The organism is Methylobacterium sp. AC315, assembly GCF_979253755.1.
The window spans coordinates 1-54,021 of sequence record NZ_CEEDEA010000026.1; the positions used below are offsets into that span (position 1 = coordinate 1).

Here is a 54,021-nt window from a genome sequence, read left to right on the forward strand (position 1 = left end):
GGCCCCGACCCCACCAGCGGCCGCCGAGGCTTCATCAGACCTTGCCTCGGCCCGGTCCCGCCGCTGGACCACCCGACCACGCCCCGGGTCCGCGACGGCGCCCGGCCAGCCGACGCCCGCATCACGGACGAGCGCCTCACAGACGTCCCGCGGCCGCCGGGTACGCGCAAGGTCGACTGCCACCAATTCCAGCATCACCGCCCGCCCGATTGGAGACACGGCAGCGGAGGGCCGCTGACATGCCCCGTCCATCCGGCCTCCCCGCCGCGGCAGCGTCCTCATCCCCGACCATCATCTGGGACGACCCCGACGACGCATCCGTGCCGCACGTCACCCACGACCCCGCGACTGGCCGTGTCTACCCCGGCCCCACGAGCCCCGAGCCGGACTTCGTCGCCCTCGCTGGGCAGCTCATCGACGCCTGCGCAGAGGCCACCGACGGCTGCTTCCCGCTCGAGCCGGACGGGGTCTGTGCGCACGGCCACCCCACGTGGCTGCGCCGCCTCGGCGTCGTCTGAGGGCGCTCCCGTGCCGGCCACCAGGCCAGCACGGGAGCGCCCTACTTTCGTCTCGCTCGGCAGCACAGCCCGAGATCTCGCCATAACCGCCAGCAATGTTTGACGCTGCAATCCCAATAACGATCGCTGGTGGGACTCGGTAAGACGCCAATATAACCTTTGCGCCAGGCTGACTATATAGCTCTGCGCCTCACCCCTCCCATCTGGAGGCGTTTAAAGGCTAGCCCATGCCAGACATCACGGTTCATCCCACCTGCTTCGTCCCCCTCGACGATGCACCGCAGAAGACGCTCGCGGCAGCCCTCACGGCGTTCGCTTCGTCGCCGGACGACGTGCGGGTCGCAGCCGGCTGCTGCCTCGACGCCATCGCGGCCGCCTTCGTGCACTGCATCCGCGGGCGCCTACCGGTGGACGACCAGTTCGAGCGCGCGTTCTAGGATATGAACGCGTGCCTCGACGACTTCGGCCGCCCCGACGCGCTCGCCCGCGACCTCACCGACCTGCTCTACGCCCCTGTCGGCCTCGCCACCGCGCACCTCGACCTCGCGCTACCGCCGCGCATGCGCGAGGCGCTTTACTACGCGCTCGCCCGAAGCTTCCGCCAGGATGCCGACCTCCTGCCGTTCCAGGCGTGGACGCTCGCCCATGCGCTTTATGAAGCCGTGCAGGCCAGCTCCGCAGCCATCGCAACGGCCTGCCTCACCGACCTTCGCGCCCTCGCCCTCGCGCCGCCCCGTGACGGCGAGGAACTCCGTTACCGCCACGAACCCGACCAAAGCTTCATGAATCTCAGCGGTGAGGAGGAGGAGGACGACGACGCGCCGTTCCCCCACCCCATCGAGATCATCTCCGCCGACGACCCCGCGATCCCCCTCGATCGGGTCCTGCAGCCGACCGCCGCCGCGCGCGCCCGGCTGGCCCGGCTGGTCGCCCGCCAGCAGGCCCAGGGTCGGCCGGGAGCCTCCGACGATGCCGCGACGGGGCTGCTCGCCGCGTGCATCGCCACCGCGCGCGCCTTCATCACCGGTGCCGAGGCTGGGAACGACAGGATCCGCCGGAAACGCATCAAGTGCCTGAACTAACCGCACCGCCACCCCGTGAGCCGGACCACACCTGGGCTTCATCGACAACGAGCTCGCCTGCCCTCACGATGGCCCAATCGTAATCGTAATCCATCACGCCCCTCACCTGACCAGCCTGCCGGATCCGCATGTCGATCTAGCCTGGTGCTACGCTTCGGACCTGACGGCCCTGATCCTGGACCGCGGACTGGATCTATGGGTCCACGGACACGTGCATCACATGGTCGACTACCAGGTTGGGCGGACGCGGGTGATCTGCAATCCGCGAGGCCACACGGACGAAGCGACGGGATTTCTGCCTAGCTTCGTTGTTGAGTGCGTTTGATCCTCAAGCGGCGTGCCGCAGGTTCACGACAATCCAACTTGTCGCGCAGGAGGTCGCCCTTGCGGAGCATCCCGGGCCCTCTGGGCATGGCTCAAGGGTCGCCCCAACGTGACTCCTCGTGGTGTACGGTCCATTCGCATGAGCCGCCTTGGAGCACGCAGTGTCTGACCTCCCGGTTTCTGTCCGCTACGTGAAGAACGGCGCTGGTGGCCGCTGGTGGTCCGACGCCAAGAGTCAGTCGCGTCTGCACGCCGGCTGGAGCCAAATTCCCGACGAGGCGCTGCAAGAGATCGATGTCGCGGCCATCGCGGTCATCCTCCGCGAGCAGTACGGCACGAAACCCGGTGCCACGCAGGATCTCAATGCGCTTCGAACGCTCCTCGAAGGACCAAGCCAGCACCTGTGGGTCACGTTCGAAGACGGTTTTATGTGGTGGGCCACCGTGCGCGACGGCATCACCGTCAGTCCGTCGAACGAAACGGCCCAACTTGGCCATTTCTGGCTTGATCTCGACCGACCCTGGGACAACCGCTCGCTGGCGGGCCGCTATCTCGCGATGTCGGAGCTACCCGGCATCGTCACGACGACGGCGGGGTTCAAGGGGACGGTGTGCGAGCCGAAGGGATGGCGCGAGATCCTTCGCTTGATCCGTGATGAGGAGGATGCAGACACGGTCGCCGCCATGTCAGCGCGGCTTGCCTACCAAGCGGCTGTCGGCAAGCTCGTCGCACGACTTCGGCCGAAGGATTTCGAAGTGCTCGTCGACCTGATTCTTTCGCGATCAGGATGGACGCGGATCGCGAGGATCGGAGGCGTAACGGAGGGCATTGACGTCGAGGTTGAGAACCCGGCCATAGATGAAGTCGCCTTCGTGCAGGTGAAGGGCGAGGCCGGGCAGGTCACCCTTGACGACTACGTCGCCAGGTTTCGGGCACGCCGCGAACGGTATCATCGCATGATCTTTGCGGTGCATACGCCAAAGGGGGCCCTCACGGCACCGGATGGCGATCCGATCCAGGTATGGGATAACGCGAAGGTCGCGGAACTTGTGGTTCGCCTCGGTCTTGGGGATTGGTTGGCTAAGCGCGTCTGAGCAGAACCTCGAACTTGGCTATTCATTACCGATAGATCAGCAAACTGCAAGAATAAGATCCAAAGGCGCGGGCGAACAATCTCGCTATAGCACATAATAATGATAAATATTCCAAATTCTTACTCACATCCAATGCCGAGAGTGGTTCCGAGCGTCTCTTTGAACTTCATTACTGCCTCCTTCACCGCAATCTCATCTACCAACTCTGCAACATCAAAACTTCGCCTCACAATCTTGAAGGGTGGCGCCGCGTGCTCCACTGGAATGCCATCCGCCTCTGGCCATTCACCCTGATGCCACACTCCATTGAGCCAGTTCCGCTCGCACGATGCCGTGCAAAGCCAACCATGCAGGTAGATCATCGACGACGTTGACGCGGCATCGGCAAAGTCCGCGGCATCGGGCTCGTCGCCCGTTTCTGGATCATCGAACCCGTTATCGGTCTCGACCACGATTTCAAGCATCCACTGACCCGCAGTGGGCCGGTGGCGGTCAGTGTCCGGTTGCAGATAAAGGAAGCTCGCCTGACGAAGAGGCAACAGGTCCCACGCCCATTTTCCGGTCGGATCTTTCAATCGCCCGCAAGGTCTATCCCGAGGATATGTCTCCCACACGTAGAATTCGTGCTCCTCGAACTCGCCCGCGATCAAGGCTACTATGTCGAGGATACGCCGCTGGTATGACCATACAAGGCGGTAGGCACGACGAACGTCAGCGAGAGCGGACTTCATCTCTTCAGAGGCCGGCATCGGATCTCCTAAAGTGCATCACGCTTGGCTTCGCCGAGATAGGCCTCCAAGGAGCAATCCTCTCGGGCCAGCCGGAGAGCGTTTTCGGGTGAAGCTCCACAACATCTTCGCGCAGACGTTCGTGCATGGGGCGGAGAACCTCCGCCGATCTTGCGAAGGAACCGACTCGATTTTTGTCTGAGGCGGCGAGGTCGCCGAGCGGCCTGACGCGCCGATAGCCATGTAGGGCGAGTGCACGACGAAGATCCTCGACGACTCTTCTCTCAGCCCCCTCGGGAACCTCCACCTTATGGAGGGCATGCATCAGATCGGACCAGTCGGCGGCCGCCGCGGTTATAGGTGCGCTAGCTCCGACCGATGCCTGTGTCGCAAAGGCAGAGACCATCTCCTGCGGCTTGCCTTTGAACGCGCCAAGCCCTCCGAGAGCGAGGAAGAAGCATTCGTCGGGTCCGTCGTCCCCGGCGAACTCCATCTCGTGGGCGATCCATTCCCGGCGCCACTGGCCGGCCTCTTGCCATCCGCCGAGCTTACACTCGACGATGAGGGTAACTTTGACCGGTGGATCGCCTACCGAGAGCCGCAAGATCACGTCCGGCTCGACATTCTGTTCGAGCGTTGGATTGGCCTTGGACCACCGCGGCCAGAACTCGATCTCGGCCAGTTCCACCACCTTGCGGTCAGGGAGAACGTCGGGACGGAAAGTCGCCCGAAGGATGGCCCAAAGCGTCGGGCCGTCGAGATAAGCCAGACGCTCGAAAACAGTCGCGGTCAGAAGATCCTCGGAGACCTTGTAGATCCTTCTCAACGAGTCTCCGCCCTTCAGTCCCTCCGGGACCGTGCGGCCCTTCCCGTCGAGAATGGCCCTCAGCATCCGCCCGACCCTTGCGAGGTGCCTAGGTGGCGTTCGACCGGCATCGGCTACATTCCCTGTTATGCATCGGCCATGGCAGGCACGTCGCCCGCCCGAGCCATTTCCAAGGCCTTCAGGGGCCGCCGCTCAAGGTCGAAGGTGTCGACGAACCGCATGGTGCCGTCCGGTCGCGACCCAACCAGGGCCGTCACATCCGCCGCGGAGCTGCGCCAGAGCGGATGGAGGACGATCATCTTCAGCGCGGACCTGCCGGTCGTCTGCACGATGGAAGCGAGGCCCATCGGCCCGACCAACTCCACCTTCAGGCTGCCCGGACGCATCGCAGCCACCGATGCCGCGAGTTCCCTGCTGCGCTCCAGCCAGCCACTCAGTTCAGGGTATGCGTCGAAGCGGCCGTCGAGCCCGCAGACATAATCCGGATCGACCATCGCTCGGAGGTAGGAGAGGGCTAGCCGCCAGTCCAAGAGGTTGTGGACGCGGCGGTTGCCGTACTGCTGGATGCAGCGGTAGCAGGCGGTCTTGCAATTGGAGTGGTGGTCCTCCGCCCGCAGTTGCGCCAGCGCCGAGCCTCGGTCCGTCTCCGACACGATCCGTTCGATCAAGCGGACGATCTCGGGCCTCTCTCCTTCACCAAGCCTGCGGCAGAGGCCGGACCCGTTGATCAGGGTATCGGCGATCTGAAGCATGGGACGGCCTTCACGCCGTCGCGGTTCAAGGGCCTCGAACTCGTCGGGGGCGACGTCGAGAAGAAGCGCGGCACGCTGCACGAGCATGTGGGTCGCGCTGATCGCGGCGGCCCGCACTGCGGTCGAGGATTGAGCCGGTCCTCCCTGCTTCGCAACCAGATCCAGACGGAGACGCGGATCGAACTGCGTGAGCTCGATATAGAGGGCGTCAGTCTCCTTCCGTGAGGCGAGGCCGAAAGGCCCCTCCTGCCCCACAGAGTTTTTCCAGCGTGACGGCTCAGGCGCCGTGGAGATATTCGGATCAACCGCCTGCATCTCAAGTGGGGTCGCCTTCGCGAATCGGAACTCGCGCTGAACCCACGTGTCCGTCAGGAGATCGACGCTGAAGCGCTGGGGCGTGCCGTCGTCGCCTTCCGACCCGTCATTGAGGTGAATGACGGTTACCCCGGCGCCGCTCCAAACCTTTATCGGGCCGCACTGGGCCTTCTCCCCCTCATGCAGGACCGTCGCCACGGTCCTGGTCGACATGGTGCCGACCTCGTCGATTTCCGTACCCTCGGGGCGGAAGTCGGTCCGGAACGCGGTTGGCGTCACGTACCGATTGAAGGCGTCAGGTGGGACCTGCTCGTTGCAGTCGTCGCACTCGATGCCCTCGTCCGGGTCGTGATGGCGGTAGGACGCCGACCCGCAGGACGGGCACTTCGCGACGTAAGCCTCCTCCGTAAACCAGTTACCCAGCGGCGCGCCCACGTCGATCAGGTTGCCTTGCTTCTCCGGCTCCGGGAGCGTTCCCGTGAAGCCGATGACACGGTGCTTCATCTTGTCCTTAGTAAGGACGGCGCCCGGCGCGTACTCGAAGACCGCGAGCTCGACGTCACGGTCCATCGTCGACCATTCGAAGTCCCTGTCCTGCAGCGGGCCGCGCCCAGTCTCCGGCGCCAGACCGGTGTAGAGCAGCCTCACGCGTGTAGGCATCCCATACATCGGGAGCTTCCCGCGCTCGGCCAGGAACTGGGCAAGGCCCGCGCGGCCCTGCGGCCGCTGGCCGGCGAGCTCCATGATCTCGGCGACCACGGCATCGGCCTGGGCGTCGTGGAGCAGCCGTTTCCGCTGACGGTCCCCGATGATCGCCGCCTCGACGAAGCGGACCATCTCCGGCCTGGTGTGGTTCAAAGCGGTTCGAAGCTTCTCCGGCCAGGCGGAACCGTCGGCGTAGAACTCGTCGGTGGGCACGAACTCGCCATGCACGTCGGGCGGGGTGAGGCGGTCGCCAGGATAATCCTCGCCCGAGGCCTGGCAGTTCGACCTGAGCCGGGCGAACGCCGCGCGCAGCCAGACCTTCCGCAACAGCCTCTGCGGGATCGGCAGGTGGTCCACCGCGAGGAACGGCGGCGGCGGCGGATCACCAGTGATCGCGCGCGGGTTCCGGAAGTAATACTCGTCGTGGCTCCGGCCCCTGCAGAAGGTCGTGACGAACGAGAATGCCTGGCCGCGCCGGCCGGCACGGCCCACCCGCTGCTGGTAGTTGAACCTCTGCGGCGGCATGTTCGCCTGCAGGACCGTCTGCAGGGATCCGATGTCGATTCCGACCTCCATGGTTGTCGTGACCGACAGGAGGTCGATGTTCGCGGCCAGACGCTGCAGGGGGGTCGGCGGCTTGCCCGAGGTTCCGACGAGGATGTCCTTGAAGCGGCGCAGCCGGTCGCCGAAATCGTCAGTCTGCCCCGTGAGCTCCTCGCACTTCAGGCCGAAACGGGCCACCTCGTCACCGCGTCCGCGGACGATGCGCTTGCCCAGGAAGTTGCTCTCCCAGAGGGTCTCCACGTTGCCGGATCGCTCGCCAGGGAGCGCCTGCCGGCAACGGGTGCAGTACCCGACACCGCGGTGCAGGTGGACCCGTTCGCAGGATACACAACGCCAGAAGGGGTCGCCCATCTTTGAGACGCGGATGTACAGCTTGCCCACGTTGACCACGCAGTTGTTGTGGCCAATTTTGTCCATCTTCTGGATGACTTCGTTGAAGCGGGCAGGCGCCTGGACTTGCCCGAAGACGTCCTCGGCAAATCGCTTCACCTTCTTTCGGTTTACCGTCGTGTAATCGGTCCACTGCCTGATGTTCTGTGGATTGAAATACTTGTTCTCTTGAACACGGTAGACCCCGGCGAACACGCGCAGCCAAGCGTCGAGCTCGTCGGTTTCCCGGCTGTTATCGTGCCTCACAGAAGGATAACCGAGACCCGTCTCCTCCATGGCAAAGAAGGTGTTCGAGAAGATCACGTCCTCGACGAGCTCAGACTGAGCCTCCAGGATAGCCGTGCCGACCCTTGCGCGCTCGACGGCGCTCAGGCTTGAAGCGTACCGAACCTTGCCGTTGTCCAACTCGAACGCGTCGTACCAAGGGCGGTCGCCTACGCCCTTTCGGCCGAGCTCGTCGAAGGGATGGATGCCGAGACGCACGTACTCGGATGCCACGTACGAGATCGGGCTCTCGGAACCTCCGTCGTCGTCCTTGAACTGGAGGAGACGGTCGATCTTCACCTTGCCCGTGGAAACGTCGACCACGCTCTTATCGGTCTTGGCCCATTCGGCCATGAGACCCATGAGCTTGTTCATGCCGTCGAGGCCCTGGCTCATCAGCTCGTTGGAGATTTTCAATCTCTCCGCTTCGGGGACCTGATTCGCCTCGGCTTCCCTCACCAGCTTTATGGCCGCCGTGACGAAAATCTCGCGGCGCAGGTCCCTGAGGTGCAGCCTCTCGATTTCCAGGCTCTGGTTAGCGGCGTCCTGCCGGCTGTCGGAGAAGATGATGCTCTTCGGCTGGGAGCCGATGGCGTGGAGCAGCTCGAACATCTCGGTGGCGACGAGCTGCGACGCCTTCGTGAAGCCGGTCCGGAACGCCCGGATCGGAGACTGCCTCATCGTCGGAGGCCTGGTCGCGTAGTCGGTCCCGCACCGCGGGCAACAGAAGGGCTGCGCGGACCTCTTCGACGGATCCTTCTTGGGATCGGGATGCTGGAAGTAGATGCGGCCGTGCAGGATCCCTTGCCGGTCATCATCCCCCTTGGTGGATACGACCCCGGTGCGGGTGTCGAGCGTCGCGCGGTCCCAACGGTCCCAGTTGTTCTCGGCGTTGAAAGGCTCGGTCTCGGACGGCCAAAAGACCGCAAACTGATCGAACGACATCCTATCGTAGAGTTCGGGGGCCCCGCGGTCCGGGGCGCTCTCCAGGTCTGCCGCCGAAGGAAGCAGCTCGAACTCCTCGGCTGTTTCCGCGGGCTCGCCCCGCTGGCCGCCGAGGAACAGGTCACCGCACGCCTCGCAATAGAGCATCTCGAAAAGACGGGCGCCCTTCTCAGAGCCGTTCCGCGCTTTGCCGTGGGAGACGCCCCGGACGATGGTCAGGTCGGAGAACTTGACCTTCTGACCGCCGTCGGCTGCAGGGGCGCCGAACAGGCCTTCCACGTTTCGAATGAACGTGTGGACCCGGAACGACGGCGTGCCCTTGGGCGCCTGGGCTTTCCATAGCATGCTGTCTGGAATGGCGCGGGCGAGGAGCAGCCCGCGCACGGCGTCGGGGTCCGGGGTTCCGAACACGGCCTCGCCGATTTCGGAAGTGGGCGTGGCACGGGAGGTGCCGGCGGACACGCAGGCAGCGGCGAGGGCCGAAGCAGCTCTTCCGGCGACCTTGCCGGCAAGCGCGTCCGCGTCGGCTTCGTGCACGCCCAACGCTGCCCCGACGTTTCGGAGCGCGTCGATACCCGCATCCGTCTTTGGGAAATCGGCGATCAGTTGGCCGGCCCCGCCGGCGGCGGCCAGCAGATCCTCGAAAGGCTTCCGGGGGAGCTTGGCATCGAGCGGGGGCGGCGTTTCCGGGTCGCCGGGGACCACGCAGCCCTTCCAGAACTCCGCATCGAGCGAACCCGCGTCCGTCTTGCTCACGAAGGTCCCGAACGGCGCGAACAGATCGCGCAGGTACCGTCGGCTCTGCTCCCCCCGCTCGTCCTCCATCGGGAGCGACGCGCTGGATGCCAGGATGCGGAGCTTGTGGCGGTGTTCCGGGCTGTCGAGCCCGAGGCGCGTCAGCAGGCTCTTGACCAGGAAGGACACCTCCGTGCCGGCCGAGCCGCGGACCAGGTGGAGCTCGTCGAAGACGAGGTAGAAATAGGCATTCGGGTCGCTGGCAATCCATTTGCGGGTCTGGTCGAAGATCGGGTCTTCGACCTCGCGGGCGAGCATCGCGCCCAGCATCGACGCATTGGTCACCAGGATGTCGGGCGGCGCGTCCTGCATGTCCCAGCGGGACACCATCTCGCCGCCGTCGAGCGCCGGGAAGATGAAGGATGTCTTCTCGGGCTTCGGCTTGCCTGCCTTCCGTGCCTCCTCGGCGGCCTGGCTGTCATGGTCGATGGCGGCCCTTTGGTCCTCATCGAACCGCCTCATCGCCTGCCGCAGCCGTCCCTGCCGCCTGCCACGCCGCTTCTTTTCAAACTCCTCAGCGTGGAGCCGCGGATGACGAAGGTGCCCAGTCACCGGCGTCTCGCCGGTGTAGTGGCCGAAAAAGATGCGGTTGCCGTCGAACCGCTCCTCCATGACCTCCCTGGCCTCGTTGGAATCCAGCGCCTTGCGAAGCCGCACCATCTGGTCAGCGACGAGTGCGTTCATCGGATAGAGGATGATGGCCCGGATCGCGGCTGGCCGGTTCTCGCCGGTGCGCTGACGCCTCCTGGCATCGAAGCGCCTGTCCGGGCGCCACCAGTGGTTTTCAAGGTAGCCAGCAGACGGGCGCGGCCAGTGGACGGCTTCATTGGACAGGCTGGCGAGGATCGGAAGCATGAAGCTTTCCGTCTTCCCGGAGCCGGTTCCGGAGGTGACGATGCTCGGCAGGCCGGGCCGGATGCCACGCTCCAGCATCTTCACCTGATGGGTGTAGGGCGCGTATTCGGACTTCCTCTTGACCGGGCCGGCGCTTGGCTGGCCGGAGAACAACCCACTCAAAGCCAGTTCGACGAAGGCGGCCTGGCCCTTCTGATCGAGCGGGTCGAGGATGTCGGAGCCGATCAGGTCTTCGAGCTTCGTCTTGCTTTCGCGGTAGCGCAGGACCGGCTCGACGAGGGGTTCGGTTGAGAGGACGTCGGTTTCCTCAAGCAGGCGCCGCCGCTCGGCTGCCGTGTCCTTGTCCGCGATGCGGAAGGCCGTCTCGATGTACGATACGAAGAAGTCGCGCATGCGGGTGAACCCGCCGATGGGATCAAGCATTTGTGGCCAAGCTCAAGCGGACAGGGGTTGCAGTCGCCGACGGCTGCCCGGGCGGTGCCGGGAAGAGGATGCCGGCCATCCGGCCGGTGAACTTTTGCCCACGCTCGTCACCGAGGGCGGCCCTAGCTGAGGCATGGATGCGGCTGAGCCTGAGCGCCGCCGTTACGGAAGGAGCCCCGTGCTCAGAGAGGAGCAGGGCATCCGCCGCGTGATTCTCGGCCGGCGGCCGGAGATCCAGCTCACTGGGCTTCGACGTCAGGGAGGACGTCAACCTGGGCAGGAATGGGACCACCTCCCGCTTCAACAGCCCCTCGGCGTCGATCGACACGCGATCCTTCGGCATCGCCTTCGCCTCCTCGGACTTTCCGTCGTCCAGCGAGACGATGATCATGAGTTCGCCGGGCACCTGCCCCCGACGTTTGGCTTCTGCGAGGGCCGGGAACCAAAACCGTGCCGCGGACCGGTCCGCACCGGACACATGTGCCACGAGCGGAAGTCCGGTATCCGCCACCCATGCCGCGGCCGCCCCGAACGCTGTCAGACCGGCCCCGCTCGGCCGAGACCAGAGGTCATCGAAGGTAACGAGGGTGGGGTCTGCGTGGAGGCTGGCTAACCTGCCGCCGGCAAGCAGCATGGCAGCCATATCGGCCACATCCGCTGCGGGTCCCGTGACGACAGGAACCTCCCTCGCGGCGGCGAGCACCGCGAATTCGGTCATCACTTCGACGCCTCGGTCCGAGAACACCCCGGCGTCACGGGCCACTTGCTCGATATCCTTGAGCTGTAGGCGGTCCACGTTCTCATGGACCTCGAAGACCGGATGGCCGACAGCCCACCGCGTCCGACGGATTAGACGCCGCTCCTCGGTCGTGAGATCCTCTATCCGACTGGCAAGCGCGCTTTCCGCCGCGCCCAGGTCCTCGACGGCTCTTGAGAGGCTGGACTGGCGGACTTCCAGGCCGGCGAGCTCTGCGGCGGCGGCTTCGACACGGCCCTGGTATTCCGCCACTTCAGCCTGCAGGCGGGCCTTCGCCGCCTCGGCGGCCTCTTCAGCCGTCCGCAAAGCTTCGGCCTTGGCGGCCTCAGCTCTTGCCTCGATTTCTGAAAGCGCCTCGTTCCGCTTGCGCGAAAGGTCTGCCAGCTCGCTCGCTTCCAGTTCCGCGACGGCGGCGCGAACCTGCTCTAGCCTGCTCGCGGTTTCGGCGTCCCACTCCGCCTTCACCTTGGACAAAGCTTCGGCTTCCAGCTTCGGGATCTCTGCGAGCGCCTTCTCGTCCACGAGCCTTCGCAGGGCTTCCTTCGTCTCCGGCTGGGAGGTGAGCGCAGTCAGGAAGCCACCCATGGCAGCAGTGTCTGACTTCAGCCGTTGGGTTATGGCGCCAGACCTCACCACCTCTTCCAACACGAGGACGTCGACACCGCCGGCCGCCGAGAGTTCTCCTGTTTCGCCCGCACGGGCGGCCAGGGCCTCAAGAGCAGCGGCGGCTTCCTGGCGAGCGCCGGCTGCCAAGGCGCCCGACACGGCACGTAGGTAATCCGCGTCGGACAACCAGTTCAGGGAACGGCCTGTCTGGCCCGAGCTCTCGATGTCGTAGAGGGTGAGCGGCTCGCCATCGACATCCAAGGGAAGGACCGCTTCGGCGTCAAACGCTCGAACCGGCAGGCGCGCGAGGTCTTTCCCCTCGGCACGCCACCTGCCGTCAGCCTGCTGGTTCAGGGCGACACGCACCACGTCGGTGGCGCTAATCTTGACGGCCCAATCCCCGGCCGAAGCGCCTTCGAGCCCAATCTCCACAAGGGCGCGGCGGCGGCTCTCAGGCGTCTCGCCGTCTGGAAGGTCCAGAAATCGCGAGACCCGCCTTGCGGCCAACGCCTTCATCTTCGTGGGTGCGCGGTGCCTGTTGTTGGTGCCCGCAGAGAAGACGAACCAGTCCCCGTCCTTCATCTGGGAGGCCAGGACGCCTTGGAGCTCGACCGCTCCCTCTGGCGGAAACAGCGCGCGCCCGTCCGCGACCTGCTTCCAAGTGCCGTCCTCCTGCCGTTCGGCAAACGGCGTGATCGTCCCGATAGCGTTCTGGCCCCGGGTCCCCCGTCCGGCCAGAAGATCCTTGCCCTTCGGCATCAGGACTATTTCCCCCCCAAAACCGCGTGCCCGGGATTGAATGCGGCAAGCTGACCGCCGCTCCAGGCCAAACGAATCCTACCGTTCGCATGACGCGAGGATGATACCGCGTCGGTCCCAGTCTTCCGATGGGTTGCCGGCAAACCATCGATCAGGGAGGGCAGAAGCTTGCCGAGCCATGACAGGTCGTCATCATCGACAAAATAGGTTCTGGCATCCTCGAATACGCCCGCATTGCAAGTATTCTTGAGCCTCAGCGTTTCCGCCAGGGCATCCGGCAGGTGGGCCTCGCGGGAAAGGCCGATCATCAGACCGTCCCTCGCTGCGAACAGGTGGGTGCCTGCGAGGCCGTGCGCGAGCACGACGGCAGCTGCGCGCGAGAGGAGTCGGGTCGTCTCGCCGGTCTCGTTGTTCGACACCACGTAGATATCGTGATCGCGGGCCCCGGGCTGTGACCATCGGGTCAGGGAGATGCTGCCCTTTCCCTCCTGGCCGTCGGTGACGAATCGCCTGGATTGCCAGTCCCACCTCGATGCTGGCTCTCGGCCGATGAGGAGCAGGGGGGTGGGTTTCACGGCAAGGCGACCGCCGGGACGTGCCGCGTTCGGCAACATGGGCCATCCCAGCCTAGCTCCGACCAGGTCGGCCCCGTCGGCTGCACACCCGACAACGGCCGGTGCTAGCGGCATCCGGCTGTTGCGCCTGAAAGCCCTCACGCCCGCGTGGGCGCACGCTTCCTTGAACTCGGTGATGAGCCGGGTGCCGACCGCTCCCTCTACCACCGCCACGTCGCCTGCCATGCGGAGCGACGGCGGACGAAGCGTCCAAACCCTGCCCCTCCATTGCGGACGGAGGCGCGACCGCACGAAGGATGCGTCGGCAAGCACCCGAAGGATCGCCCAGGGATCGACCGTCGGACCCAAACCGCTTTGGATGAGCGCGGTCAGCTCGGCTTCATCCCACCCGGAGCGACCGCCGGCGTATACTGCCTCCGCTAGGTCATCCAACCCGCTCGGCTCGCTGGACCACCCCGTGGCGATGCCCTTGGCCATGACAGGCGTGCCTTCGGGACCTGCCCAGTCCACGGCCGTCTCGAACTTGGCCGTCGCGCCTCTCGGCCCATCGTGGACGTAGGCCGCCGTCGCGAAGGTCAACCGCTTGCACCACGCGCGGCCCTCGGCCGGCTCAATGAACCAGGGACCTCCTACCGGACGCGTCGAGCGGAGCTGCATGGTGCCCTCCTCCGCTTCGACTACGGAGAGATCGCCCTCGGCCTCTCGGCCCGGCTTTGCGTTTCCGGTAGCGCTCCCCGATGCGATTTTTGGCAGGAATGACGGGAGGCCGAGCCAGCTTCCGCCGGTTCGAACCCCGTCGAAGACAGAAACCGGCGCCAATCGGACATCCTTATCTGCCCTGACGCCGGCCAGCGACGCCAGCTCGTCGGCCTTGCCCGGCGAGATCGGCTTGCAGGAGAAATACCATGTCCCTGAAGGGGCGAAGAGGCTCCGCGCGTCTCGAAGCCTTTTGTGCGCGTCCGGAGCGAAGGCGAGCCGAAGCGAGCCAGCGGCCGCCTCAAGCCCCGGTACGGAGCGCCACTGGCCGTACCCGGACTGTTCGAAGGCCAGCATCCCGTAGCGCAGGGTCGGCGCCATGATCGGCGCCTCCTTCTCCGCGACCCTTAGAGCATCCGAGAAGGTGGTCGGAGCTTGCGTCAGGGCGGTTCCGTCGACCCGGACCACCCTGAAGATTGGGGCGCGGTCCTCGTCGAAGGTGCAGACGACCTGCCCCTCAGCTGCCGCTTCGGCGTCCGTCGTCCAGGCTGCGCAGAAATTGACCAACCTCCAGAACGGATGCTCGGCGATGAAGCGGTCTCCGGCCAGCCGCGCCGTCGAGAATTCCTGGAAGCTTTCCCTCATTCCGTCGGACGCCCTGGGCGAGTTGGCCAGGTACGGCTGGAAGCGGTGAATAAATTCGAGGGGCCGGAAAACAATGCCCGGGTTGGACGTCAGGAACGTCCGGATCAGCGTCGCGTCCGACTTTGCCGGAAAAGCGAGCTTGCGGGTGAGCCCGATGTGGACCCAGTTTGGAGGGTAGGCGGGGAACACCAGGCTTCGGTAGGGAAGGCCGGCCGACCGGCGGGTTTCCAACCATTCCTGAAGGGCATGCCACTTGGCCGCGACGCCAGGCAGCATTCGGTAGCCGACGGTGACATTGAGGAAGCGGCGCAACTTGTCATGGAAGTCGCCCCCGAGCCTCATCTCGTCGTCGGGGCTGCTCGCGACGAGGAGCGTCAAACAGAGGTAGGCGAAGTACCCTGGGCCCTCGTCGGACGCGGCCCTAGCCGGAAACCAGTCATGCTCAAGAGCGTCACGGAGGTTGGCGCCGCAGACGTGATGCCTGAACGAGGCGAGTGCCCGGCCAGCTGCATCGTCGCCATCGAAGAAGGCAGCTTCTGCCAGCGTGGCCGCGGTAACCTCGAAGCTGGTGATGGGTGATGCATCGCCGCTCTCGTCGACCATGAGGAAGTGCCGCGTGAGCGCGCGTTCCCATCCCACAAAATCTGTGGGTGGAGCGCAGCTCCCCATCTTTTTCGTTTCCCCGCCCATACGGCCAAGGTAGCACCTTTTAGTTGTACCGCCAGACCTAAGCGAGCCCGCATCGATCCTTAGGTCTGCGGCAGTTTCATGCTTGGCCGTTGGTTATGATCCATGCACTCCTGGACGGTACCAGGGGATTCGGAGGCGGGGTTGGGGGCGATGCCTAAGGCGGTTTCACTGTTCACCGGGTGCGGAGGCAGCGACGCCGGACTTCACGCGTGCGGCTTCAATGTCGTCATGGCCAACGACGTGATGGGCTACGCGCGGGACGTCTACCTGGCCAACCTTCCGGAAACCGACTACGTCGTGGGCGACGTGAAGGGGATCGAATCCTTCCCCAAGGCTGACCTGCTCGCCGGATGCTATCCTTGCCAAGGCTTCAGTGTCGGCGGCGTGCGCGATCCTGACCGCGGCATCAACTACCTCTACCGTGAGTTCGACCGGGCGCTTCGTCAGATCAAGCCGAAGGCCTTCATCGTTGAGAACGTGTCCGGCATGCGGCGGGCCAACAACCAGCACCTCGCCGTCAACCAGCTCACCCGCTTCCGGATGGCTGGGTACAAGGTGTCCTGGGCGGTTCTCGACGCTCGGGAGTACGGGGTCGCCCAGGAGCGCTCCAGGATGTTCTTCGTCGGCATCCGGTCCGATCTCGGCATCGAGTATGAATTTCCCTTGCCGACCCACGCCTTGCCTGGTGATCTCGCCTCAAGCCTTCCCGGCTGTCCGACGATCAAGAACAGGATCGGGGCCATGCCCGAATGGCCGGAAGGCGAGTTCGACGCCCAGCCGTTCCATTGGTACTACCTGTCACGCGACCGCTGGCGTGGGTGGGATCAGGTAAGCAGGACCATCGTTGCCAACAGCCGGCATACGCCATTGCATCCGATCAGCCCGAAGCTTGAACGGCTGGGGCCTGACGAGTGGCGGTTCGTGAGCGACGCGCCTGCCCGCCGGCTTTCCTACCGTGAGGCAGCAGCCTTGCAGGGGTTCGATGCCGAAATGACCTTCCCCGATACGGGCGGCACCCGGCTGCGTTACCGGGTAATCGGCAACGCGGTGCCCCCGCCACTCTTCCAGGCCGTGGCATCGGCGATTCCTGACATCTGGTGAGCGCCCATAAGAGCTGGGAAGGCGTACCGAAAGCTGTACGCACCTCCATGCGGGCAAATAGGTCGAAGGACACGCGTCCGGAGATGGCCGTCCGCTCTCTCCTGTGGCGGGCCGGCTATCGCTACAGGCTTCATCATCGCGACCTGCCCGGCAAGCCGGACATCGTGTTCCCGGGGCGCCGGAAGGTGATCTTCGTCCATGGCTGTTTCTGGCACCAGCACGAGGGCTGCCGTCGCGCGAGCGTGCCGAAGAGCCGCCAGGAATACTGGCTGCCGAAGCTTGCCCGAAACTGCGCCCGGGATGCCGCCGCGCGGGATGCCCTCGCGGCCGCAGGATGGGACAGTCTCGTCGTTTGGGAGTGTGACATCAGACGGCCAGACGAGCTTCTCCTGCTTCTGAAGCAGTTCCTGTCGTGACTGCCCTAACCGCTTGACCCTACCCCGATGTTGCCGGACCATCTGGTCTCGCTATTCGTCGTCAGGTGCACATGGTCGGCCCGGAACAAGAGAGCTTCGGAAACGGAAGGCCACGCCTCCCCTGGTCGGTCGAGGAAGTCGCGCTGGTCGTGGCGGACTACTTCTCCATGTTCGAAGAGCACCTCACGACGGGCCATACCGACAAAGCCGCTCACAGGTCCGCGTTATCAACGCAGGTCGCTCGGTCGGACAAATCAATCGAGTTCAAGCATTGCAACATATCGGCGGTACTTTCCGAGCTTGGACTTCCATGGCTTCCGGGTTACGCGCCGCTACATCATTACCAGCGTATCCTGATTGAGGAGGTCGAGGCTCAGTTCGACAGGATTTCCGTGTTGTCCAATTCGACGACGGCGCCGGCGCGCGTCGCTCCAAACACGTCATTGGACAAGATCTTTGCTAATCGCCCCGAGCTCACGATGGGGGCTGCAGGTGGTAGGCCGCTCGAACGTCTCGTCCGCAAGTTCAATCCGGCCGTGCGGGACGAACGCAATCGTGCGCTGGGCCTGGCAGGCGAGGAGTTCGTGATCGAGGTCGAGAAGCGTCGTCTCTACGAAGCAGGACGCCGCAACCTGAAGGACGACGTCGTTTGGATCTCACGCGACGAGGGAGATGGCGCCGGTTACGACATCCGCTCAATCGACCCGAAAACGGGCACGGAGCTCTTCATCGAGGTGAAGACGACCCGGGGGGCGAAGACGACGCCGTTCTTTCTGACGAGGAACGAGGAGGCAGTATCCAGGGAGCGACCGAAAGAGTGGCGGCTGTACCGTGTGTTCGAGTTCGCGGCGGCGCCGCGGATCTTCGTGCTGCCTCCACCGCTGGATGGGGCGGTCAACCTGACCCCGGCCATTTGGTCGGCGTCGTTTCGCTGATGATGGGGTGAATTCAGGCCGCCGCAACGAGTCGTTAACTATGCTGGCGAAGAGCTGTGTGCCCCGGCTTGGGACGGGTTGCGGCGACCAACCTTCACGTTCGCTTAAGACCTCATGTTCGCGCAGAGCAAATGCACGGCGCTCCGGGCGGGGATCCCCGCACCGGCCCACGCCGATTCCTCCTCCCGCGGATAGCCGCGCGTCCCTGCACGCGTGACCGGGAGGCCTTTGAAGGTTCGCTCCCGATGATGTCCCTCCTTCGGAAACCGGCTGCCACCTAGGCCAGGCTCCTCGCCGGCCGCCCCCGTCCTGGGCGCCCATGCGTCCACCCGACATCCTCCCGGGATGACCCGCCGCTATCGACTGCGGCCGGCTTCCCTACGCGGGGCCGCAATCGGCGACAAGGGCGGCCCGCTCGGGCAGTTCGTGGCGCTGTCCGTCACCGACCTGCCACCGGCGAGTGCAGATACGGTCCTCGGGAGGACAGACGACTCCACAACCGCACCGCCTGTGACACTCTGCAGCCGCAAGTTCTGGGGGCCTCCTTTGAATCTTCCGGACCGGCGCAGCAGGCGCGCCGGCACCCGGAGAGCCCGATGCGCCCAACCCTGCCCGAGACACCCCCCAAGACGGGACCCGAGACCCAGACCCCCCGCCTTTTCGCGCGGATGCGGGCCCGCTACAGGGCCAACGCCGCCGCGCCCGACGGTGCTCGCACCCGCCGCGCCGCGGCGATCGGCGGGTTGGCTGCCCTCGTCCTGCTCGGTGGCTACCGCCTGAGGCACCGCACCGACGGCGGTCCCGCGTCGGCCCCCGCCGCCGCCGAACCAGGCGTCGTTCCGGGCCAGCTGCCGGCCTGCGACTCCGCCCTGGCTCAGCGGCTGCTGCGCCAGGCGGTCGAAGATCAAGCCACCGCGTTCACCGGGCCGATCCGCGTCCAGACGATCACCGAGATGACCGACCACGCAGAGACCGTCCGCCGGAGCATCGACGCACTGCGCCCGGCTCAAGGCACGCCCCCGGAGCAGTTCGCTGCCACCGTGCGGGGGATGCGCGAGAACGCGGAGGCCGTGCGCTCCTGCTCGGCGCGGCTCTACACCTCCCGCGGCGTGCGCCTGTACGGCTACGGGCTGAGCTGGACGTCCCCCGCCCGGGACCAGGTGTACCTCGAGGCCGTGGCCGTGGACTAGGCGCGCCCCTTCGTCAGCGCCCCCCGCGCCCGGCCGCATGGTCGATCGCACACCCTTCTCTTCAACCCGGGAGACCGCCCCCTGTCCCACGCCGTCTCACCTCCCCCCGCCACGCTCTCCTCCGCCATGTCGGACCTCGTGCTGGACCGCGCCCGCGGGGCGCTGCTCGGCCTCGCCGTGGGCGACGCGCTCGGCACTACGCTCGAGTTCACCCGCCGCGACGCCCACTCCCGCCACACCGAGATGACCGGGGGCGGGCCGTTCGGCCTCGCCCCGGGGCAGTGGACGGACGACACGAGCATGGCGCTGGCGCTGGCCGAGAGCCTCGTCGCCCACCCGGCCCTCGACCCGCGCGACCTGATGGACCGGTTCGTCGCCTGGTACCGACGGGGCGAGTACTCGTGCACAAGGACCTGCTTCGACATCGGCATCGCGACGCGGGCAGCACTGGCGCGCTACGAGCGCACGGGCGAGCCCTTCGCCGGCTCGACCGCCCCGGACACGGCGGGCAACGGTTCGCTGATGCGCCTGGCCCCCGTGGCCCTTGTCACGCTCGCCGACCCGAGAGCAGCCGCGCGCATCGCGGGGGACCAGAGCCGCACGACGCACGGCGCGCCCCAGGCGGTCGAGGCCTGCGCCTACCTCGTGCAGTTGCTGCGCGGGGCGATCCGGGGCGAGACGAACGTGCTGCGCCCGCGCCCCTGGATCGGGATGGACACCGATGGCCTGCGCCCCCGGCACTTCCTCAGCGGAGCGGACGACGCGCTGATGCCAGTGGCGCGCGTGGGCGACGCGGCGATCGACGCGCTCGCCCGGGGCGCGTGGCAAGGCAAGACGCGCGACGGGATCTTCTCCACGGGCTACGTGGTCCACACGCTGGAGGCGGCACTCTGGGCGGTGGGCACGACCGCGACGTTCGAGGACGCGCTCGTGCTGGCGGTCAACCTAGCCGACGACGCCGACACGGTCGGTGCCGTCACCGGTCAGCTCGCCGGGGCGCTGTACGGGGCCTCGGCCATCCCGGCCCGCTGGCTCGCGCCGCTGGCCTGGCGCGAGCGGATCGTCGCGCTGGCCGACCGGCTCCTCGTAGGCGAAGGACTGTAGCCCGCTCGCGGTCGCGGGATCTGCAGACGGGTGGCGAAGGGTTCTGCGGGCGTTGGTACGGTCGCGGTGCGACCGCTCTCATCCGCGCAACCCCATCAGGCCGGGGGCCGCGTCGCGCCCGATCTCGGGCTCGCCGCTGAGAAGCGGACATGCTGGTTTGCGCCCATCGCCGTCGCTGAGTCGCACTGCGCAACAGGCCGATAGCGGACACTGCAGTGGCATGGAGTTCAAAGAATTTAGATATCTGGCACAAACTGATCTAGATCATATTACCATCTGATCGAATGTATTAGCTTTCGCACATGTCCATTAAATTACGCGAATTTGGGAAATGAAGACTTAGGAAGCTACAGCGAAAGCGGGGCCGAGCAGGTTTAGCTGTTGAGACCGGGCCGCTCGGCCCCTATCGAAGCGATGAACCTGGGAAGGATTTGCGCTTCGATCCTTGCTGCGCTGCGAGCCCATACGGTTCGCAGCGCGTGAGCGTTTCCGCTTAGCCCTTACGCATCAGCGGCGTCACGACCGGGCTTGCAGCCGGCGGCGTGTAAAGCGGAATGATGAACCGCACCCAGCCGTCGGTTGAGTAGTTGTCGCGCGTGCGGCCCAAGGCGTTGGTGTACTGCGCACCGGTGACTACATCGCGTGCGACGTAGGCCTGCACGGTGAAGGCCTTGAAATCATAGCCGACGAGACCGCCGATGGCGAAGCGTCCGCGGTTGTTGTACGCCGCGCTGTACTGGCTGATGTCGAAGTTGTAGGTCCCATAAGCGACCGGACCGATCTCGAAGTTGCCGAACTTCTTCGTCGCGCTCAGGTCGATGTTGAGCGCGTCCGACAGGCGCAGCGGCCCAATCGCCGAGCCGACGAGACCTCCGAAGCGACCGGGCGAGTCGTAAATGTTGGCGGTTAGGTTGGCGGTAATGTCCCAGCCTTCACCGGTGTAGCTGCCAGCAACGCCGAAGCGGTAGGTGTTCGAAGAAAATTGCGCCAGCACCGGTGTGCCAACCGGGCTCAAACCACCCGGAACGCGAGGGTTCGGGGCGAACGCACCAGAGTACAGCGAGCCGCGGCCGGCATCGAGGTCGTTCAAGTGGACGCCACCGAGCAAGCTGACGCCGAAGTTGCCGCCGAGGTCGAACGCCCAGATGCCGGCGAGCAGTGTGCCGACGTTGATCGAGATGTCCTTGTTGCCCTGGCCGGCTGAGTTGCGCGTGAACGCAAACACGGTGGGCTGCGCCACGAGGGCCTCGATGCGACCGCCAAGCGGCGTGAATGGTGTCGACCACAGCAGAAACGGGACGTTGACTGCCGTGTCGGCCGAAAACGGCTGATCCGTGCGCCGGTAGGTGAAAGTATCAACGGCGTATATGCCTTCTGGCAGCGGTGCACCTGCCGCAAGGCCAACCTGCTCGCCGGGAACCGTGGTCGTTTGCGCGTAGGAAACAGTCGCACTTAACGCGACCGCCGCGAGTCCTGCGAGCGGAGCCGTGATCCTCTTCAGCATTGTGAATTTCCTTGTCGCAGGACGTTGGCCAAGCGCCCGCATCCGCCGAATAGGATCGGCGCGGCGTCGGCGGCTAGTGTTGGCGTACATTTAGGTCTTATTTGTATGGAGATGCAATCAATTTGCATGCATCGCATCTACAAGCTAATCGTGCCACGATTTAACTGGGAGTCTACTGTTAAATACGCTGCTGGGATGACGGGCTTTGGTGTGTTGCCACAAAATCACGTTCGCGGCGGCGAGGATGGCGGGAGCGGCAGCTCCCCCTCACGCCTCAGCCGGCGTTCATGGGAAGCGTTTGGCTGCAGAGCTCGAGCCGGATACGTGCGACATGCCACGCCGCCTACGGCAGCCGCTCAGTAAGCGAATGTATGGAGTGGGTGTTGAGTCCGTCCGCTTATTCGCCGCGGTGCGTCACGACCTCCGCGAGGAGCCTGCCATCGCTCGACGCGTGGAGCAGCGCACGATGCCGGCGGATCGTTCCCTCTTGTCTGATTAAGATCCGTACCGTGAGGTCGTCACCCGCTTCGATGTTGGCGTGAAAGACAGCCTGTCGTTCCACCGTAGCGTGGAAGCTTGGTCGCTTGCCTAGGAGACGCCACTCAGCCCGATCCACGGCTGCGATGAAGCTGCTGAAATACAATAGGCCGGCCCCGTTGAAGTCCAAGTGGGGACAGGGTTCCACGACCATGACTCCGACGTCACGCTCCTCGTCGGCAACATCATCACTTTGGAGCGTAGCTCCTTTGCCCTTCGCCCCTGGTGGTGGGTTGGCGTCGAAGGCGGAGAAGCGGTTCTGCCCGTCAATCCTCACACGGGTGATCGAGCGGTTCTGGCCTTCGGCTCGCCGCCTTACGAACACGGAGGTCATCTCCACGTCCGCGATAGTCCGATCCCGACACCGCGCGACGTGACGGCTGACGATCCGCGACCCTGAAAGGTTCGTAATTGACGAGCGCACGTCCAACGCGTCTTTCTCCCCGACGGAGATGAGGTCGCCGTCGCGCAAGGAGATGTTTCGGAACGCGGCGTAGATAGGCGGTTCGCCTGGGGGGCCGAAACCGGATTCCCCCCTGCCGAACGCCTCGGCGATCATAACCCAGTGTTGATGGCCCAGCTCCTTCCAGAGCCAGTTCTCCGATAGGCCATTCGCGCAGAGATGCGGCATTCCCAAGGTATGGCGCGCGGCGCTCGTGATAGGCGGTACGCCTTCAACGGCCCTGATGTGCAAATTCACTGAGTTTCTCTTGCACCAATGGGAGGAGTTGATTTGCTCTTGCCGCCAAAAATGGACTCCCGGTCGACCGTACAAAGTGTCAGGAATATTAGTGCCATCTTTGGCGACAGAGCTGAAGATGCTGCTTATGATCTCGGGCAGATTGTGTTGATTGTTGGCTCAAACAGCGAACTTGAGGGCGAAGTGCTCGGCGCCGAGGCGCTTCTGAATCACTTGCACGATGTACTCTGCATCGCGGCCGACCGCTCCAAAACGGCCGGAGCCCCAAGTGTTCAGCCAGGGCAGGCCGATGAAGTAGATGCCGTCCTCGTTCGTGACGCCCCGCTTGTGTTTGGGGCTGCCCGCACCGTTGAACACGGAGGCATCGAGCCACCGGAAGTCCGGCGTGAAGCCGATGCACCAGATGACGCTTGTGATGCCTGAGCCTTCGAGACCAAGACTGAGGACCGGCTCGCCCGGCTCCCAGACCGGGGTGTAGTGGTCTTGCGTCGGAGCCTCGATGCCCTTCTCGGCGATGTACTTGTCGATGGCCGCGTTGATGCCGTTGTAGGTTCGATCGGCCTGATCGAGCGAGCGCCTGAGGTCGTCGCGGAAACGCAGGCTCCCGTCCTGATAATCCTCCATCAGACCGTAGAGCTTCATGCCTTCCAAGGCGAAGCGGCGCAGGTCGATGTCGCGTCCGCCGTCGCGGCCGGTGACGTAGTGGTTGGTGTTGTCGCGGACGCCGTCGCGCAGAGGATGATTGTCGACGGTCATCTCGTAGTAGCCCATGTCGGCGAGCCACGTGACGACGTCGCGGCCGCGGTAGAACCGGGCGCAGCGAGGCGCGTCGCCGACCGCCAAGTGCACCTTGCGCCCAGCCAAATGGAGGTCCTCTGCGATCTGGGCGCCGGACTGGCCCGAGCCGACGACCAGAACTTCGCCGTCGGGCAGCTGTCCTGGGTTGCGGTACTGGTTCGAGTGGATCTGCGTGATAGAGCCCGGCAATCTCTCGGCCAAGCGCGGGATGATCGGGGTGTGGTAGCCGCCCGAAGCGACCACGACCTCGTCGGCGGTGTAGTCTCCCTCGGAGGTCTGAACCGAGAAGATACCGTCCTCGCGCCGCTCCACGCGCGTGACCGCGACGCCCTCGTGGATCGGTGGGTTCAACTTAGCCACGAAGGCGTTGAGGTAGGCGACGATCTCGTCCTTTTTCATGAACCCGTCCGGGTCCGGACCATCGTAGGGATGGCCGGGCAAGTCGCACTGCCAGTTCGGCGTGACCAGGCAGAACGTGTCCCAGCGCTGGTTCGACCATGTGTGCACCGCTGATGCTTTCTCGAAGACGAGATGGTCGATCCCACGCTGCTTCAGGTGATAGCTGACCGAGAGACCGGCCTGCCCACCGCCGACAATGGCGACGGGGACGTGACGGGGGGTAGAGGTCATGGCTCTGGCTCCGTGAGTGTCCGTTAGCGGGCGTCGGCTCAAGGTTCGAAGGCTTCGACGATGATTTTGCCGTCGGCAGGCTGCCGCTTCGCGGCGGCCTCAATGCGCGCTAGCTGGTCCATGGCGGAGGAGCACGCGAAGCCGTATTTCTCACGCACCCGCTCGCTCGCGATGTTGAGCGCGGTACGGGCTTTCGCGACGAAGTCATCGACGGCGTAGCTTTCGCCCGGCGTGAGAAAATCCTTCACGACGAGGGAGGGCGAGTAGCAGGCCTCGCGCCGGCCATCGGGCCAGCGGATGTGGAAGTGCATCTCAGGCATAGATTGGCTCCCGTTCGACGCGGGCGCAGGCCGCGTAGGTATCGAGGTGGCGCTCGGCGCAGGCGCGCCAGGAGTGAGCGGCGGCCCGGATTGATCCGGCAGCGCGCAGGCCGGCGCGCGTCATCGGTGCCAGGGCGGCCGTCATGGCGTCTGCGATGTTCCGGGGATCGCCAGGATCGACGAAGAGGGCGTCGTCGCTCCCGAGGTACTCGGTGAATGGCGGCAGGCGAGAAACGATCACGGGGGTGCCGCAGGCCATCGCCTCCAGCACGCAAAGCCCGAAGCCTTCCTTCCAGGATGGAAAGGCGAGAACGTCCGCTCGCCTATAGAAGGCTGGCATTTCCTCCTGCGAAACTGGCCCGGTCTCGATCACCGCCTCACCGCGCCCGACCACAAGCCCGTGTGCGCTCAGCGCGGCGCGGCAGCGGGCGCCGTAGGAGGCGTGGTCGAGGAGCGATGCGCCGCCTACGATCACGAGCTGCGCCTGCGGATGGCGTCCACGCAGCAGCGCGAAAGCCTCGATGATACCGGCCGTGTTCTTACGTTCCTCGAATCCGCCGACGCTCAGGACGACCGGTCCGACACCGATGCCCCAGCGCTCCCTCACGATCGCGTCGGCTTCGGTCGGCGCCGCTTGGTAGATCGACAGGTCCACGCCGTTCCCGACGACGCCGATCTCCGTACCGAGATCTTCCTCGATCCGGTCGGCCCAAGTGCGGCTGACACAGAGCAGGTGTTTGGCCTCCTGGATCGAGCGATCCTGCCAATCCGCGAGCACCGGGTCGGAGAAGCTGTCGACGTGGTGGACCGTGCGCACGAAACCCGGGATCAGGCGGCGGTGCTTCAGTGTCGCGAGCGCATTGCCGCCAATGCCGCAATGGGCGTGAAAGACGTCGAAGTCACAGGCGGCGGGGGACGCGAAGTGGCGCAGGTAATCGTCGATGCGGGCCCGCACGAGGTCGACCGTCGTGCCGGCGACCGGCTTTGCGGCCACCGATACCGTCGGGCAGGCGGCGGCGCGAAAGAAACCGCGTCCGGACGGATCGGGCGCGTGGACCACCGCCTCATGCCCGAGCACGCACAGGGCCTCGGCCAGGGCGAGGCAATGCGCGACCCCGCCCCGTGGGTTGGTGGAATGGGTCAGGATGGCGACACGCAGAGCGGTCATCGGACGGCACCCATCCCGTCCTGGCCACAGCCGATCAGCGGACTGACCGTAAAGTCCCAGACCGCGGCTTCTCCCCCGGAGGCCTCACGCACCCGTGCAATCCGGCTGGCATCGAGCTTACCGACCGTGGCGACCGCGATGTCCCGTTCGGCAAACCGCGCGCAGACGTCGGGCGTGCAGTCAGGGTGCACGCTCAGAAGGTAGCCGAAGCTCGGGAAGGCGGTGAGCCAGCGGGTAAGCGGCACATCGGCTGGCCGCGGAATCGCGTCGAGATCGATGACCCCGCCGACGTTCGAGCATTCCAGCAACATCAAGGCGGTACCGACGACACCCGCCATGCTGATGTCCTTGGCCGCCCTGCATAGACCGTCCTCGGCCAGTGCCGGCAGTAGGGCGAGATCACTTCGCAGACGTTCGCCGGCACTGCCGGTCGAGGCGTCCCAGTACGGGTATGGGTCGCGGAAGCGTCCGCGCAGGTCGATCGCCGCCACAAGATCATCGCCGGGCGCCGCGTCGAAACTCGTGAGCAGGCGCGGGCCAGCTCGGCCGAGCACGGCGACCGCGAGATTGCCCGCCTGGGCTCGGGTATTGGTGTGACCGCCGACGATCGGGACGCCGTAGAGTGTCGCCGCGTCGGAGAGGCCAGCCAGGATTGGGTCTGCCGCCGCGGCATCTCGGCTCCACAGTGCGTCGACCACGGCGAGCGGGCGCCCGCCCATCGCGGCGATGTCGCTGAGGTTGACCATGATGCCGCAATAGCCGGCGAAGTACGGATCGGCCGAAACGAAGCTGTCGAGGAAGCCCTCGATGGCGAACAGTAGGTGGCTGTCACCATCCGGTATGGCGGCACAATCGTCACCGATCGGCACCGCGGCGTGCCGGCTGTTCAGTCCAAGCCGCTCGACTACGGCATCGATGTCGCGCTTGTGAGCGACCCCGCGCGCGTCACGGATCTCGTTAGCCAGGGCCTGGATGTCGAAGCCCGCCGCCATCACGCGGCCTTGCGGAACGTGACGAGCCCGTGCTCAGGGTCGTGCATTGGCGGGTAGGCCGCTAGGTCCGCTTGCATCAGGTGATGCGGTCGCCCGTGCAGGTCCACGGCGTCGAGGCTCGTCCAGTGCAGGGCCTGGAACAACGGGACATTCCGATCCTGCACATGGGCCAGGAACCGGGTACAGCCCCGCGCATGGGCTGATGAGACCGCGACCTGGATGAGCCCGGCCCCGAGCGCGGCCATGCCACGGAAGCTCTTGGCAACGGCGAGGCGTGAGCCCCACCACTCGCCAGGCCGTTCCAATACCTCGTGGATGCGTACCGTGCCGACGACGGCATCTGCGTCGCCGCCGAGCGTCGAGAAGGCGCAGATCGGGATGGCATGCGCGTCGATGGCGTCGCGGTCGTCGTCCGCGAAGATGCCTTGCTCCGTGCAGAAGATTTGGCGCCGCAGGACTGAGCAGGCACGCCGCTCCCAAAGCGTGACCGCAAACTTCACGCGGAAGTGGCTTGGCCGGTACGGCGGTACGGGGTCGAACATCAGGCCGCCCCCGCGCGCTCGTAGGTGGAGAGCGCTGAGCAGGCGCCACACCGTCCGCAGCCGGCCTTGATGTCGGTCGAGCGAAGATCCGCGCCGACCAGCATGTCCGCGAGGGGTTTGAGGATGCCGTGCATGAAGTCGGGTGACGGCGCGGGGTGGCTCTCCAATGGCGTGCCGGAAATCGGCACGAACGGCACCACGAACGGATAGACGCCCATCCCGATCAGGCGCTCGGCCATCTCCAGGATTGCCTCCGGGCTGTCGCCCAGCCCTGCCAGGATGTAGGTCGAGATTTGCCCCCGCCCGAAGACAGGAACGGCGGCCTCGAAGGCCGCGTAGTACCGCTCAAGCGGCACGCTCGCCTTGCCGGGCATGATCCTGTCCCGCACCTCGGGCGTGACGGCCTCCAGGTGCATGCCCAGCGCATCGATGCCCGACGCCTTCATCCGCTCGAACCAGCGATCGTCGTCCGGCGGCTCGCATTGCGCCTGGATCGGCAGGTCGACCGCGGTCTTGACCGCGAAGGCGCTCTCGCAGAGCACGGCGGCGCCCCGGTCGGTCGCGTTCGGCGTGCCGGTCGTCATGACCATGTGCTTGACACCGTCGAGTATCACAGCGGCGCGGGCGACCTCGGCGAGTTGCTCCGGCGTCTTGCGCGCAACGGTGCGACCCGCCGCGAGGGACTGGCCGATGGAGCAGAACTGGCAGGTCTTCGTGCGGCTTGCGTAGCGGATGCAGGTCTGGAGCACGGTCGTGGCGAGCACGTCGCGCCCGTGCAGCACGGCGATCTGGGAGTACGGTACCCCGTCGAAGGTTGAGAGAGCGTAGAAGCGCGGCTTGCCCGGGAATGTCACCCGGCCGATCACCGCGCCATCGTGCTCTATCACTGAGACCCCGTCGAGGTCCGGGCGGCGCACTAGGAAGGGCGAGTCGAACGCGGTCTCGGTGTGGACCGGCACCATCACGGTGCGGCCGGCGATGGTCATCGCCTTGTGGTCGGAGGGACCAGCGCCGCCGCGCCGGCTCGGGGCCCCGGCGCGGCTGTCGGCGAGCCTAACGCCGTAGGATTGCAACGCGTTGATCAGGCGTTCCGTCGGCATCCCGACCAGGCCCGCCATGACCGGCGGAAGCGTGGGTAAGCTCGTCGGAAGCGGGGAACTGCTCATGGTCGAGGCTCCGGGATTGATGTTGCGAACGGATCGGCTGGTGCACGAACGAGGCCGGGCGGTCGTCGTGGAGCAGGCTGAGGAGTTCGGGCCGGGCGTAGTGGCCGACCGAGTCCATCATCCGCTTGCGCTTGGTCACCAGCGCCAGGTCCATGTCGGCGACGAGAATGCCTTCGCCGGGGCCGAGCGGATCGACGAGGTGCTTGCCCTCGGGTGAGACGATGGCGGTGCAGTTGCCGCCGCGGCAGGCCCCGCGCAGGCGCTCGTCCGGGCAGACCTGCACCACCTGTTCGTCGGTGAGCCACCCGGTGGCGTTGACGACGAAGCAGGCTGCCTCCAGGGCGTGGTGGCGGATCGTCACCTCCATCTGGTCGGCAAAGATCTGGCCGACCAGCGAGCCTGGGAACTGGGCCGCGTGGATCTCCTCGTGGCGCGCCATCAAGGCGTAGCGGGCGAGCGGATTGTAGTGCTCCCAGCAGGCGAGCGCCCCGACGCGGCCGACCGCCGTGTCGACTACGGTGAGGCCGGCGCCGTCGCCCTGACCCCAGATCATGCGCTCGTGATAGGTCGGGGTGATCTTGCGGCGCTTGAGCTTGAGGGTGCCGTCGGCGTCGAAGATCAGCTGGGCGTTGTAGAGCGAACCGTGGTCGCGCTCGTTGACGCCGAGCACGATGACGACGCCGTGCCGGCGCGCGGCAGCCGAAACGGCCTGGGTGACGGGACCCGGAATCGCCACGGCGTGCTCGTAGAGGCGCAGGTGCTCCGCGCCCTGCAGGGCCGGCGGCAGCACGAAGGAGAAATACGGGTAGTAGGGCACGAAGGTCTCGGGAAAGACCATGAAGCGCGCGCCCTTGGCGGCGGCCTCGTCGATGGCGTTGAGCACCCGTTCGAGGGTGCCCTCCGGCCGGTCGAGATCGGGCGCGATCTGGACGGCGGCGGCCCGCACGATCCGGTTCTCTGACATGGATGATCCTCCGGCGGTGACGGCGGCCACGTCGCGCGCGGCCGCCGGATGCGACATCCCGGTCGATGGGCCAAGGGCCCGTTCAGACGGTCCAGGTGTCGATGATCACCGCGTTGTCGCGCTTGTGCAGGAGCATGCAGTCGAGGACGTCGAGGGGGTTGATCATGCGGATGCCCTCGATGAAGGCGGCCTCGCCGTGGCCGTAGAGGGCCTGGGTCGAGAACCGGCAGGCGTAGACCTTGCCGCCCTCGGCCATGAACTTCTCAAGCTGGTTGTTGAAATTGAGGTGGCCCGGAAAGGCCTCGTCGCCGAGCCGCGGGAAGCCACGCTGCACCCCGAGGGTGATACCGGGACCGTAGAGCAGGATCGAAGTCTCGAAGCCCTTGCGCTGCAAGCGAGTGGCCTGGAGCAGGTTCACGAGGCCGATGGAGCCTTCGAAGGCGACGGTATGGAAGGTGACCAACGCCTTCTGGCCCGGCTCGGCCTTCACGTCCTCGAAAACCTTCTCCTCGTAATCGACCAGGTAGTCGCCTTTCTTGTGGGGTTCGCGATTCACTGCGGGCATGGATCTCACTCCGTGATGGGTTGGACCGCGTTGGCCGAAGCCTCGGGTGGTCACATCCCCCCGTGGCAAGCGACGTGCCAATGAAGGCCGATCAACAAAGCGATCAATGGGCGCAAGTTGAATGCGATCAATTATGCATGCAATTGACCCTCTCGGTCTCGACTGAATGCTTCTTATGGACCTGGTGACGGGTTGAGCAGGTGCCTAACTGAGCATCACGGTATGTCCAGTTTGCCCGCACGGATTGATGGTATTGTATGTATTGGAGAATGGAGCTGTCAGACGTTTCGATACGGTATGGAGCTTGCTACCCATACAATCTAATATTGATCGCATCTTGATGGTGTGCTTGGAGAACGGATGACCTCAGCAACGCGAGACGGGCGACCAGCGCCCTCGGATGTCGTGGGCGGGGGGTGGACGCCTGACCTTAAGCGCTGGGGGAAGCCCCACTACCTCGCCATCGCCGAGGCATTGGCGGACGACATCCGAACCGGACGCCTGGCGGCAGGCGCGCGGCTGCCAACCCAGCGCGCCCTCGCCGAGGCCCTCGATCTCAACTTCACGACCGTCTCGCGCGGCTATGTCGAGGCTCACAAACGCGGCTTGATCGAAGGACGCGTCGGACAAGGCACCTTCGTGATCGATCCCGTTCGCCAAGGCCGGTCGCTCTCTTCGAAGCACGGCTCGCGGGTCGGGCCGGTCGACTTCACGATGAACCTGCCTCCCGAACCCGACGCGCCGGCGTTGCAGGCGCGGATGCAGGCGTCGTTCTCCGAGTTGTCCGGCGACCTCTCTAACCTGCTGCGCTACCAGGGATTTGGCGGGACGGACGAGGACAAGGAAGCGGCTCTGCGCTGGCTGAAAGGTCGGGGCATCGACACCCCGCGGGAGCGCTTGCTCATCTGCCCGGGCGCCCATAGCGCCCTATTCAGCGTGTTGGGCCAGATCGCCCGACCGAGGGACACGATCTGCGCCGAGCGGATCACCTATCCGGGCATTCGGTCGCTGGCGGCGCATCTGGGGTTGCGCCTCGTCGACCTGCCTATGGACCGGCACGGCGTCGACCCCGACGGGTTCGCGGCCGTCTGTACCAAGGTCGCGCCGAAGGCGATTTATCTGAACCCGCTTCTGCAGAACCCGACCACCGCGACCCTGTCCCGGACGCGGCGCGAGGCCATCATTGCGGTCGCACGCCGGTATGCCGTCACCATCATCGAGGATGACGCCTACGCACGCATCTGCCCGGCGCCGCCCCCGAGCTTCGCGGACCTCGCCCCCGAAATCACCTACTACGTGGCCGGCCTCGCCAAGTGCCTCGGTGCCGGCCTGCGCCTCGCCTTCCTAGTCGCCCCGAGCGCCCGGTCCGCCCTTCCGCTCGCCGGAGCCCTCAGGGCCGCGACAGTGATGGCCTCGCCGATCTCGACCTCGCTTGCGACACGCTGGATCATGGACGGCACGGCGGATGCCGTCGTTCAGTTCGTGCGCGAGGAATCCGCCGCGCGCCAGCGGATCGCGACCTCGCTGCTTCCCGCCGGGACCTACACCGCCGATCCGCACGGCTTCCATATCTGGATCACCCTGCCGGAGGGATGGACCCGCTCGGCCTTTGCCAGCCAAGGACGTTCCGCCGGGCTCGGCGTGGTCGCCAGCGACCCGTTCTGCGTCGCCGGAACGCCGCCCGAGGCGGTACGCCTCTGCCTCGGCGGCCCCTCGACCCGCCAGCAGATCACGCAGGGACTGGAAATGCTCGCCCACGCCTTGGAAGGCTCGCCGGCACTTGCCTCGACCTACATCTGAGCGGCTCGACACGCGCGCCGGCCGTCACCCGTGTGTTTGGTAATTATAGGGTGCGCGGGCGTCTGTCCCGGATCTTGAACCTCGCGCCGGGGCACCACCACAACACTGGGCGCCCAAGAACGGCTGCCACTAATGCTGTGGCGTAAATGCTCATGGTCGAACAGGTGAATGGCACTCTCCGTCTTGCATTGCGCTTCTCGCTAGCAACGCTCGCATTCCCTGTCACAGCGTGCTCGGACGACGGTCAAGAGCGTCGTCGTTCCCTGGGTGACACCCCCGGCTTCGGCGACATCATGCGGGTGGCTGACGCGAGGCGGGGCGGCCGCTTGTTCGGCCAGTGCGCGGCCTGTCACACGGTTAGGATGGGAGCCGGAGACCGGGATGGTCCCGGCCTCTACGACGTGGTTGGCAAACCCATCGCCAGCAACAGCAAGCGCTTCGGCTATACATGGGCGCTCCGGTCATTGGGCGACGTCTGGACGCCTGAGCGGTTGGACGTCTGGCTCGCCCCCCCTGCGAAGCTTGCGCCGGGCACAAGCATGAGTTTCAGCGGACTTACCGACCCCCTCGATCGGGCAGATGTGATTGCATACCTGCTGACGCAGACCGCTGACGCAGACCGCTGACGGAGACGGCGCCAAGTCGGTGCCATCGCGACGATGACCTTCTCCTCCCAGCTATCACGTACTCCCACTGCTGCATACGGCGATCGATCGTGAACTCGCATGTTCAAGATGCCCAGCTGTATATTCAAAGCGGGGTTAATTTCACTAGGTTCCGCCTTTGAAAGCGCACTTCAAAGTGCTGGAGGCTCGTTGTCGGTACGAAGGTATTCTCGAAGATTGCCCGAACCACAATGAAGGTCCGCTTTTCCAATTCTAAAGCCGGAAGCGGACAGGCGGCTTTCGGCCAGACTACGCCACGGTGGAACGCCAGTCTGCGCAAAACCGGCCTTTCGGCTTTGCGCCCATCCCGGTCATTCAAGGAGCCTCGGCCGCTCACCAATAGCGGACATTCAGCGCGACGGCTGTTTCGCCGGGCAATTCTCATAAGGGAACTCTACGGGCCGCAGGCGGCTACGGCCGCCTCAGCCGTTCGCCAGAAATCAGTCATGCCACCGGGCCTGGGCCAAACCCTCTCTGAGCTAAGAACGCGGTGGATGGAAGATACCGCGAACCTAGCCGCCAACTCGTTGAAGCACGGACCAAAATTATGCGTTATGTCCTCCAATGGACAGACACGCACTTGCTCCCACGCTACGCAGCGACGGTCGGGAGGTCGCGATGTCGTTGCCAGCCCCTGCGCTGGCCGCGCAGGTTCCGTTCGAGAGCAATCTGCTGCTGCAGGCGCTGAGTGAGGCAGACCGCACGCGTGTTGCACCGTATCTGCACCCAGCTGAGTTCCAGCGCGGCGACGTCGTGTTCCGCGTCGGTGATGAGGTCTCGCACGTCACGTTTCCCCTGAGCCGGACGATCATCACCTTCGTCCTCCCGCTCCGTGACGGTAAATCCGTCGAGACCGCTACAGTCGGGCATGAGGGTGCGCTCGGCGGTGTCGTCAGCCACGGCTACCTGCCAGCCTTCAGCCAAGCGGTGGTTCAGGTCGGCGGCCCAGCTGTGCGCATCGAGGCGGAGCGCTTGAACGAGGCCAAGCAGGCCTCTCCCGCTATCCGTGACCTGTTCGTGCGCTACGCCGATTGTCTGGTTGCGCAGCTACTGCAGTCAGTGGCTTGCAATGCCGTCCACCCAATCGAGCAGCGCTGCCTACGCTGGCTACTGACGATGCAGGATCGGCTCGGAACCGACGAGCTGCCGGTCACCCACGAGATGCTCGCAGAGATGATGGGCGTGCGTCGCGCCTACCTAACCAAGGTGCTGGGTGAGATGCAGCGCAGTGGGCTGATCCGGATCAGCCGCGGTAGGCTCAAGCTCGTCAATCGCCCTGGGATCGAGCAGGCAGCCTGCGAGTGCCACGCCAACGTGCGTCGGCACTTTCAGGATGTCCTGGGCGCTGTGTACGGGCGCGCGGGCGAGATCGTCGCCCTCGACGCAGGCCATCCTGAAACCCTACGTCCGCCCGTCCTCGCCGCACTTGTGAAGCCGGTTCGTACTGCAAAGACCCGCAAGCTGTGACGCTGGATCAGACGCCCATTCCAGGCGCGGTGGCTGATGAGCGTCGGCTCGCAGCCCTGAAGAGCTACGATATTCTCGATACGCCACCGGAGGCGGGCTTCGACGACATCGTGCAATTGGCGACACAGCTGTGCCAGACCCCTATAGCACTGGTCAGCCTAGTGGCGGCGGACCGGCAGTGGTTCAAGGCTCGGGTCGGGTTCGCCTCATGCGAGACGGACCTGAATTCCTCAGTCTGTGCCCTTGTCCTGACCGAGCCGGACGTGCTGGTCATTCCTGACCTCACAGCAGACCCGCGCACAAAGGCAAATCCACTCGTCACCGGGGAACCGTACATCCGGTTCTATGCCGGCGCGCCCCTTCGCACCTCCGAGGGACAGGTCATCGGCAGCCTGTGCGTCATCGACAACGAGCCGCGTCTTGGCGGTCTGGCCGAGGTTCAAGCCAGAAGCCTGAAGGCGCTCGCCCGACAGGTGATGAGCCAGCTCGAACTCAACCGAGCCGTTGCTGGACGCGACGTGCTGTTGGCGGAGCAAGCTGCGGTTCAGCGCACCCGCGACACGCTTTATCGAACCCAAACCGCGATCTCAGAGACCGGCGGTGACCTCGGTGCCATCCTGAAGATCCTCGTTGCCGGGGCCATGGAGGCGATGCCTGAGGCTGACGGCGGGGCCATCGAGCTGGCCGTCGGCAACGAGTTGGAATACCGGGCCGTCGCCGGCACCCTCGCCGCCTTCCAGTCCAAACGCGTGCCGCTGGAGGGTAGCCTATCGGGTGCCTGCTTCCGATCCGGCAAGCCGCTGCTAGTGCCTGACGTGCAGGTCGATTTGCGCGTCAACCAGCTTCGCGCCGAGCGGATGAAGCTGCGCTCCTGCGTGGTCGTACCTGTGCTCCGCGGCCGCCGCAGCATCGGCGTTCTGAAGCTGCAGTCGAGCCGACCCGAGGCCTTCACGGAGCGGCACCTGCAGGCTACCCGACTGTTTGCAGGCGCCGCCTCGGCCGGCTTGATCGAGGTCCGCGAAGCCGCCGCGCAGCGCGCCGTCCAGGCGAGCGAGAGCCAGTATCGGGCGATCTTCGAGAGCGCCACCGACTACGCCATCGTCGTAATGGATCTCGACGGCATGGTCACAAACTGGAACGTGGGCGCCACGCGTATCCTTGGCTGGATCCCTGAGGAGGTGCGCGGGAAGCCGGCCGATGTATTCTTCACGCCCGAGGATCGCGCTGCCGGCATCCCTGAGCAGGAGATGCACAGTGCGCTGACCGAGGACCGCGGCATCGACGAGCGCTGGCACCTGCGCAAGGACGGCAGCCAATTCTGGGCCTCGGGCGAGATGATGGCGCTGCGCGACGAGGACGGTGGGGCCATCGGGTTCGTGAAGATCCTGCGCGACCGCACCGAGCAGCGCAGGAGTGGCGAAGCCCTACGAGAAGCGGCGCTACGCTTGCAGCAGGCTCAGAGGGCCGGAGGTGTCGGCGTATTCTCCATCGGTATCGCCGACGGCATCTTGCGGCCCAGCCCGGAGTTCTGCCGCTTGTACGGGCTTCCGGAGGCCGACGCCTACCCGTCCACCGCCTTCGAGCAGCTGGTCATTCCGGAGGATCGGCACCTAATCTCTACCGCCGGCTCGCGGCGCAGCGGCGAAGCTCCTCGCGATGTCGAGTACCGCATCGTTCGGCCGGATACGGGCGAGGTCCGCTGGATCGCGCGCAAGGGTGAAATCGAGCATGACCAGGCCGGGCGCCCGGTACGCTTTGCCGGTGTTGCCCGCGATATCACCGAGCAGCGGGCAGACCGGGAAGCCTTACGCATCAGCCAGGAGCGCCTGAACCTCGCGTTCGAGGCTGCAGGCGCCGTGGGCTGGTGGGACTGGGACATCCAGAATGACCGCATCGTGGCCAACGCCCGGTTCGCCGAGTTGTACTCCGTCGATCCGGCGGAAGCTGCCGTCGGCACCTCGATCGCGCGCTACATCGACGGCATCCACCCGCAGGACCGGGAGTGGGTCAGCGCCAGGATCGAGCACGCCCTCGCCACTGGTGGGGAATTCGCTGAGGAGTATCGCCTGCTCCAGGCCAATGGCAGCGTGCGTTGGGTCTATGCCCGTGGACGCTGCTACCACGATGCCGCCGGCCGACCCCAGCGCTACCCCGGGGTGTCGATCGACATCACCGCGCGCAAGCTCGAGGGTCTACGCCAAGCCGCGTTGGTTACGCTGGGCGATCGCCTGCGCGACGGCACCAACATCCAAGAGATGACAATGGCTGCCGCCGAGATCGTCGGCGAGACCCTAGGGGTGAGCCGAGCTGGGTTCGGTCGGCTTGATCACTCCGGCGAGATCGTGACGCTGGAGCAGGATTGGACCGCCGAGGGCCAAGTCAGCATCGCAGGCCCTCACCGCTTCACCGACTACGGCAACTTGCGTGAGGGCTTGCTGGAGGGTCACCCGGTGGTGATCGGCGACGTCCGGACTGATCCTCGCACCGCAACCGACGGGCGCCCACTCTCGGCATTGGATATCCGCGCCCTGATCAATATGCCCGTGCGCGAGCGTGGACGCACGACGGCGCTGTTCTTCGTGCACGATCGTCATGTGCGCATGTGGCAGCCGGAGGAGGTCGCGTTCCTACGCACGGCCGCCGACCGCGTCGAGGCAGCCGTGGCTCGGATACACGCGGAAGAGCAGCAGGAGCTGATCAACCGCGAGCTGTCGCACCGGCTGAAGAATACCCTGGCGATGGTCCAGGCGATTGTTACCCAGACCCTGCGCAACGCCACCGACGTGGACACCGCCAAGGAGACGGTGGCGGCGCGCCTGATCGCCCTGAGCAAGGCGCACGACATCCTGCTTGTTGGTCAGGGGGAGAGCGCCGAGATCAGCGCGATCGTAGCAGGGGCGCTGCAGCTGCATGATGATGAGCAGAAGGGGAGGTTCCGCTTAGACGGACCGCCCTTGCGCATCCATGAAAAGGGGGCGCTGTCGTTGTCGCTGATGATGCACGAATTGGCGACGAACGCGGCCAAGTATGGCGCGCTGAGCACGCCGGACGGCATGGTGCATGTCACCTGGGTGGTGGAGGACATCGCTGATGTCCAGACCGTTCGGCTAACGTGGCGAGAGAGCGGTGGGCCCCCCGTGGCGGTGCCCAGCCGCAAGGGGTTCGGCTCCCGCTTGATTGAGCGCGGTTTGGCTGGTGATGTCGGCGGCACAGTCCGGCTGAGCTACCCGGCCGATGGCGTCGTCTGCGAGTTGATCGCACCGCTCGCAGGGTTCCAGCCCGTCGTCTAATCGCGACCTGGAACCCTGAAGGCCGGTGCCTGTTTCGGTGCATGAATGAGTTCACATCGCATCATCGTGCGCTGACTGTCGTCGCCGAGGATGAACCCCTGCTACGGATGGAAACCGTCAGTACCCTCGCTGACGAGGGGTTTGAGGTTCATGAGGCGCGCAACGCGGCCGAGGCGATGGAGCACCTGGAGCGGCTCGGCGGCGTGGACCTTCTGTTCACGGACGTGCGCATGCCGGGCGAACGCGATGGGTTGGCACTGGCCCGTGAAGTAGCGCAGCGCTGGCCTGACACTCGCATCGTGATCTGCTCGGCGTGGCCGCAGCCAGAGCCGGACGCGATGCCCGCGGGGGTATCCTTCCTCAGCAAACCGTTCGCGGCCTCCTCCGTACGCAAACTTATACGATAGAGACCAGATCACGCGCCGGTCCGCGTGCAGGGATGCGCTAGCCACGATGGGCAGCCGTCAGCGGATTAGCCACAGCCCTACAAGCGACAGCGTAGCTGAGTAGACGGGGCGGTGATCCTCATCGGTTGCCAGCACCGTGTAGATGAGCCGCTCGTTGCCTTCGGCTGTCTGATCGCGCGCCATATCAGGAAGAACCTTTAGAGCCTGCGCGCGTACCTCTTCAAGGGTGGCGCATTCGGTGCCCTCATCGTCAAATTGCGATGTGCCGTCGTGGATATCGAAGTAGTAGCGTGACATGCAGGTGCTCCGCGTGAAGTAGGGCGGGAGCACTCGCTACTCTCAGGCACTGACAGCCAGGATCGAGGTCAGCGATATCGTCTTGTGCGCCGATTTTCGATAGATTGCCAGAACACCGAATTTTAGGTGGCCGTTATCGAGGCGATGTAATCCGCTAGCGTCGCTTTCCAAACTGTGTCGGTCTTGAGAACGTCTGCTTTTAGAGACAGTTTCAGAATTTGCGTATGACGGGGCTCGGCTCGGGTGTCTCACCTTTGTCCTGGTAGATCGGCACCGTGGCACGCAACCAGCCGCGCGTCTCAAGTCCCGCATAGTTACGTTGAACGACGTCCCGCGTAACATAAGCCTGTAGATTGACGGGACCGAAGTTGTATCCCACGAGGCCACCAACCGCGAACTGGCCCTGCCGGGCGTAGGACGGATTGTTAGTCGGTAGATCGGTCGATCCGAAGGCTACCGGCCCGAATTCCCATTTACCAAAATGCTTGGTGGCCGTGAGATCGAGATTGAGAAAATCGGGATAATAAGTACCACCGGCCGATCTGGTGTCGAAAAAGGTGCCGTACAGGAAATTGCTTGTCAGGTTCCAGCCATCGCCATTGTAGGTGATGGCAAAGCGCTGATGCAGAACTGGATTTTGAATGACGATCTTAGTGTCACTCGGTAGGTACGCGCCGAGCAGGTAGCTGAAGTTGAGGTTGTTGCCGAGTTTCCAGGCTACCTGTGCAGCGAGCAGCGTTTGGCCGAACCCACTCTGGTACGTGGCGCCACGCGTGCTCGAAGCCGTGATCGGCTGCAACACGACAAACTGCAGCCGGCCGCCGACCACCTCGGCAGGTGTAGCCCAGATGAAAGACGGCAGGTTGACGTTCGAGTCTGTGCCACGTGGGGTGATATCGCGAGAGCCGAAACTCGATGTGTCGATGAAGTAGAGGCCGATGGGCAACGGCGCGCCGGGGGCTTGCCCCACGGTCTGTCCGGGTTCGGCAGACGAACCCGCCATTACGGGGGTTCCCTCCAACCCGAAGGCCAGCGAAGTGGCGATGGCAGCGATATGGATCGCTCGGATAAGCCCAGCTGTCGTCATTCCGCAGTCCAAACCACCCCGTCGTCGGGGCAGCATTTATTGCATGCCGGCACGGATTACGCGGCGTTCTCGTGCGTGAGGTGCAGGGTTGCAACGCGAGCGTAGCCATCGGGCAACACTGGATGCAACGAAGGCTTACTGTCGCGGATGATCCACTCCGCTCCTACGACGAGGTTCGGAGAGAAGCGGAGCGTCTGTACGAGGCAAGCGTTAGGCCCCTTCAGTCGCCTGAAAATTAGCTCAGGGGTGCATCCAACGTACATGTCACTCCTCCCGGCACAAAAGAGATCTCGACCTTCCCGTCGAGGTCGCGCGCGAGGTTACGCTCGATAAGGCGTGATCCAAATCCTCGTCGTCTTGGCATCTTAACCGTTGGGCCGCCCCTCTCGCTCCAGCGTAAATTCAGCCAAGGTGCCGAAGGACTTTCACGCATCGTCCAAGCGATTTCAACGTGTCCGCCTGGGGTCGACAAAGCGCCGTACTTCACCGCGTTGGTGGCAAGTTCCTGGAACGCCATCGCAAGTGCCAAAGCCGTCCGCGGGAGAAGCCGCACGTCGGGCCCCCCGATCTGGAAACGGCCGCCGTCTTGCGGATCATAGGGAGCAATCGCCTGGGCAACGATGTCCGAGAGGTTTGCACCTTCCCAGTTCTCTCGCGTCAGGACATTGTGGGCACGCGAGAGGGCCAAGAGCCGGGTCTCCAGGGCTTCCCGAGCTTCCTCCGTAGTCGATGCGTTGCGCAGGGTCTGGGTTGCGATCGACTGCACCGTCGCAAGGGTGTTCTTCACCCGGTGGTTCAACTCGTCGATGAGCAGGCGCTGGTGATCGGCGCCCCGCTTCTCCGCCGCAAGAGCTCCGCGCAGTCGTTTCTCGCCCGCATGGAGTTCGACGAGGCGAGCACGAGCTTCATACTGGCGGCGACGTCCTCGAAGGGCCGTGCGTACCAGACTGATCAGTGTGGTCGGGTGGAAGGGGCGTTCCAGAAAGGTAACGTTGCCGAGCACCTCCGAAACCCGCCCAGCCGCTGGGTTGCGCTCCAACCCGCCGCCCCGTGAGGTGAGGACGATAAAAGGCAGATCGGACCAAGGCGCCTGGGTACCCACCCATCGGCTAACCGGATTAAGATCCGCCGTTCGGATTGCCTCCTCGGTCAGAAGAACCAAGCCGGCGCCTTCCCCCATTCCAGAGAGCAGATCGCCGAGGTCGCGACATATTTTGTAGCCAAGGCCGGCTTCAGTGAGGAGCGCGCCTGCAACGGCAGCATCGCGCCCGAACGGAGCCAGGATCAGCGTCCGCTCCGAGCTTGCAGGGTTGGTTTGCATCAGTCCTGCTCGGCACCCGGCCGAGCCTCGTCATGCCCGACAAGGGCCGGGACGCCGCGCAACACACCCTGGAAGCCTTCCAGCGGTGGCCCGATGGTTAGGCCGCGCGGGGTGATCCGGTACTCACGGATTGTGTCCTCGTGGAAGCCGGTCCGCTTCTTGATGACCGAGATCGCCCTGCGAACACGACCCATCGCCTCGAAGTAGCGTAGGAGAATGACGGTGTCGGCGAGGTAGGTCACATCCACCGGCGACCTCATATCGCCCACGAGCCCGTGCTGAGCCACCGTGAGGTAGGTCGAGGCGCCCTGCCTGTTAAGGTACTGCAGCAGTTCGTGAACGTGCAGGATGAGGGCATTTTCCTCCGGCATCGAGGCTTGATAGCCATTGATGCTGTCGATCACGACGGTCTTCACATCATGCTTATCGATGCAGACCCGAACTCGGTGGCTGAACTCACCAGGCGACAGCTCCGCGGCATCGACCTGTTCAACGAACAACTCGCCCGCGTCCTGCAAGGCTTCGAGGTCGATGTCCATGGCTTGCAGGCGCTGAAACAGCAGGCCGATCTCCTCGTCGAAGACGAACAGGGCTGCACGTTCTCCCCTGGCGATCGCCGCAAGAGCAAACTGGATGGCCAAAAGCGATTTGCCGGTTCCAGCGGGCCCGAGGATTAGCGTACTCGATCCCTGCGCGATGCCGCCGCCGACGAGAGCATCGAGTTCGGCGATGCCGCTCGTCATCGGCGTGCGGGCGAACGTAGATTTGTGCTCCAGGGCGACCAGGCGCGGGTAGACGGTCACACCACCGGGCTTGATCGAGAAATCATGGTACCCGCCCCTGAAGCGCTGACCGCGATACTTCACCACCCGGAGCCGGCGCCGCTCGGCGCCATATTCTGGCGCTTGTTCCTCCAGCCGGATCACGCCGTGCGCGATGCTGTGCACGGTCTTGTCGAGGCTATCGGCGGTAAGGTCATCAAGCATCAGCACCGTGGTGCCATGCCGGGCGAAGTAGTGCTTGAGGGCCAGGATCTGCCGGCGATAGCGCAACGAGCTGCCGGCCAGGAGCCGGATCTCGGACAGACTGTCGAGCACGACACGTGCCGGTGCCTCGGTCTCGATCGCCTCAAAGATCGCCTTGGTGCTCTCTCCAAGTTCGAGGTCCGAGGAATACAGGAGGCTTTGCTGGTGCTCGACATCGAGTAGGCTCTCGGGCGGAGCGAGTTCGAACACCTTGATGTGATCGTTCAGGCTCCAGCCGTGGGATGCCGCGCCATCGCGCAACTCCTCCTCGGTCTCCGACAAGGTGATGTAGAGCCCCTTCTCGCCAGCGCGTGCGCCCTCCAGCAGGAACTGCAGCGCGATGGTGGTCTTGCCGGTCCCGGGGCTCCCCTCCAGCAGGTAGAGCCGGTCACGGGCAAAGCCGCCGCCGAGGATATCGTCGAGGCCGTAGACGCCGAGCGCTGCTCTCGGTCGAACTTCAGTATGCTTGGCCATGGCAGCCGATCTCTGCGCGCAGTGCGTCAGGTAGAGGGTGGATGGGAATGTCCCGCAGGACATCGCTCATGCCCCCTTCGATGCGCCAGAGATCGTGATGCTGCTGCAGGAGGAGCCAGAACTCCGGTTGCGTATCGGACAGGCGAGCCAGCCTAAGGGCCATCTCAGGCGTGACTGAAGCCGTGCCTGCCAGGATGGTGTGCAGCGTCTGTCGCGAGATACGCAGCATGCGGGCTGTGTCGCTCACTGAGAGGCCCAGGCATGGCAAAACACGATCGCGCAGGACGTGCCCTGGATGGGGTGAGGCTGGTCGAGAGGTCATGGCTCGCTTCCGCTTGGTCCCCGCCTGTAAAGCCAGTCCTGACAGGAGCCAATGGGCCTTTAGGCTGAAAGGTCGTGTTGCGCGGTAACGTGATGCCAATGTTGCTGAACGCCATCCTGAAGCCGTTCCATAGCGCCTATAGCAAGGGCACGCTCAGGCCGGTTCAGTTCGTCGCCGTTGCGCGATTTGCGCCGACACCTCGATGCTCGTCCTCAGGCGTCGAACCGCGCACCGACATGGTTAAGGTGCAGGTAATTCGGGTTGAACAGCGCCACCCGCTCCAAAGCAGGCAGATCTGGAATGATCAGGCGGCGTCCCCTCAGCTCGACCAGCTTCTGCCTGCGCAGCGTCTGCAGCACTCGGTTGACGTGCACCGGCGTCATGCCGATCACATCGGCCAGATCGGTTTGAGTCATCGGCATCTCGCAGCTGTCGCCCTGCACCAACCCGGTCGCGCGCAAACGGTAGAACACCTCGCAGAACAGGTGGGCCAGGCGCTCGGTCGCGTCGCGTCGCCCGAGGTTCAGCATCCACTCGCGCTGCACCGCCGTGTTCACCAGCGTCTCCCACGATAGCGCCCGCGTCACGCGCGGATGAGCGGCCATCGTCACCTCGAAGCTTGCCAGTGGGATCTCGACCAGGGTCACGGCACTGAGCGCGCTGATCGAGTGGTCCATCTCGGACAGCACGAACATGTTATGGTCGTACAGGTCACCGGGCAGTAACAGCGCCAACACCTGACGGCGCCCGTCCGGCAGCAGCTTGTAGCGGCAAGCCCAGCCCGAGAGGTTAAGGCGGACGGCCTGCGGGGCGTCACCTTCGGATGCGATGTCCGTGCCTGGTCTGTAGCTGCGCCCGGGCTCGCTCATCAGCATCACTAGCACCCGTCGGTCCTCGTCCGAGAGGCGTGCGAACTGCTCCATCTTGGCGATGAGGGGGTTCATCATAGGGATCCTCCGCACCACGAACTGAATTGCACCAAGGGATGCGGTATTTGTTGACCTAACGCATGTGAGAATTGTTGGTCCCAACGTGTGTTACGGTTAATGATAGCCGCTTGCGCTGCGTGGCTGTCGCGAGGTTTGCGTGCCCTTGTTCTTCTTCCACCTGCGCACGCCCGACGGCCTCGATCCCGACGAGGATGGGCTCATGATGCCCGACCTGGAGACCGCCTATCTCCAAGCCTGTGCTTCGATCCCCGACATGGCCGCCGAACTCGTGCACAAGGGCATGAGCCCGATGCCATACAGCTTCGTCATCGCCAATGCCGCCGGCGAGACGCTGATGGAGGTGCCTTTCGGCGAGCGGCTGCGCGATCCGCGGCGGCACGTTCGGCCAAACCAGAACGCCCGTGCTCGCCGGCTGTCGGGCGAGATCGCGGACGCGATCGGCACGGCGCATGAGACGCTGCAGCACTCTCGTGAGATCCTGGCCCGCGCCCGCCGTCGCCCCTGACCCCGAATTGACCGCGTGACAGAGCAGCGTCACCACCCCAATCTGTGAAACCGCGTCCCAGCCGACCTGGATCACGCGAACGCCGTCCGCCACACCGCCGGGCTCCTCCCAACAGCATTGTGGATCCCGCTGATCCCTGACGACGTGGCTCGCTTTCCCATCGTCGGCATCCATGCCTGGCACGCCTCGCGGAGGCTGCGCCTGCGCAGAGCGCATAACTTAGCGGTGTCGGCAATCCGACCATTTTCCTGACGAGTCGCCCTAACCGTCAGGAGCCCGAATAGATCGCCTCACATTTTGTCGGAAAAATATTTCGGAGTTTCAAACGCCGGTAAAACGCTCGGTCAGGCGTGCATGTCTGCTTCGAGCCACGGTTTGTCAGAAATCGGACGGGCAGCTTTCGGCCAGCCTACGCCATGCCGGATCGCCGATGGGCGCAAAAGCGGTCGTTCCGCTTTGCGCCCATTGCTGCCACTCGGCCGAACCGGGTAGCAACCTAAAAGCAGACGTTCTATCGGTAGCTGAGCGATGGCCTGGTTGTCGATGTATCCGACAGTGCATCGCCGTAGGGAGGCTTCGCAGGTGCCTTCACGAATATCGCTCCGATGCGCACAATCCCCTGGTGGACCTTTGACGACACCATCTTGAGGTCAGCCTTGCCCTCGCGCCGTCACCAACGGCCTACGCCCCTTCGTGCCCCAAGCTAAGCTGAGTTTGCTCAACTGCCGCGAAAGACCGCTATCGGGATGCGCCAACTCCGCCCGAGATGGCAGACATGGGTCGCGAGGAGTATGTCAGCTTTCTCGGCTAGCCAGCGACTCAATGGCTATCCCACGCAACGTCGATACAAATGCGCTCTGCTAACATGCCGACCCATTTCATCGTCAAATTTTGCAGGCAGTCGAGTACACAACGACCTATAGCGTCTATTATTTCTGTAAAACCGATCTAATGTAAATCCAAGTCAATATAAAGAAGTTTATTGACCTGCCGCACCCTGCTAAGTGTGCAATTTATATTAATCATCGTGCTGAATCAGATAATCTGATGGCGCCGATCAAATCAGAATATTTGTCCGCTTCCTTCTCAAAATCTAATTTTCCCCGCAATGGCCGTTGCTTCTCGTTCGTGCGAGGAAAGCTGCGGCCTCGAATGATTTCGGAGGAAACGAGCTGGGGTCCCTTGGCGCCCAGGCGCTACGGCGTCGCCGTTAGGCCGCACCCATGCAGCCAAACTGGATCGTTCTCTCCCTGACCCTGGCCTACATGGCGGCGATGGGGCTGATCAGTTTCTCTGTGCGACGCCATGCGAGGAGCGCTGGAAGCTTTACCTCCGGCGGCACGCGCTATCCGGCGTTCCTGATCGGCTTTCTGCTGATGTCGGAATTCATCGGGACTGCCACGAGCGTCGGTACCACACAGACGGCCTACAGAGTCGGGGTGTCGGCAGCCTGGAACGTCCTCGCCCTCGCCGTCGGATTCGTTCTTTACGCCATCCTGCTCGCGCCCCGCTTCAAGGAACTCGGCGAGAATACGATCTCCGGGGCGTTGAATAAGGCCTACGGTCGCCCGACCAAGCTCGCGACCTCAATCATTATGATCTTCGCTCTTCAGATCGTCGCAGTCTCGACCTATGCGGGCGGCGGTACGATCTTGGCAGGTCTCCTCAACGTCGATCGGACCAGTGCCATCGTCATCACGGGTATCGTCGCGACGCTCTATGTCAGTGTCGGGGGGATGCGCTCGGTCATCTACACGAACGTCCTCCATGCCGTCGTGAAGTATCTTGGCATCCTCGCGGCCGTCGCCTTCGGATTGTCTCAGGTCGGCGGCCTCGCGAACCTGCGGACCCGCGTGCCCGAAGCGATGTTCGCGGTCGATACGGTCGGCTGGTCGCAGATCTTCGCGTGGATGGTCGCCGGCATCGGCGCGGTCTTCTCGACGCAATACGTGATCCAGGCCATCAATACCGTGCAGGACGGGCGCACGGCGCGGCAGGCCAGCTTTTATTGTGCCTTCCTGCTCGTGCCGTTCGGCATCGGCGCCGCCCTGGTCGGTGTCTGCGCGGCGGCGCTGCTGCCTGGAATCCCCGCGATCCAGGCTTTGCCGGGCCTGATCGCCCGGATGGACGATCTACTGGCCGCCATCGTGGTGGCGGGACTGGCGGGGTCGCTGTTCGGCACGATCTCGGCCCTCAGCATCGGCGCCGCCACCCTGCTGTTCAAGGATTTCTATCATCCCCGCCGTCGGGGCGAGGATGGGACGTCGTCCCTGCGGTTCGTCCGCAGCATGACGGTGCTCGTGGGCCTGATCCCGATTCCCCTGGCGATCTTCGCGCCGGATATCCTGAAGGTGACCTTCCTCGCAAAATCCCTGCGGGCGACGCTGGCGGTCCTGGTCGTCTTTGCCTTCTACGCTCCGCGCTTCGGCACCCCGCGGGCCGCCGTCGTCAGCATCCTGGTTTCCCTCGTCCTGACGATCGGCTGGTTCCTTGCCGGCGATCCTGGGGGAATCGACAACGCCTATGTGGCCCTCGTCATTCCCCTGGCGGTGATGAGTACCGCCGAACTCCGGAAGAGGACCACGCTCCGGAACGAACCGGTTGCCACGCCCTGACGGGACAGGCGTCCCGGCGGCGATCTAGCTGCCACCCGCGGACCATGCTAAATAGTGCAGATGTCCGAGGCTCTTGAGATCGCCCATGGCGCCTTCGGCCGCGTCGCGCTCCTCGACATGGACCGCAGCCTCGTCCGCCACGCGCACCCGCATTGCCACGTGCTCCTGAAGGTCGAGGGAGACGACACGCAGTTCCTCGTCGGCGATCAGGTTGTCGCGCTCACCGACGATCAGGCCGTCCTGATCAACGCCTGGGAGACCCACGCCTACCTGCACGATCCCCAACGGGCCAAGGCGATGATCCTGGCTCTGTACATCGAGCCCGACTGGCTCGGCGCGTTCCGTCGGAATTGGGCTGCGAGCGGGGCGCCCGGTTTCTTCGGACAACCGTCGGGCGCCGTCACACCAACGATTCGCCGGCTCGCCCACGACCTCGCCGCCGAGATGGTCTACGCGCCGCTTTCCTCTCACATCCAGGACGAGTTGCTGTCGAACCTGATGGTCGCCGTGATCGAGCGGTTCACGGCTTGGCGCGAGGAGCCCCTCTCCCTCCGCGCCGCCGCGCGGCGCAACGCTGGCGACTGGCGCATCCGACGCACCATCGCACGGGTGCGGGCAGAGCCCGGCGCCATGCTGGGCACCGAGGCGCTGGCACGCGAGGCGGGCCTCTCCCGCGCCCAGTTCTACCGCCTGTTCGAGCAATCCACCGGGGCCCCGCCGCATGTCTTCCTGAACGCGATCCGGATCGAGCAGGCCGTCGAGGCCATCGTGAGCAGCGAGGAGCCCATCACCGCGATCGGCATGCGCCTCGGCTTCGCCGCGCCCGCACATTTCTCGCGCTTCTTCCGGGACCACGTCAGCGTACCCCCGAGCATCTTCCGCGGCATCGTCCGGCGGGGCGGGCAGCCCGCTGCCTGACGGCGCCGTCATCAAAGAATGAGACGTTTCGGTAAGTCGCGAGACGCCTCGGCATCGCCGCACCCACACGGAGCCGCCATTCTCCCCGAGATACGGACCCCATCGAGAGGTCCGGCGGAGGAAACGGCTTGGGCATCGTGTCATCGAGCTATGTCGGACGGTCCGTGGAGCGCGTCGAGGACGCCGCCCTGCTCTCCGGGCTCGGCCGCTACATCGACGACCTCGGCACGCGGCCCGGCACGCTGCACGCGGCGATCCTGCGCTCGCCCCACGCCCATGCGGACATCCTTGGCATCGACGTCCAGGCAGCCAAGGCGCTGCCCGGCGTCACCGCCGTGGTCACGGGCCGGGACCTCGACGCCGTCACGACCGGCCTCGTCCCGGCCTTGCGGGCGGCCGTCGATGCCCGCGCCATCGCGGTGGACCGGGTGCGTTATGTCGGTGAGCCCGTCGCCATCGTCGTCGCCCGCGACCGCTACCTCGCGGAGGACGGCTGCGACCTGATCGAGGTGCAGTACCGGGTGCGCCCGGCGGTGGTCGACCCGCTGTCGGCCCTCGCCCCCGACAGCGAGATCCTGCACGAGGGCGTCGGCGCCAATTGCGTCAGCGACCGCCGCTTCCGCTACGGCGACCCCGAGGCGGCCTTCGCCGACAGTCCGCACAGCCTGTCCGTGACCGTGCGCTACCCGCGCAACACCGGCTCGCCGATGGAGACCTACGGCGTCGTCGCCTCCTACGATCCCACCGACGATTCCTACGACGTGCTGGCGAACTTCCAGGGGCCGTTCAGCATCCACGCGGTGGTGGCCCGGGCGCTGAAGGTGCCGGGCAACCGCCTGCGCCTGCGCACGCCCCCCGATTCCGGCGGCAGCTTCGGAGTGAAGCAGGGCGTCGCGCCCTACGCCGTGCTGATCGCCGCCACGGCGCGCCTCGTGGGCCAGCCGGTGAAGTGGATCGAGGACCGGCTGGAGCACCTCTCGGCCTCCGTCTCCGCCACGAACCGGGTCACGACCCTCCGGGCCGCCTTCGACGCGGATGGGCGCGTCACCGCGCTCGACTGGGATCAGGTCGAGGATTGCGGCGCCTACCTGCGGGCGCCCGAACCCGCCACGCTCTACCGGATGCACGGCAACCTCACCGGCGCCTACGCCATCCGCAACGTCGCCGTGCGCAACCGGGTGGTGCTGACCAACAAGACGCCGACCGGCCTCGTGCGGGGCTTCGGCGGGCCGCAGGTGTACTATCCGCTCGAACGGCTGATGCAGCGCATCGCGCTGACGCTGGGCCTCGATCCCTTCGCGGTGATCCGCCGGAATCTGATTCCGGCCGACGCCTTCCCCTATCGCACCGCGACCGGCGCCCTCTACGATTCCGGCGACTACCAGCGCGCCCTCGACGAAGCCGCCCGGGACGGCAGGCTCGATGAGCTGAAGCGGCGGCGGGACACCGCCCGCGCCGAGGGCCGCCTCTATGGGATCGGCCTCACGGCGGCGGTCGAGCCCAGCGTCTCCAACATGGGCTACATCACCACCGTGCTGACGGCGGAGGAACGCGCCAAGGCCGGGCCCAAGAACGGCGCGCAATCGACCGCCACCATCACCCTCGATCCCGTCGGCTCGGTGACGGTGCAGGTCGCCTCGGTGCCGCAGGGCCAGGGGCACCGGACGGTGCTCGCCCAGGTGGTGGCCGACGTGCTCGGCCTCCCGATGGAGCAGGTCCGCGTCACGGCCGACCTCGATACCGCCAAGGATGCGTGGTCCATCGCCTCGGGCAACTACGCGAGCCGCTTCGCCGCCGCCGTGGCGGGGGTCGCGCACCTCGCCGCCACCCGCCTGCGCGACAGGCTCGCGCGGATCGCGGCGGCGCAGCTGAACCTGCGTCCCGAGGACTTGCACTTCGCGGGCGGTCGCATCGCCTCGCGATTGAACCCGGATGCGGGCCTGCCCTTCGCGCGGGTGGCCGCCGCGAGCCACTGGTCGCCGGGCCTCGTGCCCGAGGATCTCGGCGCGGTGATCCGCGAGACGGTGTTCTGGACACCCCCGGAACTGACGGCGCCGGACGCCGAGGACCACATCAACTCCTCCCTCTGCCACGGCTTCATCTTCGACATCTGCGGCCTGGAGATCGACCGGGTCACCGGCAAGATCATCATCGATCGCTACGTCTCGATGCACGATTGCGGGCGCATCCTGCACCCGGGTATGGTCGAGGGGCAGGTGCGCGGCGGCTTCGCGCAGGCGCTCGGCGCGGCGGTCTTCGAGGAACTCTCCTACGGCGACGATGGCGCCTTCCTGTCCGGAACCTTCGCCGATTACCTGCTGCCCACCGCGACCGAGGTGCCGGATCTACGCATCCTGCACGTCGAGAGCCCGTCGCCCTTCACGCCGCTCGGCGCCAAGGGAGTCGGCGAGGGCAACTGCATGTCGACCCCGGTCTGCCTCGCCAACGCGGTGGCCGACGCCCTCGGGCTTGAGGCCATCGACTTGCCCCTGACACCCGCCAAGCTCGCTGCCCTCGCGGCGGGCGGGGAGGAACGAGCGCCCCCCGCCGGCCACTCTGCCCCGAAGCCCGCCACGAAGGCGGGCGACCGCACCCTGCGTGGGGAGGGCTCGGCCGCCGTCACGGCTCCGCCGGAGACGGTCTGGGCGATGCTCCTCGACCCGGACGTGCTCGCCTCCGTCATCCCCGGTTCGCACGGGGTGCGGAAGCTCTCCGGCACACGGTTCCAGGCCGACGTCACCCTCGGCGTCGGCCCGGTGAAGGGCCGCTACAAGGCCGAGGTCACCCTCAGCGATCTCGATGAGCCCCGGGCGGTAACGCTCACCGGCACGGTGACGGGTGGCCTCGGCAGCGGCGGCGGCACCGGTCGCCTGACCCTGGAGCCCGACGGCGCCGGGGGGACGCGGATCGCCTACGTCTACGAGGCGGCGGTGGGCGGCAAGGTCGCGGCGGTAGGCGGGCGCCTCCTCGACGGGGCCGCGCGGGTGATCATCGGCGGATTCTTCACGGCCCTGGCTCGGCGAGCCGGCGGGTCCGGCGAGAGCAGGCTCCGCCTCCCGGCCGCCCTGCGACGGCTCCTCGCGCGCCTGGGAGTGTCCGCATGAAGCCCGCGCCCTTCGCCTATCTGCGCGCGACGTCCCTGGACGACGCCTTGGAAGCCCTGCGCCAGCACGGCCCCGAGGCCCGGATCATCGCGGGCGGCCAGTCCCTGATGCCGATGCTCAACATGCGGCTGACGAAGCCCGCCGTGCTCGTCGACGTGATGCGCATTCCCGCTCTCAAAGAGCCCCGTCTCGACAAGGGGGCTCTCGTCATCCCGGCAGGCGTGCGGCAGGCGATCCTGCTCGACCGGCCGGGGCTCGCCCGGGACCTGCCGCTGCTGGCCACCGCCCTGCCGTGGGTCGGGCACATCCAGACCCGGGCACGGGGGACGCTGTGCGGCTCCGTCGCCCATGCCGACCCGAGCGCGGAAATCCCCCTCTGCCTCGTGGCGCTGCAGGGCGAGATTCACCTGCGCAGCCGCCGGAAAGTCCGGCGCGTGGCGGCCGAGGACTTCTTTACCGGCATGATGGTCACCGACCGGACCGACGATGAGATGATCGAGGCCATCGCCTATCCCCTCCGCCGGGAGGGCGCCGGCACCGCCTTCGCTGAGGTGGGGCGTCGGCACGGCGACTACGCCATCGTCGCCTGCGCGGCGGTCGTGGACGGCACCCGGATGCGGCTCGCCGTCGGCGGCGTCGCCGACCGGCCCACCGCCCGCGACTTCCCCCACCTCGACGGGTCGGCGCTCGACGATGCCCTCAACGCCTTCGCCTGGGACCTCGGCGCGGGGGACGATCTCCACGGCACCGCCCGCTACCGCCGCGACCTCGTGCGGAGTCTCGGCCGCCGGGTGCTGGAGGAAGCGGCCAGGGCCGCAAGAGGCGACACCCATCAGGAGGCCGTGCCATGCCACAGCTAGACGCGAAGGGGCGTCACACGGTGGCCTTCACCCTCAACGGGCGCGAGACCACGGTCGAGGTCGAGACCCGCACCCTGCTGACCGACGCCCTGCGCCACGGGCTCGGGGCCACGGGCACGCATGTCGGCTGCGAGCACGGCGTCTGCGGCGCCTGCACGGTGTCCATCGACGGGGTGCCCGCCCGGGCCTGCCTGACGCTGGCCGTGGGGGTCGAGGGCTGCGCCGTGCGGACCGTCGAGGGTCTGGCTCCGGAGCCCGGCCGGCTCGGAGTGCTGCAGGCGGCCTTCCGGCGGCGGCACGCCCTGCAGTGCGGCTTCTGCACCGCCGGCATCCTGATGTCGCTCGATGCCTATCTCGTGCTTCGGCCGAACCCGTCGCGCCGGGAGATCACGGAAGTGATCGGCGGCCATCTCTGCCGCTGCACCGGCTACGCGCCGATCATCGAGGCCGCCCTGGAGGCGGCTGCGGAACTCAGGGGCGACATCCCGGACCCGTCATCCCCGGAGGCCGCCCATGCTTGATCTCGGCACCAGCTTCCTTGCGAGCGTCTCCCGCGATCCCCGCGCCCTTGCCCTCGTCGACGGGGAGACCCGGCTGACCTACACGGAGTGGTTCGCAGTGATCTCCGCGACGGTCGCGGGGCTCGACCGGCTCGGGCTGAAGCCCGGCGACCACCTCGTCACGGTCCTTCAGAACCGGCACGAGGCGGCGACCCTGCACTGGGCCTGCCAGTTCGCGGGTATCGTGATCACGCCGATCAACTGGCGGGCCAAGGCCGAGGAGATCGATTTCGCGATCGAGAACGCGCAAGCCCGCGCCATCGCCTACGAACCGGTCTCGGCCGGGAGCCTGCGGGATAGCGCGGCGTCGCAGCGGATCCCGCGCATCGCCGTCGGCACGCCACCCGGCCCCGGCGAGACCGCCTTCGCCGACCTCGCCGCCACCGAAGGGCCCCCGGCGACGCCCCGGGTCGACGCGGAAGCGATCTCGCTGATGCTCTACACCTCCGGCACCACCGCCAAGCCCAAGGGGGTCCCTCGGCGGCACCGGGCGGAGCGGGCGGCGGCACTCGCCCACGTGGCGCAGAACCTCTACGGGCGTGGCGAGCGGACGCTCGGCGTCATGCCGCTCTACCACACGATGGGCGTGCGCTCGCTCCTCGCCATGTCGCTGATCGGCGGGACCTTCGTCTGCCTGCCGCGCTTCGACGTGGCCGGGGCGCTGCGGCTGATCGCGGCCGAGCGGATCACCAACCTCTACCTCGTGCCGACCCTGTATCACGACCTCGTGCACCACCGGGATTTCCCGGCGACCGACACGACCTCCGTGCGCAAGCTCGGCTTCGCCGGGGCGCCGATGACGGACGGCCTGCTCGCCCGCCTGACCGAGGCGTTCCGGCCGGACCTGTTCGTCAACCATTACGGCTCTTCGGAGGTCTACACCTTCACGATCAACCACGAGGCGGCGGTGAAACCCGGCTCGGCCGGGCGGGCGGGCCTCAACACCATGGTGCGTGTCGTGCCCATGGGGGACGACCCAGGCCGAACCGCCGCGCCGGGCGAGGAGGGCGAGATCGCCGTCATAGCCAAGGGCGACGAAGCCTTCGAGGGCTACTGGCATCGCCCCGAGGCCGACGCCAAGGCCTTTCGCGACGGCTGGTACTTCACCGGCGATACCGGCTTCGCCGACGCCGATGGCGACCTCTACGTCACTGGCCGGGTCGACGACATGATCATCACCGGGGGCGAGAATGTCTCGCCCGTCGAGATCGAGAGTCGTTTGTCCCTGCATCCGGCCGTGTCAGAGGTCGCCGTCGTGGGCCTGCCCGACGAGCGCTGGGGCCGGATCGTCGCGGCCTTCATCAAGCGGAGCGGCAGCACCGACGAAGCGGCGCTCGACGCCCATTGCCGGGCGGGCGGCCTGCCGAGTCACAAGCTGCCGCGCCGCTACGTCTTCGTGGACGAGATCCCGAAATCGCCGGTCGGCAAGCTGCTGCGCCGTCAGCTCGTGGCCGGCGAGTACGTGCCCGAGGGCGAGGCCGAGCCCCGCGCCGAAGGCCACGAGGCCGCCTGACACCCCCCAACGAATTTCAGCGAGAGCCCTGCCCCATGACGAGTGACACCCCCACCATCGACCCGCGCCTGACGAACCTCGATGGCTTCCGCGTCGAGATCGACGCCGAGCGCGAGCGTGCCGACGTGATCCTGGCGCGACCGCCGATGAATGTCATCGCGATGCCCCAGCGCGACGAGATCCGGAAGGTGTTCGAGGCGCTGGACGAGGATCCCCGCGTGCGGGTCATCGTCCTGCGGGCGGAGGGCGAGCATTTCTCGTCGGGGGGCTACATCAAGGGCTTCCTCGACGCCTCGCCCGAACACGTCTCGAAGCTCGCCTGGAACATGGCGGCGCCGGCCCGCTGCTCGAAGCCCGTCATCGCCGCCAACCGTGGCTACACGTTCGGGGTCGGCTTCGAGATCTCGCTGGCCTGCGACTTCCGCATCGTCTCCGAGACCTGCCGCTACGCGCTTCCCGAACAGAAGCTCGGCCAGATCCCCGGTTCCGGCGGCTCGGCCCGGCTCCAGAAGATCGTCGGTATCACGCGGACGAAGGACATCGTGATGCGCTCGAAGCGCATCCCCGGCCGGCAGGCCCTCGACTGGGGCATCGCCACCGAATGCGTGCCCGACGCGGACCTGGAGAAGGCCACCGACGCCCTCGTGGAGGAGCTGCGCGCCTTCTCGCCCATCGCCCAGCGCACTGCCAAGAAGCTCCTCAACGACACCGAGGACGCGAGCCTGTCCATCGCCATCGAGCTCGAGGGACACTGCTACAGCCGCCTGCGGCAGGCCGACGACTTCCGTGAGGGCGTCGAGGCGTTCCACGCCAAGCGCGCCCCGCGTTTCACCGGCTCCTGAACCCACCGCGCCGGGGGGCTGCAGGGCAGCTCCCCCCACCCCCGTGACCCCCACGGCAC

The 54,021-nt window shown here is 65.7% G+C and carries 43 protein-coding genes; 22 read left to right on the forward strand and 21 right to left on the reverse strand.

Annotated elements, in window-relative coordinates:
- The first annotated feature begins 239 nt into the window (after nucleotides 1–239).
- The 4 genes from AC0IY0_RS25340 (at nucleotide 240) to AC0IY0_RS25355 (ending at nucleotide 3,018) form a co-directional block, all read left to right on the forward strand.
- On the forward strand, nucleotides 240–518 hold the full coding sequence (locus AC0IY0_RS25340) for a hypothetical protein (RefSeq protein WP_471766034.1): 279 nt from the start codon (nucleotides 240–242) through the stop codon (nucleotides 516–518).
- Nucleotides 519–745: 227 nt separating this feature from the next.
- Nucleotides 746–955, forward strand: coding sequence for a hypothetical protein (locus AC0IY0_RS25345; protein WP_471766036.1), 210 nt, complete (start codon nucleotides 746–748; stop codon nucleotides 953–955).
- A 3-nt stretch (nucleotides 956–958) separates the two neighbouring features.
- The gene (locus tag AC0IY0_RS25350; RefSeq protein ID WP_471766038.1) at nucleotides 959–1,600 is read left to right on the forward strand and encodes a hypothetical protein; all 642 of its coding nucleotides are present in this window, start codon (nucleotides 959–961) and stop codon (nucleotides 1,598–1,600) included.
- A gap of 485 nt (nucleotides 1,601–2,085) precedes the next feature.
- Entirely contained in the window at nucleotides 2,086–3,018 is a 933-nt protein-coding gene (locus tag AC0IY0_RS25355) for a restriction endonuclease (protein WP_471766040.1), read from the forward strand.
- Between the two features lie 119 nt (nucleotides 3,019–3,137).
- Here the strand turns inward: AC0IY0_RS25355 and AC0IY0_RS25360 are convergent, their stop codons facing one another.
- Genes AC0IY0_RS25360 through AC0IY0_RS25380 form a run of 5 tightly spaced genes read right to left on the reverse strand, consistent with a single transcriptional unit; the run spans nucleotide 3,138 to nucleotide 15,221 of the window.
- The gene (locus AC0IY0_RS25360; RefSeq protein ID WP_471766042.1) at nucleotides 3,138–3,767 is read right to left on the reverse strand and encodes a hypothetical protein; all 630 of its coding nucleotides are present in this window, start codon (nucleotides 3,765–3,767) and stop codon (nucleotides 3,138–3,140) included.
- Complete coding sequence (locus tag AC0IY0_RS25365) at nucleotides 3,754–4,638, reverse strand: hypothetical protein (RefSeq protein WP_471766043.1); 885 nt, start codon at nucleotides 4,636–4,638, stop codon at nucleotides 3,754–3,756. The genes AC0IY0_RS25360 and AC0IY0_RS25365 overlap by 14 nt, the downstream gene beginning before the upstream one ends.
- 59 nt (nucleotides 4,639–4,697) lie before the next feature.
- Entirely contained in the window at nucleotides 4,698–10,580 is a 5,883-nt protein-coding gene (locus AC0IY0_RS25370; protein WP_471766045.1) for a DEAD/DEAH box helicase, read from the reverse strand.
- Nucleotides 10,573–12,702 carry a hypothetical protein gene (locus tag AC0IY0_RS25375; protein ID WP_471766047.1) on the reverse strand — a complete coding sequence of 710 codons (2,130 nt, stop codon included), beginning with the start codon at nucleotides 12,700–12,702 and terminating at the stop codon, nucleotides 10,573–10,575. Before AC0IY0_RS25375 ends, AC0IY0_RS25370 begins: the two co-directional genes overlap by 8 nt.
- 5 nt (nucleotides 12,703–12,707) lie before the next feature.
- Nucleotides 12,708–15,221: a hypothetical protein gene (locus tag AC0IY0_RS25380; protein WP_471766049.1), complete on the reverse strand. Its 2,514-nt coding sequence runs from the start codon at nucleotides 15,219–15,221 to the stop codon at nucleotides 12,708–12,710.
- A 237-nt stretch (nucleotides 15,222–15,458) separates the two neighbouring features.
- Between AC0IY0_RS25380 and AC0IY0_RS25385 the strand changes: the two genes are divergently transcribed.
- The 5 genes from AC0IY0_RS25385 (at nucleotide 15,459) to AC0IY0_RS25405 (ending at nucleotide 20,054) form a co-directional block, all read left to right on the forward strand.
- Nucleotides 15,459–16,409: a DNA cytosine methyltransferase gene (locus tag AC0IY0_RS25385; protein ID WP_471766051.1), complete on the forward strand. Its 951-nt coding sequence runs from the start codon at nucleotides 15,459–15,461 to the stop codon at nucleotides 16,407–16,409.
- Nucleotides 16,406–16,825, forward strand: coding sequence for a very short patch repair endonuclease (locus AC0IY0_RS25390; protein ID WP_471766052.1), 420 nt, complete (start codon nucleotides 16,406–16,408; stop codon nucleotides 16,823–16,825). The genes AC0IY0_RS25385 and AC0IY0_RS25390 overlap by 4 nt, the downstream gene beginning before the upstream one ends.
- Before the next feature lie 71 nt (nucleotides 16,826–16,896).
- Nucleotides 16,897–17,760, forward strand: a complete 864-nt coding sequence (locus AC0IY0_RS25395; protein ID WP_471766054.1) for a protein NO VEIN domain-containing protein — start codon at nucleotides 16,897–16,899, stop codon at nucleotides 17,758–17,760.
- Between the two features lie 596 nt (nucleotides 17,761–18,356).
- Nucleotides 18,357–18,950 (forward strand): hypothetical protein, encoded by a 594-nt coding sequence (locus AC0IY0_RS25400; protein ID WP_471766056.1) that lies wholly within the window; start codon nucleotides 18,357–18,359, stop codon nucleotides 18,948–18,950.
- Between the two features lie 126 nt (nucleotides 18,951–19,076).
- Nucleotides 19,077–20,054 carry an ADP-ribosylglycohydrolase family protein gene (locus AC0IY0_RS25405; protein ID WP_471766058.1) on the forward strand — a complete coding sequence of 326 codons (978 nt, stop codon included), beginning with the start codon at nucleotides 19,077–19,079 and terminating at the stop codon, nucleotides 20,052–20,054.
- Between the two features lie 493 nt (nucleotides 20,055–20,547).
- Here AC0IY0_RS25405 and AC0IY0_RS25410 read toward each other — a convergent pair whose 3' ends face one another.
- The 10 genes from AC0IY0_RS25410 to AC0IY0_RS25455 form a co-directional block, all read right to left on the reverse strand.
- Nucleotides 20,548–21,558, reverse strand: coding sequence for a transporter family protein (locus AC0IY0_RS25410; protein WP_471766060.1), 1,011 nt, complete (start codon nucleotides 21,556–21,558; stop codon nucleotides 20,548–20,550).
- Between the two features lie 397 nt (nucleotides 21,559–21,955).
- Nucleotides 21,956–22,795, reverse strand: coding sequence for a Pnap_2097 family protein (locus AC0IY0_RS25415; protein ID WP_471766062.1), 840 nt, complete (start codon nucleotides 22,793–22,795; stop codon nucleotides 21,956–21,958).
- A 159-nt stretch (nucleotides 22,796–22,954) separates the two neighbouring features.
- The gene (locus AC0IY0_RS25420; RefSeq protein WP_471766064.1) at nucleotides 22,955–24,223 is read right to left on the reverse strand and encodes an MSMEG_0569 family flavin-dependent oxidoreductase; all 1,269 of its coding nucleotides are present in this window, start codon (nucleotides 24,221–24,223) and stop codon (nucleotides 22,955–22,957) included.
- A gap of 38 nt (nucleotides 24,224–24,261) precedes the next feature.
- A complete protein-coding gene (locus AC0IY0_RS25425; protein ID WP_471766066.1) occupies nucleotides 24,262–24,543 on the reverse strand; it encodes an MSMEG_0570 family nitrogen starvation response protein in 282 nt (93 codons plus the stop codon).
- Entirely contained in the window at nucleotides 24,536–25,711 is a 1,176-nt protein-coding gene (locus tag AC0IY0_RS25430) for an MSMEG_0565 family glycosyltransferase (RefSeq protein WP_471766068.1), read from the reverse strand. Before AC0IY0_RS25430 ends, AC0IY0_RS25425 begins: the two co-directional genes overlap by 8 nt.
- Nucleotides 25,708–26,703 (reverse strand): sll0787 family AIR synthase-like protein, encoded by a 996-nt coding sequence (locus AC0IY0_RS25435; protein ID WP_471766070.1) that lies wholly within the window; start codon nucleotides 26,701–26,703, stop codon nucleotides 25,708–25,710. Before AC0IY0_RS25435 ends, AC0IY0_RS25430 begins: the two co-directional genes overlap by 4 nt.
- Nucleotides 26,703–27,245: an MSMEG_0567/Sll0786 family nitrogen starvation N-acetyltransferase gene (locus AC0IY0_RS25440; protein ID WP_471766071.1), complete on the reverse strand. Its 543-nt coding sequence runs from the start codon at nucleotides 27,243–27,245 to the stop codon at nucleotides 26,703–26,705. The genes AC0IY0_RS25435 and AC0IY0_RS25440 overlap by 1 nt, the downstream gene beginning before the upstream one ends.
- Nucleotides 27,245–28,345, reverse strand: a complete 1,101-nt coding sequence (locus tag AC0IY0_RS25445) for an MSMEG_0568 family radical SAM protein (RefSeq protein WP_471766089.1) — start codon at nucleotides 28,343–28,345, stop codon at nucleotides 27,245–27,247. Before AC0IY0_RS25445 ends, AC0IY0_RS25440 begins: the two co-directional genes overlap by 1 nt.
- Nucleotides 28,299–29,375, reverse strand: a complete 1,077-nt coding sequence (locus AC0IY0_RS25450) for a Nit6803 family nitrilase (protein ID WP_471766072.1) — start codon at nucleotides 29,373–29,375, stop codon at nucleotides 28,299–28,301. The genes AC0IY0_RS25445 and AC0IY0_RS25450 overlap by 47 nt, the downstream gene beginning before the upstream one ends.
- A gap of 82 nt (nucleotides 29,376–29,457) precedes the next feature.
- A complete protein-coding gene (locus AC0IY0_RS25455) occupies nucleotides 29,458–29,940 on the reverse strand; it encodes an MSMEG_0572/Sll0783 family nitrogen starvation response protein (protein WP_056382815.1) in 483 nt (160 codons plus the stop codon).
- A 360-nt stretch (nucleotides 29,941–30,300) separates the two neighbouring features.
- Between AC0IY0_RS25455 and AC0IY0_RS25460 the strand changes: the two genes are divergently transcribed.
- The 5 genes from AC0IY0_RS25460 to AC0IY0_RS25480 all read left to right on the forward strand — a co-directional run bounded on the left by AC0IY0_RS25460 (nucleotide 30,301) and on the right by AC0IY0_RS25480 (nucleotide 37,569).
- On the forward strand, nucleotides 30,301–31,740 hold the full coding sequence (locus tag AC0IY0_RS25460; RefSeq protein WP_471766073.1) for an aminotransferase-like domain-containing protein: 1,440 nt from the start codon (nucleotides 30,301–30,303) through the stop codon (nucleotides 31,738–31,740).
- Nucleotides 31,741–32,102: 362 nt separating this feature from the next.
- Nucleotides 32,103–32,366, forward strand: a complete 264-nt coding sequence (locus AC0IY0_RS25465) for a c-type cytochrome (protein ID WP_471766090.1) — start codon at nucleotides 32,103–32,105, stop codon at nucleotides 32,364–32,366.
- Nucleotides 32,367–33,023: 657 nt separating this feature from the next.
- Nucleotides 33,024–33,872: a Crp/Fnr family transcriptional regulator gene (locus AC0IY0_RS25470; RefSeq protein WP_471766074.1), complete on the forward strand. Its 849-nt coding sequence runs from the start codon at nucleotides 33,024–33,026 to the stop codon at nucleotides 33,870–33,872.
- Complete coding sequence (locus tag AC0IY0_RS25475; protein ID WP_471766075.1) at nucleotides 33,869–37,162, forward strand: GAF domain-containing protein; 3,294 nt, start codon at nucleotides 33,869–33,871, stop codon at nucleotides 37,160–37,162. The genes AC0IY0_RS25470 and AC0IY0_RS25475 overlap by 4 nt, the downstream gene beginning before the upstream one ends.
- A gap of 41 nt (nucleotides 37,163–37,203) precedes the next feature.
- Entirely contained in the window at nucleotides 37,204–37,569 is a 366-nt protein-coding gene (locus AC0IY0_RS25480; protein WP_471766076.1) for a response regulator, read from the forward strand.
- Between the two features lie 57 nt (nucleotides 37,570–37,626).
- On the opposite strand, the gene AC0IY0_RS25485 is transcribed toward AC0IY0_RS25480, so the two are convergent.
- From AC0IY0_RS25485 to AC0IY0_RS25510, 6 genes are all read right to left on the reverse strand, one after another.
- Nucleotides 37,627–37,866 carry a DUF6894 family protein gene (locus AC0IY0_RS25485; protein ID WP_471766077.1) on the reverse strand — a complete coding sequence of 80 codons (240 nt, stop codon included), beginning with the start codon at nucleotides 37,864–37,866 and terminating at the stop codon, nucleotides 37,627–37,629.
- A 211-nt stretch (nucleotides 37,867–38,077) separates the two neighbouring features.
- Nucleotides 38,078–38,953 carry a transporter gene (locus AC0IY0_RS25490; protein WP_471766078.1) on the reverse strand — a complete coding sequence of 292 codons (876 nt, stop codon included), beginning with the start codon at nucleotides 38,951–38,953 and terminating at the stop codon, nucleotides 38,078–38,080.
- Nucleotides 38,954–39,188: 235 nt separating this feature from the next.
- Entirely contained in the window at nucleotides 39,189–40,274 is a 1,086-nt protein-coding gene (locus AC0IY0_RS25495) for a sensor histidine kinase (protein ID WP_471766079.1), read from the reverse strand.
- The gene (locus tag AC0IY0_RS25500) at nucleotides 40,274–41,773 is read right to left on the reverse strand and encodes an ATPase domain-containing protein (RefSeq protein WP_471766080.1); all 1,500 of its coding nucleotides are present in this window, start codon (nucleotides 41,771–41,773) and stop codon (nucleotides 40,274–40,276) included. Before AC0IY0_RS25500 ends, AC0IY0_RS25495 begins: the two co-directional genes overlap by 1 nt.
- Entirely contained in the window at nucleotides 41,757–42,095 is a 339-nt protein-coding gene (locus AC0IY0_RS25505; RefSeq protein WP_471766081.1) for a HigA family addiction module antitoxin, read from the reverse strand. The genes AC0IY0_RS25500 and AC0IY0_RS25505 overlap by 17 nt, the downstream gene beginning before the upstream one ends.
- Before the next feature lie 212 nt (nucleotides 42,096–42,307).
- Nucleotides 42,308–43,042, reverse strand: coding sequence for a Crp/Fnr family transcriptional regulator (locus tag AC0IY0_RS25510; RefSeq protein ID WP_471766082.1), 735 nt, complete (start codon nucleotides 43,040–43,042; stop codon nucleotides 42,308–42,310).
- A gap of 139 nt (nucleotides 43,043–43,181) precedes the next feature.
- Between AC0IY0_RS25510 and AC0IY0_RS25515 the strand changes: the two genes are divergently transcribed.
- From AC0IY0_RS25515 to AC0IY0_RS25550, 8 genes are all read left to right on the forward strand, one after another.
- Nucleotides 43,182–43,550: a DUF6894 family protein gene (locus AC0IY0_RS25515; RefSeq protein WP_471766083.1), complete on the forward strand. Its 369-nt coding sequence runs from the start codon at nucleotides 43,182–43,184 to the stop codon at nucleotides 43,548–43,550.
- Nucleotides 43,551–44,773: 1,223 nt separating this feature from the next.
- The gene (locus tag AC0IY0_RS25520) at nucleotides 44,774–46,165 is read left to right on the forward strand and encodes a sodium:solute symporter family protein (protein ID WP_471766084.1); all 1,392 of its coding nucleotides are present in this window, start codon (nucleotides 44,774–44,776) and stop codon (nucleotides 46,163–46,165) included.
- A gap of 60 nt (nucleotides 46,166–46,225) precedes the next feature.
- The gene (locus AC0IY0_RS25525; RefSeq protein WP_029357547.1) at nucleotides 46,226–47,083 is read left to right on the forward strand and encodes a helix-turn-helix transcriptional regulator; all 858 of its coding nucleotides are present in this window, start codon (nucleotides 46,226–46,228) and stop codon (nucleotides 47,081–47,083) included.
- Between the two features lie 128 nt (nucleotides 47,084–47,211).
- Nucleotides 47,212–50,187, forward strand: a complete 2,976-nt coding sequence (locus AC0IY0_RS25530) for a xanthine dehydrogenase family protein molybdopterin-binding subunit (RefSeq protein ID WP_471766085.1) — start codon at nucleotides 47,212–47,214, stop codon at nucleotides 50,185–50,187.
- On the forward strand, nucleotides 50,184–51,047 hold the full coding sequence (locus AC0IY0_RS25535) for an FAD binding domain-containing protein (RefSeq protein ID WP_471766086.1): 864 nt from the start codon (nucleotides 50,184–50,186) through the stop codon (nucleotides 51,045–51,047). The genes AC0IY0_RS25530 and AC0IY0_RS25535 overlap by 4 nt, the downstream gene beginning before the upstream one ends.
- Nucleotides 51,035–51,568: a (2Fe-2S)-binding protein gene (locus tag AC0IY0_RS25540; protein ID WP_471766087.1), complete on the forward strand. Its 534-nt coding sequence runs from the start codon at nucleotides 51,035–51,037 to the stop codon at nucleotides 51,566–51,568. The genes AC0IY0_RS25535 and AC0IY0_RS25540 overlap by 13 nt, the downstream gene beginning before the upstream one ends.
- Nucleotides 51,561–53,120 (forward strand): AMP-binding protein, encoded by a 1,560-nt coding sequence (locus tag AC0IY0_RS25545; RefSeq protein ID WP_471766088.1) that lies wholly within the window; start codon nucleotides 51,561–51,563, stop codon nucleotides 53,118–53,120. The genes AC0IY0_RS25540 and AC0IY0_RS25545 overlap by 8 nt, the downstream gene beginning before the upstream one ends.
- 35 nt (nucleotides 53,121–53,155) lie before the next feature.
- A complete protein-coding gene (locus tag AC0IY0_RS25550; protein WP_029357553.1) occupies nucleotides 53,156–53,962 on the forward strand; it encodes an enoyl-CoA hydratase/isomerase family protein in 807 nt (268 codons plus the stop codon).
- The last annotated feature ends 59 nt before the right edge of the window (nucleotides 53,963–54,021 follow it).

Excerpts from the sequence above, each read along its gene's own strand:
- AC0IY0_RS25340 (WP_471766034.1), top strand. The coding sequence starts at position 240 with ATGCCCCGTCCATCCGGCCTCCCCGCCGCGGCAGCGTCCTCATCCCCG.
- AC0IY0_RS25345 (WP_471766036.1), top strand. The coding sequence starts at position 746 with ATGCCAGACATCACGGTTCATCCCACCTGCTTCGTCCCCCTCGACGAT.
- AC0IY0_RS25350 (WP_471766038.1), top strand. The coding sequence starts at position 959 with ATGAACGCGTGCCTCGACGACTTCGGCCGCCCCGACGCGCTCGCCCGC.
- AC0IY0_RS25360 (WP_471766042.1), bottom strand. The coding sequence starts at position 3,767 with ATGCCGGCCTCTGAAGAGATGAAGTCCGCTCTCGCTGACGTTCGTCGT.
- AC0IY0_RS25365 (WP_471766043.1), bottom strand. The coding sequence starts at position 4,638 with ATGCTGAGGGCCATTCTCGACGGGAAGGGCCGCACGGTCCCGGAGGGA.
- AC0IY0_RS25370 (WP_471766045.1), bottom strand. The coding sequence starts at position 10,580 with ATGCTTGATCCCATCGGCGGGTTCACCCGCATGCGCGACTTCTTCGTA.
- AC0IY0_RS25375 (WP_471766047.1), bottom strand. The coding sequence starts at position 12,702 with ATGCCGAAGGGCAAGGATCTTCTGGCCGGACGGGGGACCCGGGGCCAG.
- AC0IY0_RS25380 (WP_471766049.1), bottom strand. The coding sequence starts at position 15,221 with ATGGTCGACGAGAGCGGCGATGCATCACCCATCACCAGCTTCGAGGTT.
- AC0IY0_RS25385 (WP_471766051.1), top strand. The coding sequence starts at position 15,459 with ATGCCTAAGGCGGTTTCACTGTTCACCGGGTGCGGAGGCAGCGACGCC.
- AC0IY0_RS25395 (WP_471766054.1), top strand. The coding sequence starts at position 16,897 with ATGGTCGGCCCGGAACAAGAGAGCTTCGGAAACGGAAGGCCACGCCTC.
- AC0IY0_RS25400 (WP_471766056.1), top strand. The coding sequence starts at position 18,357 with ATGCGCCCAACCCTGCCCGAGACACCCCCCAAGACGGGACCCGAGACC.
- AC0IY0_RS25405 (WP_471766058.1), top strand. The coding sequence starts at position 19,077 with ATGTCGGACCTCGTGCTGGACCGCGCCCGCGGGGCGCTGCTCGGCCTC.
- AC0IY0_RS25410 (WP_471766060.1), bottom strand. The coding sequence starts at position 21,558 with ATGCTGAAGAGGATCACGGCTCCGCTCGCAGGACTCGCGGCGGTCGCG.
- AC0IY0_RS25420 (WP_471766064.1), bottom strand. The coding sequence starts at position 24,223 with ATGACCTCTACCCCCCGTCACGTCCCCGTCGCCATTGTCGGCGGTGGG.
- AC0IY0_RS25425 (WP_471766066.1), bottom strand. The coding sequence starts at position 24,543 with ATGCCTGAGATGCACTTCCACATCCGCTGGCCCGATGGCCGGCGCGAG.
- AC0IY0_RS25430 (WP_471766068.1), bottom strand. The coding sequence starts at position 25,711 with ATGACCGCTCTGCGTGTCGCCATCCTGACCCATTCCACCAACCCACGG.
- AC0IY0_RS25435 (WP_471766070.1), bottom strand. The coding sequence starts at position 26,703 with ATGGCGGCGGGCTTCGACATCCAGGCCCTGGCTAACGAGATCCGTGAC.
- AC0IY0_RS25440 (WP_471766071.1), bottom strand. The coding sequence starts at position 27,245 with ATGTTCGACCCCGTACCGCCGTACCGGCCAAGCCACTTCCGCGTGAAG.
- AC0IY0_RS25445 (WP_471766089.1), bottom strand. The coding sequence starts at position 28,345 with ATGCCGACGGAACGCCTGATCAACGCGTTGCAATCCTACGGCGTTAGG.
- AC0IY0_RS25450 (WP_471766072.1), bottom strand. The coding sequence starts at position 29,375 with ATGTCAGAGAACCGGATCGTGCGGGCCGCCGCCGTCCAGATCGCGCCC.
- AC0IY0_RS25455 (WP_056382815.1), bottom strand. The coding sequence starts at position 29,940 with ATGCCCGCAGTGAATCGCGAACCCCACAAGAAAGGCGACTACCTGGTC.
- AC0IY0_RS25460 (WP_471766073.1), top strand. The coding sequence starts at position 30,301 with ATGACCTCAGCAACGCGAGACGGGCGACCAGCGCCCTCGGATGTCGTG.
- AC0IY0_RS25465 (WP_471766090.1), top strand. The coding sequence starts at position 32,103 with ATGGGAGCCGGAGACCGGGATGGTCCCGGCCTCTACGACGTGGTTGGC.
- AC0IY0_RS25470 (WP_471766074.1), top strand. The coding sequence starts at position 33,024 with ATGTCGTTGCCAGCCCCTGCGCTGGCCGCGCAGGTTCCGTTCGAGAGC.
- AC0IY0_RS25480 (WP_471766076.1), top strand. The coding sequence starts at position 37,204 with ATGAATGAGTTCACATCGCATCATCGTGCGCTGACTGTCGTCGCCGAG.
- AC0IY0_RS25485 (WP_471766077.1), bottom strand. The coding sequence starts at position 37,866 with ATGTCACGCTACTACTTCGATATCCACGACGGCACATCGCAATTTGAC.
- AC0IY0_RS25490 (WP_471766078.1), bottom strand. The coding sequence starts at position 38,953 with ATGACGACAGCTGGGCTTATCCGAGCGATCCATATCGCTGCCATCGCC.
- AC0IY0_RS25495 (WP_471766079.1), bottom strand. The coding sequence starts at position 40,274 with ATGCAAACCAACCCTGCAAGCTCGGAGCGGACGCTGATCCTGGCTCCG.
- AC0IY0_RS25500 (WP_471766080.1), bottom strand. The coding sequence starts at position 41,773 with ATGGCCAAGCATACTGAAGTTCGACCGAGAGCAGCGCTCGGCGTCTAC.
- AC0IY0_RS25505 (WP_471766081.1), bottom strand. The coding sequence starts at position 42,095 with ATGACCTCTCGACCAGCCTCACCCCATCCAGGGCACGTCCTGCGCGAT.
- AC0IY0_RS25510 (WP_471766082.1), bottom strand. The coding sequence starts at position 43,042 with ATGATGAACCCCCTCATCGCCAAGATGGAGCAGTTCGCACGCCTCTCG.
- AC0IY0_RS25520 (WP_471766084.1), top strand. The coding sequence starts at position 44,774 with ATGCAGCCAAACTGGATCGTTCTCTCCCTGACCCTGGCCTACATGGCG.
- AC0IY0_RS25525 (WP_029357547.1), top strand. The coding sequence starts at position 46,226 with ATGTCCGAGGCTCTTGAGATCGCCCATGGCGCCTTCGGCCGCGTCGCG.
- AC0IY0_RS25535 (WP_471766086.1), top strand. The coding sequence starts at position 50,184 with ATGAAGCCCGCGCCCTTCGCCTATCTGCGCGCGACGTCCCTGGACGAC.
- AC0IY0_RS25540 (WP_471766087.1), top strand. The coding sequence starts at position 51,035 with ATGCCACAGCTAGACGCGAAGGGGCGTCACACGGTGGCCTTCACCCTC.
- AC0IY0_RS25545 (WP_471766088.1), top strand. The coding sequence starts at position 51,561 with ATGCTTGATCTCGGCACCAGCTTCCTTGCGAGCGTCTCCCGCGATCCC.
- AC0IY0_RS25550 (WP_029357553.1), top strand. The coding sequence starts at position 53,156 with ATGACGAGTGACACCCCCACCATCGACCCGCGCCTGACGAACCTCGAT.